Origin of the sequence: Saccharospirillum alexandrii, from assembly GCF_043641555.1 — a bacterium.
GTDB classification, from domain to species: Bacteria; Pseudomonadota; Gammaproteobacteria; order Pseudomonadales; family Natronospirillaceae; genus Saccharospirillum; species Saccharospirillum alexandrii_A.
Map to the genome: position 1 here is coordinate 491,671 of NZ_JBHZRJ010000002.1, position 57,671 is coordinate 549,341.

51 protein-coding genes (2 of these 51 only partly in view) are annotated in these 57,671 nt (G+C 55.6%); 13 read left to right on the forward strand and 38 right to left on the reverse strand.

Annotated features, from left to right (window positions below):
* Positions 1-656, forward strand: the 3' portion of a protein-coding gene (locus tag ACHUE7_RS08145) for a hypothetical protein (RefSeq protein ID WP_394169525.1). 283 nt of this gene lie to the left of the window's left edge; 656 of the gene's 939 nt are visible here — the last part of the coding sequence; its start codon lies beyond the left edge, outside the window; it ends in the stop codon at positions 654-656.
* Here the strand turns inward: ACHUE7_RS08145 and ACHUE7_RS08150 are convergent.
* The 9 genes from ACHUE7_RS08150 to ACHUE7_RS08190 are packed head-to-tail and all read right to left on the reverse strand — an operon-like array spanning position 653 to position 9,099.
* Positions 653-1,408: an SDR family oxidoreductase gene (locus ACHUE7_RS08150; protein WP_394169526.1), complete on the reverse strand. Its 756-nt coding sequence runs from the start codon at positions 1,406-1,408 to the stop codon at positions 653-655. The two genes, ACHUE7_RS08145 and ACHUE7_RS08150, sit on opposite strands and share 4 nt — an antisense overlap.
* Positions 1,398-2,087 carry an acylneuraminate cytidylyltransferase family protein gene (locus ACHUE7_RS08155; RefSeq protein WP_394169527.1) on the reverse strand — a complete coding sequence of 230 codons (690 nt, stop codon included), beginning with the start codon at positions 2,085-2,087 and terminating at the stop codon, positions 1,398-1,400. The genes ACHUE7_RS08150 and ACHUE7_RS08155 overlap by 11 nt, the downstream gene beginning before the upstream one ends.
* A gap of 2 nt (positions 2,088-2,089) precedes the next feature.
* Complete coding sequence (locus tag ACHUE7_RS08160; protein WP_394169528.1) at positions 2,090-3,001, reverse strand: Gfo/Idh/MocA family oxidoreductase; 912 nt, start codon at positions 2,999-3,001, stop codon at positions 2,090-2,092.
* A complete protein-coding gene (locus ACHUE7_RS08165) occupies positions 3,001-4,062 on the reverse strand; it encodes a nucleotidyltransferase family protein (RefSeq protein ID WP_394169529.1) in 1,062 nt (353 codons plus the stop codon). The genes ACHUE7_RS08160 and ACHUE7_RS08165 overlap by 1 nt, the downstream gene beginning before the upstream one ends.
* A 40-nt stretch (positions 4,063-4,102) precedes the next feature.
* The gene (locus ACHUE7_RS08170) at positions 4,103-4,708 is read right to left on the reverse strand and encodes a NeuD/PglB/VioB family sugar acetyltransferase (protein WP_394169530.1); all 606 of its coding nucleotides are present in this window, start codon (positions 4,706-4,708) and stop codon (positions 4,103-4,105) included.
* On the reverse strand, positions 4,692-5,756 hold the full coding sequence (locus tag ACHUE7_RS08175; RefSeq protein WP_394169531.1) for an N-acetylneuraminate synthase family protein: 1,065 nt from the start codon (positions 5,754-5,756) through the stop codon (positions 4,692-4,694). The genes ACHUE7_RS08170 and ACHUE7_RS08175 overlap by 17 nt, the downstream gene beginning before the upstream one ends.
* Positions 5,749-6,954 (reverse strand): UDP-N-acetylglucosamine 2-epimerase, encoded by a 1,206-nt coding sequence (neuC, locus tag ACHUE7_RS08180; RefSeq protein WP_394169532.1) that lies wholly within the window; start codon positions 6,952-6,954, stop codon positions 5,749-5,751. Before neuC ends, ACHUE7_RS08175 begins: the two co-directional genes overlap by 8 nt.
* Complete coding sequence (locus ACHUE7_RS08185; RefSeq protein WP_394169533.1) at positions 6,951-8,114, reverse strand: LegC family aminotransferase; 1,164 nt, start codon at positions 8,112-8,114, stop codon at positions 6,951-6,953. Before ACHUE7_RS08185 ends, neuC begins: the two co-directional genes overlap by 4 nt.
* 1 nt (position 8,115) lies before the next feature.
* The gene (locus ACHUE7_RS08190; RefSeq protein ID WP_394169534.1) at positions 8,116-9,099 is read right to left on the reverse strand and encodes an NAD-dependent 4,6-dehydratase LegB; all 984 of its coding nucleotides are present in this window, start codon (positions 9,097-9,099) and stop codon (positions 8,116-8,118) included.
* Between the two features lie 219 nt (positions 9,100-9,318).
* On the opposite strand from ACHUE7_RS08190, the gene ACHUE7_RS08195 reads away from it, so the two are divergent.
* Positions 9,319-9,633: a hypothetical protein gene (locus ACHUE7_RS08195; protein WP_394169535.1), complete on the forward strand. Its 315-nt coding sequence runs from the start codon at positions 9,319-9,321 to the stop codon at positions 9,631-9,633.
* A 41-nt stretch (positions 9,634-9,674) separates the two neighbouring features.
* Here ACHUE7_RS08195 and flgL read toward each other — a convergent pair whose 3' ends face one another.
* From flgL to ACHUE7_RS08260, 13 genes are all read right to left on the reverse strand, one after another.
* A complete protein-coding gene (gene flgL / locus ACHUE7_RS08200) occupies positions 9,675-10,928 on the reverse strand; it encodes a flagellar hook-associated protein FlgL (RefSeq protein WP_394169536.1) in 1,254 nt (417 codons plus the stop codon).
* A 16-nt stretch (positions 10,929-10,944) separates the two neighbouring features.
* The gene (flgK, locus tag ACHUE7_RS08205) at positions 10,945-14,004 is read right to left on the reverse strand and encodes a flagellar hook-associated protein FlgK (RefSeq protein WP_394169537.1); all 3,060 of its coding nucleotides are present in this window, start codon (positions 14,002-14,004) and stop codon (positions 10,945-10,947) included.
* A 15-nt stretch (positions 14,005-14,019) separates the two neighbouring features.
* Entirely contained in the window at positions 14,020-14,985 is a 966-nt protein-coding gene (gene flgJ, locus ACHUE7_RS08210; protein ID WP_394169538.1) for a flagellar assembly peptidoglycan hydrolase FlgJ, read from the reverse strand.
* An 85-nt stretch (positions 14,986-15,070) separates the two neighbouring features.
* Entirely contained in the window at positions 15,071-16,159 is a 1,089-nt protein-coding gene (locus ACHUE7_RS08215) for a flagellar basal body P-ring protein FlgI (protein ID WP_348475502.1), read from the reverse strand.
* A gap of 86 nt (positions 16,160-16,245) precedes the next feature.
* The gene (flgH, locus tag ACHUE7_RS08220) at positions 16,246-16,941 is read right to left on the reverse strand and encodes a flagellar basal body L-ring protein FlgH (protein ID WP_394169539.1); all 696 of its coding nucleotides are present in this window, start codon (positions 16,939-16,941) and stop codon (positions 16,246-16,248) included.
* 42 nt (positions 16,942-16,983) lie between these two features.
* Positions 16,984-17,769, reverse strand: coding sequence for a flagellar basal-body rod protein FlgG (gene flgG / locus ACHUE7_RS08225; protein WP_127555162.1), 786 nt, complete (start codon positions 17,767-17,769; stop codon positions 16,984-16,986).
* A gap of 24 nt (positions 17,770-17,793) precedes the next feature.
* Positions 17,794-18,537, reverse strand: a complete 744-nt coding sequence (locus tag ACHUE7_RS08230; RefSeq protein ID WP_394169540.1) for a flagellar basal body rod protein FlgF — start codon at positions 18,535-18,537, stop codon at positions 17,794-17,796.
* A 250-nt stretch (positions 18,538-18,787) separates the two neighbouring features.
* On the reverse strand, positions 18,788-22,432 hold the full coding sequence (locus ACHUE7_RS08235) for a flagellar hook-basal body complex protein (RefSeq protein WP_394169541.1): 3,645 nt from the start codon (positions 22,430-22,432) through the stop codon (positions 18,788-18,790).
* Positions 22,433-22,530: 98 nt separating this feature from the next.
* A complete protein-coding gene (locus tag ACHUE7_RS08240) occupies positions 22,531-23,283 on the reverse strand; it encodes a flagellar hook assembly protein FlgD (RefSeq protein ID WP_348475506.1) in 753 nt (250 codons plus the stop codon).
* A gap of 57 nt (positions 23,284-23,340) precedes the next feature.
* Entirely contained in the window at positions 23,341-23,781 is a 441-nt protein-coding gene (gene flgC, locus ACHUE7_RS08245) for a flagellar basal body rod protein FlgC (RefSeq protein ID WP_348475507.1), read from the reverse strand.
* Between the two features lie 2 nt (positions 23,782-23,783).
* Positions 23,784-24,182, reverse strand: a complete 399-nt coding sequence (gene flgB / locus ACHUE7_RS08250; RefSeq protein WP_394169542.1) for a flagellar basal body rod protein FlgB — start codon at positions 24,180-24,182, stop codon at positions 23,784-23,786.
* 146 nt (positions 24,183-24,328) lie between these two features.
* On the reverse strand, positions 24,329-25,153 hold the full coding sequence (locus ACHUE7_RS08255) for a CheR family methyltransferase (protein WP_394169543.1): 825 nt from the start codon (positions 25,151-25,153) through the stop codon (positions 24,329-24,331).
* A gap of 105 nt (positions 25,154-25,258) precedes the next feature.
* Positions 25,259-26,215: a chemotaxis protein CheV gene (locus tag ACHUE7_RS08260; RefSeq protein WP_394169544.1), complete on the reverse strand. Its 957-nt coding sequence runs from the start codon at positions 26,213-26,215 to the stop codon at positions 25,259-25,261.
* Positions 26,216-26,483: 268 nt separating this feature from the next.
* Between ACHUE7_RS08260 and flgA the strand changes: the two genes are divergently transcribed.
* The 5 genes from flgA (at position 26,484) to ACHUE7_RS08285 (ending at position 30,698) form a co-directional block, all read left to right on the forward strand.
* The gene (flgA, locus tag ACHUE7_RS08265; RefSeq protein WP_394169545.1) at positions 26,484-27,293 is read left to right on the forward strand and encodes a flagellar basal body P-ring formation chaperone FlgA; all 810 of its coding nucleotides are present in this window, start codon (positions 26,484-26,486) and stop codon (positions 27,291-27,293) included.
* Positions 27,294-27,442: 149 nt separating this feature from the next.
* Positions 27,443-27,769 (forward strand): flagellar biosynthesis anti-sigma factor FlgM, encoded by a 327-nt coding sequence (gene flgM / locus ACHUE7_RS08270; RefSeq protein ID WP_394169546.1) that lies wholly within the window; start codon positions 27,443-27,445, stop codon positions 27,767-27,769.
* A gap of 48 nt (positions 27,770-27,817) precedes the next feature.
* A complete protein-coding gene (gene flgN / locus ACHUE7_RS08275) occupies positions 27,818-28,309 on the forward strand; it encodes a flagellar export chaperone FlgN (RefSeq protein ID WP_394169547.1) in 492 nt (163 codons plus the stop codon).
* A gap of 13 nt (positions 28,310-28,322) precedes the next feature.
* On the forward strand, positions 28,323-29,924 hold the full coding sequence (locus ACHUE7_RS08280; protein ID WP_394169548.1) for a coiled-coil domain-containing protein: 1,602 nt from the start codon (positions 28,323-28,325) through the stop codon (positions 29,922-29,924).
* Between the two features lie 132 nt (positions 29,925-30,056).
* Positions 30,057-30,698 carry a response regulator transcription factor gene (locus tag ACHUE7_RS08285; RefSeq protein WP_348475515.1) on the forward strand — a complete coding sequence of 214 codons (642 nt, stop codon included), beginning with the start codon at positions 30,057-30,059 and terminating at the stop codon, positions 30,696-30,698.
* A 114-nt stretch (positions 30,699-30,812) separates the two neighbouring features.
* On the opposite strand, the gene ACHUE7_RS08290 is transcribed toward ACHUE7_RS08285, so the two are convergent.
* From ACHUE7_RS08290 to ACHUE7_RS08335, 10 genes are all read right to left on the reverse strand, one after another.
* Positions 30,813-34,265: a hybrid sensor histidine kinase/response regulator gene (locus tag ACHUE7_RS08290; protein ID WP_394169549.1), complete on the reverse strand. Its 3,453-nt coding sequence runs from the start codon at positions 34,263-34,265 to the stop codon at positions 30,813-30,815.
* A 240-nt stretch (positions 34,266-34,505) separates the two neighbouring features.
* Positions 34,506-36,137, reverse strand: a complete 1,632-nt coding sequence (locus tag ACHUE7_RS08295) for a long-chain fatty acid--CoA ligase (RefSeq protein ID WP_394169550.1) — start codon at positions 36,135-36,137, stop codon at positions 34,506-34,508.
* A 134-nt stretch (positions 36,138-36,271) separates the two neighbouring features.
* Entirely contained in the window at positions 36,272-37,123 is an 852-nt protein-coding gene (locus tag ACHUE7_RS08300; RefSeq protein ID WP_394169551.1) for an alpha/beta fold hydrolase, read from the reverse strand.
* Positions 37,120-38,199: a branched-chain amino acid ABC transporter permease gene (locus ACHUE7_RS08305; RefSeq protein ID WP_394169552.1), complete on the reverse strand. Its 1,080-nt coding sequence runs from the start codon at positions 38,197-38,199 to the stop codon at positions 37,120-37,122. Before ACHUE7_RS08305 ends, ACHUE7_RS08300 begins: the two co-directional genes overlap by 4 nt.
* A 1-nt stretch (position 38,200) precedes the next feature.
* Positions 38,201-39,256 carry a branched-chain amino acid ABC transporter permease gene (locus ACHUE7_RS08310; protein ID WP_394169553.1) on the reverse strand — a complete coding sequence of 352 codons (1,056 nt, stop codon included), beginning with the start codon at positions 39,254-39,256 and terminating at the stop codon, positions 38,201-38,203.
* On the reverse strand, positions 39,253-40,005 hold the full coding sequence (locus ACHUE7_RS08315; protein ID WP_394169554.1) for an ABC transporter ATP-binding protein: 753 nt from the start codon (positions 40,003-40,005) through the stop codon (positions 39,253-39,255). Before ACHUE7_RS08315 ends, ACHUE7_RS08310 begins: the two co-directional genes overlap by 4 nt.
* Positions 40,002-40,790, reverse strand: coding sequence for an ABC transporter ATP-binding protein (locus ACHUE7_RS08320; protein WP_394169555.1), 789 nt, complete (start codon positions 40,788-40,790; stop codon positions 40,002-40,004). The genes ACHUE7_RS08315 and ACHUE7_RS08320 overlap by 4 nt, the downstream gene beginning before the upstream one ends.
* A gap of 75 nt (positions 40,791-40,865) precedes the next feature.
* Entirely contained in the window at positions 40,866-42,056 is a 1,191-nt protein-coding gene (locus ACHUE7_RS08325) for a substrate-binding domain-containing protein (RefSeq protein WP_394169556.1), read from the reverse strand.
* 63 nt (positions 42,057-42,119) lie between these two features.
* Positions 42,120-43,637: a class I adenylate-forming enzyme family protein gene (locus ACHUE7_RS08330; RefSeq protein ID WP_394169557.1), complete on the reverse strand. Its 1,518-nt coding sequence runs from the start codon at positions 43,635-43,637 to the stop codon at positions 42,120-42,122.
* Positions 43,638-43,639: 2 nt separating this feature from the next.
* Complete coding sequence (locus ACHUE7_RS08335) at positions 43,640-44,236, reverse strand: TetR/AcrR family transcriptional regulator (RefSeq protein WP_394169558.1); 597 nt, start codon at positions 44,234-44,236, stop codon at positions 43,640-43,642.
* A gap of 206 nt (positions 44,237-44,442) precedes the next feature.
* Here ACHUE7_RS08335 and ACHUE7_RS08340 point away from each other — a divergent pair, with 206 nt between their 5' ends.
* Positions 44,443-46,464, forward strand: a complete 2,022-nt coding sequence (locus ACHUE7_RS08340) for a methyl-accepting chemotaxis protein (protein ID WP_394169559.1) — start codon at positions 44,443-44,445, stop codon at positions 46,462-46,464.
* Positions 46,465-46,659: 195 nt separating this feature from the next.
* Here ACHUE7_RS08340 and ACHUE7_RS08345 read toward each other — a convergent pair whose 3' ends face one another.
* Positions 46,660-47,436: a ferredoxin--NADP reductase gene (locus ACHUE7_RS08345; protein ID WP_213678125.1), complete on the reverse strand. Its 777-nt coding sequence runs from the start codon at positions 47,434-47,436 to the stop codon at positions 46,660-46,662.
* Positions 47,437-47,541: 105 nt separating this feature from the next.
* Here ACHUE7_RS08345 and ACHUE7_RS08350 point away from each other — a divergent pair, with 105 nt between their 5' ends.
* The gene (locus ACHUE7_RS08350) at positions 47,542-48,447 is read left to right on the forward strand and encodes a LysR substrate-binding domain-containing protein (protein ID WP_394169561.1); all 906 of its coding nucleotides are present in this window, start codon (positions 47,542-47,544) and stop codon (positions 48,445-48,447) included.
* Positions 48,448-48,531: 84 nt separating this feature from the next.
* Positions 48,532-49,077, forward strand: a complete 546-nt coding sequence (locus ACHUE7_RS08355; RefSeq protein ID WP_394169562.1) for a hypothetical protein — start codon at positions 48,532-48,534, stop codon at positions 49,075-49,077.
* A 67-nt stretch (positions 49,078-49,144) separates the two neighbouring features.
* On the opposite strand, the gene ACHUE7_RS08360 is transcribed toward ACHUE7_RS08355, so the two are convergent.
* Genes ACHUE7_RS08360 through ACHUE7_RS08370 form a run of 3 tightly spaced genes read right to left on the reverse strand, consistent with a single transcriptional unit; the run spans position 49,145 to position 52,274 of the window.
* Positions 49,145-50,323, reverse strand: coding sequence for a thiolase family protein (locus ACHUE7_RS08360; protein ID WP_394169563.1), 1,179 nt, complete (start codon positions 50,321-50,323; stop codon positions 49,145-49,147).
* 55 nt (positions 50,324-50,378) lie between these two features.
* A complete protein-coding gene (locus tag ACHUE7_RS08365; RefSeq protein ID WP_394169564.1) occupies positions 50,379-51,149 on the reverse strand; it encodes an SDR family oxidoreductase in 771 nt (256 codons plus the stop codon).
* A 33-nt stretch (positions 51,150-51,182) separates the two neighbouring features.
* On the reverse strand, positions 51,183-52,274 hold the full coding sequence (locus ACHUE7_RS08370) for an enoyl-CoA hydratase/isomerase family protein (RefSeq protein ID WP_394169565.1): 1,092 nt from the start codon (positions 52,272-52,274) through the stop codon (positions 51,183-51,185).
* A gap of 262 nt (positions 52,275-52,536) precedes the next feature.
* Here ACHUE7_RS08370 and ACHUE7_RS08375 point away from each other — a divergent pair, with 262 nt between their 5' ends.
* The 3 genes from ACHUE7_RS08375 to ACHUE7_RS08385 all read left to right on the forward strand — a co-directional run bounded on the left by ACHUE7_RS08375 (position 52,537) and on the right by ACHUE7_RS08385 (position 55,657).
* On the forward strand, positions 52,537-53,514 hold the full coding sequence (locus ACHUE7_RS08375) for an ABC transporter substrate-binding protein (RefSeq protein ID WP_394169566.1): 978 nt from the start codon (positions 52,537-52,539) through the stop codon (positions 53,512-53,514).
* Positions 53,515-53,585: 71 nt separating this feature from the next.
* Positions 53,586-54,452 (forward strand): ABC transporter permease, encoded by an 867-nt coding sequence (locus ACHUE7_RS08380; RefSeq protein ID WP_394169567.1) that lies wholly within the window; start codon positions 53,586-53,588, stop codon positions 54,450-54,452.
* Complete coding sequence (locus ACHUE7_RS08385; protein ID WP_394169568.1) at positions 54,452-55,657, forward strand: quaternary amine ABC transporter ATP-binding protein; 1,206 nt, start codon at positions 54,452-54,454, stop codon at positions 55,655-55,657. Before ACHUE7_RS08380 ends, ACHUE7_RS08385 begins: the two co-directional genes overlap by 1 nt.
* A 6-nt stretch (positions 55,658-55,663) precedes the next feature.
* On the opposite strand, the gene ACHUE7_RS08390 is transcribed toward ACHUE7_RS08385, so the two are convergent.
* Positions 55,664-56,155: a GNAT family N-acetyltransferase gene (locus tag ACHUE7_RS08390; protein ID WP_394169569.1), complete on the reverse strand. Its 492-nt coding sequence runs from the start codon at positions 56,153-56,155 to the stop codon at positions 55,664-55,666.
* Between the two features lie 15 nt (positions 56,156-56,170).
* Positions 56,171-57,671: the 3' portion of an ABCB family ABC transporter ATP-binding protein/permease gene (locus tag ACHUE7_RS08395; RefSeq protein WP_394169570.1), read on the reverse strand. It continues 308 nt past the right edge of the window; 1,501 of the gene's 1,809 nt are visible here — the last part of the coding sequence; its start codon lies beyond the right edge, outside the window; its stop codon occupies positions 56,171-56,173.

The following is a 57,671-nucleotide window of genomic DNA, read 5'->3' on the forward strand; positions in this document are numbered from 1 at the left end:
GGGCGGAATTGATCGATCAGCTGGAATCCCGCTTCGCTCCCGACATCGTCAATACGCTGGCCAGGCAACTGAATGGTCTGCCTCTGGCTGCAGAAACCATTCAGGGAGATGAAAACAAGCTGCTGACGTCCTTAACTTTCAGCCTGGCAGAATTGTTGTATATCCTTGAGCGGGCGCACCAGTTGGAAGGCAAGACCCCGGTATGCGCCAGTGAGTCCTTAGGCCTTCACTTTCAACACCTCCAGTCGAGGCACGCACCTATCTGGACCGCCGGTACCGTTGTAGTGGTTCACCCAATAGACTACATAGAGGGGCTGCTCAGTCAGGGACAGTTGAATCCGGATACTCCCAATAGCTTTCCGGGCGAATGGCTCTATCAATTGGAACGGTACCAATCAGATTTTGACCGGGACCTTTGGGTTCAGCAAAACAATGAACTGAAAGCTGTCGACGTATGGTGGTGTTATTACCGGCGGGTTGCCGGGCAAACAGCGTCAGCCGATGCGGTAAACTGGATTGAAGCGGGAAATGCAACTGCATCGGCCGTCCAGGATCCTGACGCCGTGCTGGAAAAAACCAGCTCGCTGAAATCACTGATCAGCAAACTTGAAAACGAGCAGGCACGGGACTGCCTCTCTCGCATCACTGCGGTTTAACGTGCCAGAAACCCACCGTCCACCGGGAGCTCCGTCCCGGTAATATATCGAGCGGCATCGGAGAGCAGGAATTGCACCGGGCCAACAATGTCGGCTTCTATCGCCATGCGGCTCAGTGGGGTTCTTTCACAATAGCGCTTGATGAAATTCGCTGGCTGACCCCGCTCGACACCGCCGAGTACCAGCGCATTGCTGCGCAATACGCCCGCATAGCGATTCGCCAGGTAGCGTGACAGTTGATTCAACCCTGCTTTGGAAACACCATAAGCCAAGGGGTTATCCATCTGCGTACCCTCATACAATGAAAAATCAGGGCCGACACTGCCATAGATACTGGAAAGAAACACCAGACTTGAATCGTCAAATACAGGCAATAGCGCTTTGACCAGCGAAAAGACAGAACCCAGATTAACGTCCAATGCCGCATCAAAGGTTTCCCGGCTTTGCTCAGACAGATCGCCGAGCCACCCGGGCAACTGGGAGGTTCCCACGTAGGCGGCGCAATGCACAAAGCCATCCAGACGGTCGACTGACGCCAGCATCGGCTTTACGGATCCGGCAATCGAGTCGCCATCCGACAGATCAACCGGTAAAAACAAGGCGTTTGAATAGGCTAAGGAATCAGGCTTGTCCATTTCCCAGACACTTGCACCGGCCCGAGTAAACTGCTCGACCAGCAGTCGCCCAATGTGACCGGCACTACCAGTTATCAGGATTGTTTTGCCCGACAGCGAAAACAGATCATCCGACATTCGCTTGCTCCAACAACCACTGAGCCCATAAAAAATCCATCCCGGTATCTATATCCACGGCGTTTAATGGCGCCACTTCTATGTACCCGATATTGCCTTCAAGCACATGCGACGCGGCAAGTACATGAGCAACCCGGGTAGCATACACGACCGTTGTAATATTGTATGCGCGCTCGGCATCCTGCCGGCGAACCAGACGTGGCGCTTGCTCATCCCACAAACTGACCTGTGAATTTTGAACACGAACCATATTAAATGCCGGGTGGTGTGGTGCTGGGGTAATACCCAAAACAAGGTCGTGATCGGCGGCCAGGGAGACAGCTTCCAGGATATGTTGGGTGGTTCGCAATGGTGAGGTAGCCGGCAAACTCGTAAATCCCTCGACACCCGGGTAGTGCAATTGTTGCCAGCGGGCAGCATGTTGCCATGCAAGCCATTCGGAAGCGGTATCGGTAGCCAGCTCCGCAGGTCGCATGAATGGTATTTCAGCGCCATGGGCTGCGGCTACCCCGGCAATTTCCTCATCATCGGTTGAGACAAACACGGCATCAAAACAGCCCGTTGATCGGGCAAGCTCTATGCTCCATGCGATTAACGGTTTACCCGCCAGTGGTTTAATGTTCTTGCCCGGCAGCCCTTTGGATCCGCCCCGGGCAAACACCCATGCAACACCCTTCATAACTAACTGTCTTCCAACGCGGATAATATAAGCTCAGTGACCTGAACGGCTGAGTCAATGTTCGGCTGGTGCGGCCAATCGGCCAGATCCAGCAAACAGCTTGCCTGCCTTACATAGGTATCGGTGGAGTCAAAGTGACGTTCCTCTACCACCCCATCAATGCTCTTGTACCCGGTACACTTCACCAAATCAACTTCGACCTCACCGTTCAAGCCGGCAACTGTGACCGTTCTCTCGGGCCGAGTTCTGTGAAAATCCAGATTGACGCTGACACTCACCTGCCGGGGACCGGTAAGCAGCATCTGAGCCGACTCGTCGACACCATCGCTGAATCTGCCGCGCTGACGGTGTATCCGGTCTAGAGTCAGGGGGCCCAACAAACTTTGCGCCATTTCCAGATCGTGTGACAATTCCCAAAGCACGCCACCGCCCCATTCCGGCTTGAGTGACACGGTTTGAGTGAGATCCCGCCCTGGCCGCCATTGGTCGAGTGACTGCCCGCACCTGAATTCAGCCCACCGCAACGGACCCAGGCCATTGATGGCCTCTGCCAGAAACTGAAATTCATCACGATAATGCAGATTGTACCCGACCCATACATCAGTGGTATCCATACGCTGTTGAAAGTGCTCGAGGCTCTGTCGATCAGTACAAAGCGGTTTTTCGATGAGCATACGAGAGACGTTGCCAGTCAACGCGGCCATAAAAGGGATGTGAAATGGAGCCGGCACCGCAATGATGGCAATAGTGGGTTGATGGGCGACGGCACGCTGAACCAACGATTCAACAGATTCCTGCTGACGCAACCCGGCGGGCAACGACAGGACAGAACCCTGCGGTAGCAAATCGGAGAAAACGTTCAGGTGCCGCATACCAATAGAGCCGCGTCCAAAAATGACGACGCGATGCTCCATCAGGCGACACCGCGCAGCAACCTGATGTCTTCCTGGGCGCGTTCAAAATCACTGATCCGACCGATATCGAGCCAGTATTCATGAACCGGGAACATCGCGACTTTGGCACCTTTGGTCAGGCGCCGGTCGATCAGATCGGGCATATCCAGAACTCTGCCCCTCTGTACCGAGTTGGCAGCCTTGGGAGAGATGCAATAAATGCCCGCGTTGATAAAATGATTGATCAATGGCTTTTCGGTAATGCGGGTAATACTCGACCCATTGTGCTCGACAACACCATAAGGAATTTGCGTTTGGTATTCCCTGACTGCCATGGTCAGGTCGGCCGACTCTTTTTCATGGTAGGTTAGCAACTGGTCGAAATCGACGCGTGTCAGCAGATCTCCATTCATCATCAGAAGCGGCTGTTCGCGCGCCCAGGCAGGTAAGAGACCGATCGCACCCGCCGTACCCAGCGGGATGGATTCATTGACGTAGGTAATACTCACGCCGAACTGGCTGCCATCACCAAAATAATGCTCGATCTGCTCATTCAGATAATGGGTAGATATAAAGAACCGGTGAAATCCGGCATCAATAAACTGATTCAGAATCGTCTCGAGAATTGGCTTGTCACCCACTTTCAACATGGGCTTCGGGCAATTGTTGGTCAGCGGTCTGAGTCGCTTACCAAAACCACCCGCCATCAGAAAAACAGCATTGTCGCGGCGCGGGACAACGTTCTGCCGGCCCAGAATGGCGACAACCCGTCCCTCATTATTTAACTGAGGCACACCGGTGAGCCCATAGCGTCGCATGATTTTAAGTGCGCCGGCATCGGTTCCCGTCTCACCCAGAACCTTGGGGCTCGGATTCATGATCTGCTGCACCGGCGTAGTCAACGGCAAATGCTTCAACAGTGCCCGGCGAATGTCACCGTCTGTAATGGTTCCGATCAAACCACCATGGGCGGTCGTTACCAGCAACAACTTTGGCTGAACGGCGTTCAGTCGTTCAATGGCATCGCTCACCGACAGATCAGGTGACAAAAAATGCTGTTCCAGGGAATGGGTATCTACCACAGGGTCTCCTCATCCGGGGCTTGGTGGTTGCCTGTTGCTATTATCGTGTCAGGGATCGTGTCAGGCAGGACCCGGCTTTGATGAAGCTATCGGCCATTACCTCAATTTCTTGAATGACAACCGCGCCTGCCCCCACATGAACCCCCTGTCCCAGTTTTACACCGCCACAAATACAGGCGTGCGGAGCAATGTGGCAAAAGGCGCCAATAGCTGAATCATGATCGACAGAGGCCAATGTATTGACGATCACCCCCTCACCTAGCAATGCCCGTGCCTGTATCACTGCACCGGCCATTACTTGCACACCCGGCTCTAATGAGGCTGATTCGGCAACCGTACTGTCTGGGTGTATGACCGGTGGCAACTCAAAACCCGCATTCCTGGCCCGGGTGAACAGCGACCGGCGCACAGGATTACCGCCATTCCCCCCTACTCCAACGGCGATATAGACCTGTTTCGGGTTAACGGTTTCAAGGTGGTCATCCGCACCCAGCATCGGCACACCCTGCAGCGGTGCAGCGCCCTGCCACGCAGGGTCAAGTACCCCGGACACCGTTGCTCCGGCCCTTTGCAGTGCATCAATCACTACCGCTGCGTGTCCACCGGCCCCGAGAATCAGCCAGGGTCTGTCATTCAATGTCTTCATCCGCTTCATAGGCTCGGTGAGCGGGTTGATTGACCCGGTCGAAAAATGATGAGGGAGGCAGACCGCTTCCAGGTCGCTTGAACGTCAGATCCTGTTCCTGAATGATCTGGCCCATGGCGATAGGATGCCTGGCCACCAGACTCTTGCGCGCCACGTGTTTCACATCTGATTCATACTGATGGGTCTGCTTGCTGGCAGAACCCAGAGCCCGACTTGCTGCCCGCACGGTTTGAACCCAGTCTGCCAGTTGCTCGGGCGACATCGACGCCTGGTGATCCGGCCCGGGCATTGAGGTATCCAGCGTAAAGTGTTTTTCAATCAGACGGACGCCAAGACCCATAGTGATCAGGCTTGCGCTATTACCCAGGGAATGATCGGAATAACCAATGGGAACCCCAAACCGGGATTGCAAATCGGTGATAGCACTCAGATTCAATGAATCAACCGGCGCGGGGTAAGCAGAAGTGCAATGCAGCAAGGTCAGTTGGTGTTTGGCAAGGTTGGGGAAATCTTGTTCGTATACCGCCATTAACTCAGAAATACTGAGTGGCCATCGATCCGGGTATAGCCGACCCCATACTACGGCGGCACAGGCTTGTTCAATATCACGGATGCTGGCCATACCGGTGCTGAGAATGATCGGCAGAGGCCGACGGGCATGCTGAATAATAAAAGGCAGATTGGTAATCTCGCCCGAGGGAATCTTATAGCGTTTAACCGGCAAGTCATCGAGTAGAGCAAGACTAGCGGTATCGAACGCTGTTGTCATGAATTCCATGTTCAATGCTTGCGCTTGCTGCGCCAGCGATTTGAAGGCCTCCGCAGGGAGTTCAAGTTGCTGCAATAGGCTGTACTGATCATTGGCCAGAGCACGTTTCTGATACTCGGCCTGAGCGGCTCCCTGCCTTACCAGCGCGTCGGTATTGAAGGTTTGAAACTTTACTGCGTCTGCACCGCAGCGGGCGGCGAGTTCAACCAAATGATGCGCCTTCTCTACCACCCCGTCATGATTTACACCCGCCTCAGCTATCAAAAAGACGTCATTCATTGGTTGCTCCCGGGGTCAGCATCGCAGCCGAAAAAGCTGGCAAGTCATAAAAGGGTGGCCCACCTGAAATCTCAACACTCTGTTTACCAAGCCAGTTGACAAAATGACTGGAAAAAGCGCCTGAATCGTAAGGATTACTGGTGTCACGACAGCGCACTTTGAAGGTTTCACTCAAAGCCTGATCAATGGCATGTCTGATAGTCTGCGATTCAGCGCTACAACAGATCACCGACGCCGCCATTTCCCGGCCTTGCTGACGAGACCCGATGTTAACCGTAGGCACCTGGCAACTCGGCGCTTCAATAATTCCGCTGGATGAATTTCCGACCACCGCCTCACAGAGTGTCATAGCGCTCAGATAACGCGCCTGACCCAGACTGGCCACGGCTCTGACCCGTTCCGGCTGACTGCGCGCCCACGACAAGAGTCGATCCAGCAGTTGCCCGCCTTCGGCATCCGCATTCGGGTAGGTTACCAGCACCTGTAAATCGCTTCGCTCGTCCAGTGCATTGAACAACGCTTGTTGATCCTGAAGGGAATGATTGCCAGTGGTTTCGGGGTGGTAGGTAACCAGCAAAAACGGACCTTTCAGCCATCCTTCCAGGCTGTCTGACAATGCCTGAAACGACAGGGGCGCCATTCTATCGAGATACTCAAGTCCTGGCGCGCCAAAGTTCCAGACATGGTCTGGCTGAACACCCATTTGAATTACTCGATTCCGGTAGGCCTCGGCTGCGGTAATATGCCAGGTAGACAGCTTGGTAATGGCATGGCGCAACCCTTCATCCAGAGCACCGGAAGTAACTTCCCCACCATGCAGATGAATGACCGGTATGCGCATAAGAAAAGCCGCCGTTGCTACCGCAAAGGCTTCATAGCGGTCTCCCAGTAGAATCACGGCATCCGGCCGGTGCTGTTCAAAATACAAAGCAGACAACCGCTGTGTTTCTGAGGTCACCAAGACGGTATCCAAACTGGATTCACCACTAATATCAACTTGGAGTACACAACTGATATCGAAGCCATCCGTTCTGATTTGCTGAACCGTATTGCCCCAACGGGCAAGGTGATGATTACCCCCCACCATCAACGCCAGGTTAAACAAAGGATGGTCCTTTAGCGCTTTCAGAGTCCAGTAAAGTAACCCATAGTCAGCACGGGAGCCGGTAAAAACAGCGATGTTTCTGAGCGGGCTCATGTCCGGCCCTCCCGGCCAAGCACAGAACTGCTCGGCAAACATACGATGCAATCCGCCATTCGGTCCGTAACCGGCAAGTCGCCGCGCTCGCAGTCTTTATAAACCTGAGAGCGGTGCATGGGCTCCCACATTGGACGAGTCATGATTCCGGCCGCATTGGTTATATCCAACCATTGTTCAGCATGCTCAGGAGTTGGGCAAACAACCGCGTTTAACCAATAGTTGGAGCAGGAATCCGCGGGTTCTTCCACGAAAAAGAAGTTAGAGCCTCTGAACAGGTCTTTATAGGCCATGGCCAGCGTGCGTTTTTCAGCCAGTCGCTCGTCCAGTCGAGTGAGCTGTGCGCAGCCCAGTGCGGCATTGAGATTGGGTAGCCGATAGTTAAATGCAAACTCGGAGTGTTGAAAACGAAACGGATGTGGCACCTTGGATGTTGTGCTCAACGCCTTCAAGCGGTGCGCCATGGCATCATCCTGACACAAGACGGCACCACCGCCTCCGGTGGTAAGAATTTTATTGCCGTTAAAACTGAGCACGCCCAGACGTCCCTGAGTCCCGGTGTGATGGCGACCGGCCCATGATCCCAGACTTTCGGCGGCATCTTCGACCACTGGCAGTTCATAGGCATTGGCAACATCCAATATCCCAACAATATCAACCGGGTGACCCAAAGTATGCATGGGTACTATTGCGGCAACTCGTGCATTGGATGAGTTCGACCTGAGTACACCCTGACTATCCCGCCATGTTTCACGGGATAACCAGTGATCCAGAGCGGCCGGATCCAACCCCAGCGTTTTCTCATGCACATCAACAAAACCAGGGCGGGCTCCGGTTAGCTGGATCGCGTTGCAGGTTGCAATGAAAGACAGCGACTGGGTTAGTACCAGGTCGCCAGGACCAATACCCAGAGCATGCAGTGCCAAATGCAAACCAGCCGTTCCATTGGTCACTGCTATCGTGTGGGCAGAGCCGGTATAGGCATTGAGGTCGGCTTCAAACTGGTCAACAAACTGCCCTACGCTTGAAACAAAGGTACTATCAATGGTTTCCATGACCAGGCGTTTTTCGATGTCACCGAATTCCGGTGCATGCAGGGGAACGAATCCATCGTCGCCAGCCCGTGAACGAATAAACGCTAAAAGGGTTTCTGGACTCATATCAAATATTGTACAAGTGAGTCTTGTACTTCCTCAGGTTATCCGCTTGGGTAAACCAGTCAATGGTCAGCTTCAGGCCTGTTTCCAGTGAAATGTCCGGTGAGAAGCCTGTCAGAGACTTCAGCTTCGCGTTATCGCACCACAGTCGAAATACCTCCGATTGCTTCGGCCGCTCACGCTGTTCATCATTCTGAATTTCAATGCCGCTATTCATAATCGATTTAATCAGTGCAACGGTGTCTCCAATACTGATTTCGTAGTTGGAACCAATATTAATACTTTCACCAACGGCGGACTGCGCCTCGGCGATTCGAATCATACCGTCGCAGGTATCGGTAACAAAATTGAAGTCACGCGTGGGGCTCAGATCACCCAGCTTAAGCACCGTTTCACCGGCTGCAATCTGGGAGATGACAGTTGGGATAACGGCTCTGGCTGATTGTCTGGGGCCATAGGTATTGAACGGACGAGCGATACTGACCGGCAGCCCGAAACTGTTAAAATAACTCATGGCCATTGCATCGGCCCCAATTTTCGACGCGCTGTAAGGCGACTGTGGTTGAAGCGGGTGAAGTTCATCGATCGGGACATAACGGGCCGTCCCGTACACTTCACTGGTCGATGTCTGGATAAAGCGTTCAACGTTCGCATCCAGCGCTGCCTGGCACAGGTTTAAGGTCCCTTGAATATTTGTATCCACATAGCTGTTGGGTGCACTGTAGGAATAGGGTATGGCAATCAAAGCAGCCAGATGAAACACGGTCGTGCAATTTGCCACCAGCTCTCGACAGAGCTTGGGGTCTCTGATGTCCCCCATAACCACCTCTATCTGACTGCTTACCGGTGACTCATCCAGCCATCCCCAGCTGTTAAATGAGTTATACTGGCACAAAGCTTTAACCTGGTACCCATTTGCTACCAGTTGTTCTACCAGGTGGGAGCCAATGAAACCATCAGCACCGGTGACCAAGGCATGTTTACCCATTTACTATCCTTTTTTCGATGAACCCCAAGGTTCGGCGGCTAAAAACCCAACCGACTTTCTGGCTTGACTGGAACTCCAGCAAAAACGTTGAAAGGCCCGGCAATTCAATGGTTTTCCAGCTGTACGACCAGACATTGTAACCGGAGTTTTATCCTACACTAGCCTAAGTTGGTATGCTTTGCCCAACACAAGCCTCTTTCCACCATCCAGGAGCGCAACATGACTGTTCAAACCCTGCTCAATGATCTTGACAGACTATTGATGCAGCCCGATCGGCTTGCCGTGACCATGCCAGCCTGGCGCGAAGACGTCGAAGCTGCCCTGCCAGCAATGACCCGGGAAGAAGCGACCACCCTGTTGTCGGAAGCGCAGCGCGTACTGGACGAAAACAGGTCACTGTTCGAAACCGAAAGCCTTACCCTGCTCAGTACGTTGGTAGAAGTGCATGGGGGTCGCAAATCGGCCCAAAAAAGCGTCAATCAATATCGGGATATCAATCAGTTGTCTTCAAAACCCAAAGGACAGCCCCGGTAACCGGGGCTCAGATTTCGAGCGACCGCGGCTGTCACCCGACTTCAAATGAAATCAAACAAGCTCAGCCGGCTGGTTTGGGCAAAACTTTGCTGAGCAGCCTGAAGAATGAAACTTTCCATTTGTAACCGACTCACCGCCTCGGCAAAGTCCAGATCCTCAATACTCGATTTGATGTCTTTCGCTGCCAGCTTATTGTCAGCGTGCTGGTTCACGACGCTTTCTGAAGTATTCAAACGGGCACCGATTCGCGCCCTGACCTGAGAAACATTGGCAATCGTATTGTCCAGATTATTCAAGGTCTGCTCAATGTTGGCGTCATAAACCTCATCGAAACCTTCACCGGGTGGGTAGTTCTCCAGGGTAAACAGAAATTTCTCGAAGGTCGTCAATACCCCCTGGTTCCGACTGGATTCGATCACAAACTGATCACCCGGATCAGGATTACCCGATATGTTCACAGCCACGCCACCGACCTGAATGGGGGCACCTGGAGTGAAGCGGACATTCTCAAGCCCGCCCAATACCCGACCATCCGATTTTCTGCGCACAGTAAAGTTCTGTTCAGGTGGATCAATGTCTAACGGGTTTTCAAAGGTTATCACCGCGTCTTCAGGATAAAATGCGTCAAGCGCTTGCTGGTCGATTGTAATACCCGCTGAAATAACACCTGGTGGATTGCCGGTATTCTCCGTGTTCGCGTAGCTGGTGAAGCTTATTTCGTCCGCCGGGATGTCCATGAACACATCCTTGCCCGAGTCACTTGATGCCAGTGTGATCGTCTGGCTTACCTGCAAAAAGCGCACGCCTTCATCCCCGGCGTAACCGTAGCCACCTCCCGGGTTTTTAACAAAGGGCTGGGTGTTTCCTGAAAACCCCGAAAACAAAAATTCGCCGCTGCCGTCTTTGGTATTCATCAGGTCGACCATTTCGTCCACCCGCTCCCTGACTTCAGCGGCGATAGCGATCCGATCCTCTTCGGTCAATACACCGGCATTACCCGCCTGTACCGCCAGTTCACGAATACGAGCCACGCTGTCTTCCACAGCACTCAAGACACCCTCCTCCTGCTCCAGGCGAGCATCAAGCAGTGTAATATTGCGCTCGTACTGATCCATCAGGGCTATTTCCTGGTTCAGCTGCAATACTCGAGAGGCGCCCACCGGATCATCAGCCGGAGTCAGAATACGTTTACCGCTGCTGATCTGTTCCTGTGTCTTATTCAGATTGGTTTGCAGCTGAAGCATGTCATTGACTGGTCGCTGGTAAATCCAATAGGTAGAGAGTCGATCACTCATGGTTCAGACCTCATAATCATCGGAAAGCGCCCAGTAAAGCATCGAAGGTTTCCTGGGCGATGCTAATGACCCGGGCGTTGGCATTGTAGGCAAGCTGGAACTCGATCAGCCGGGCAGCTTCTTCATCAAGGTTAACGCCGCGTACGGAGTTGAGGGCTTCTTCGGTGGAAGCGAGAACACCCTCGGCCGCGTCAGTCTGGATCTGGGCTTGACGAGTTTTGGTGCCCACTTGCTCTACCGCCTGGCTATAAGCCTCGGTAAAGGTCATGCCGCCATCTCGATTATTGACCGTGTCGGTGGTTTCCAGCCCAACCAGATCGAGCACGTTGCGATTGTCGCTGACACCGCCTTCGTTCCAGCCGATGCTAAACTCGTCTCCGATCTCGGGCCGACCACCAATCTCAAACTGAAACCCCTGGTAGGTGGATTTGGCTTCAGGAGTGCCCGTAAAGATGGCACCCGCTTCGGGCCGGGTTTGCAGAGAAATACCACTGGCCATGGTTACATCGACCTGGCCGCCCACATTAACGCCAACCGTATCTTCGTTACCAGTGCCCGAGACTTTCATGAATATCTGGTACTCGAGTTCGCCGCGTGCCGTTATGCGTGCCTGCACACGCCCCGGACTGTCGAGCAATGCACCGATTTTGGCCTCAACTTCGGCTTTCACATCATCAGCCGTTGCGTGGTTGCCTTCCAGCGTGATTCGCCCGGTGCGCCCGTCGGGCAAGTACATTTCATAAGTGTAGGGGCCACCTTCGCTGAAGTTGAAACCAGTCAGATTATTGAGCTGACCGCGGGTGGTCCCACTGGCCGGCTCTACAGGCCAACGTTCGCCGGTACTGATTTCAAAGGTATCGCCGGGGTCAATGGCGCCATTAGGTATACCGGATCCGAGCGGCGGCGAGCCAACAATGGCGTCTTGCGGTTTGTCGCCGCGCATTTCGATAAAGATGTCGTCGCCATTTTCCTGGGTAATGGTCAAAGTCTGGCCATCACTTTTGGCGCGAATGCCAGCTTGTTGCAAGTCATAATGGGCGTTTATTCTGTCTGCCAGGAAATTGGGGTTCATTGCATCGGGCAGTTCAGTCGGGTAGCCGTCCTCATAGATTGTCTGGTTGGGACCCAGATCATTTTCCGTGAGGTTAAATCCATTTACCCAAACCTCAAATGGGTTGTCAGGGTCATAAGGTGTACCGGAGTTGGTAAAATTGGCAATTTGCACTTCGCTGAAGGCGCGCGCGGTGACGCCGTCGACCCGGTTCAATTCATCGGCAATCTCGGCTGCGCTGGCACCTCGCGGGGTAATCAGCGTCTCGTCTTGCGTCACTTCACCGGTGTTCGGGTCGGTTCTGGAGAACACAAAGCGCTCGGAATTGATGCCGTTGTAGGGCGCTACCGTTGCGGGGCCATCAAGCGCCAAAGCTGGGCTTTCCGGCAAACGTGGCCGCCAGCTGCTGACTAGAGTTTCACCCGGGTCATCGGTGAACAATGTATTGGTTACACCCGGAACATATTCTATGTTCTCCAGCGGCGGGTCGAGCGAGACCGGGTTACCCGGGTCGCTGTTATCGTACACGGAATATCGGGTCGGGCTTTCAAACACGATAACCAACGGCGGTGACAACTGCCCGTCTACCGAAAATATCTCGCTATCGCGACTGAGCATGGTGCCCTGGTTGATCTCACCGGTACCCTGATTGCCGACCCCGGTGCCCGCTCGCATGGGGTAGGAGAAAGCCAGCTCGGCAGGTTCATCAATCAGCCAGTCGAGTTGGGCCGGGGCACCGCGCAGCGGGTTGATGGTGAACTCGTCCCCTTCTTTGAAATTGCCGCCTTCCAGCTGAACGCGCAGGCCATCGAATTCAATTGAGTCCGGGAAGTCGCCGGTCAGAGAGCCGCTGGCCACTTCCGCCCCGTCGCTTTTACGAATAACTTCATAGCGCGAATTGCCGGGACCGGTCAGGCTTAGCGTGTAATCACTGGTGGTCAGTTCCCGGGTGTCTTCAAAGAAAACGCTGAGCACCTGGTTGCGTGGCAGTGCGTTGTCGCTGCTGCCCTGGGCCCGGCCGATGGAAGCAAGCTCCGGATCATTCATGTCCTGAAACGCGTTCTGACCAAAGTTGCCGTTCAGGTCGATGCCCAGCTTGTGCTGGTTATTGAATTCCTGCGCGAACCCAACGGCAATACGGCCCAGATTGTTCAGCGCGGGGTCGAGCGCGTCTGAACGGAAATTCAACAAGCCAGCAAGCTGGCCTCCGGAAATATCGGCGGTAATGTCATTGCGCTCAATCGGGCTGACAAATCGAATGCCGAAACGCTGAGGGTCTTCGGTACCCGGCACGGCTTCAATACGGTTAGCCTGGTTAGACAGTACCAGTGGCTGACCACTGCCAATGGAAATATTGAACTGGTCGTTATCGACAGTCACGTCAATATCCATATATTCGGATAACTGCCGAACCATTTCATCACGCTTGTCGATCAGGTCGTTTGGCGGCTGGGCGCTGGCACTGCCGCGCGCACTGACGATCTCGTTGTTCAACGTGGCAATACCAGCCGCCAGCGAATTTACCTGACCGGCCATGGCCTGCATCTGACTGTTGAGGGTTTCATTCTGATCGGTAAGGTATTTGTGAATGGTCTGGAACCGGTCGACCAGCCCCTGGGATTCACCCAGTACGACATCCCGCGCCGGCACATAGGCCGGGTTATCCGCCCCGCCCTGCAAGCTGGCGAAAAAGCGGTCCAGTTGCGGCTGCAGGCCGGTGCGTTCATCGGCCAGAATGCGATCAACTTGCTCAATGTTGACCTTATAGGCGTTCAGTTGCTGAAATTCACTGGTGTCGGTGCGTTGCTGGGCAATCATGAACTGATCGGTAATTCGCCGTACCGACTGAATATCAACACCTTGACCAACAAAGCCAAAGCCTCGAAACAGGGGGCTGTTGGTATCGAGCACCACTTCCTGGCGCGAATAGCCCGGCGTGCTGGCATTGGAAATGTTGTGGCCGGTTACCCGCAAGGCTTCCTGTTGCGCTTTAAGACCGGTAATTGCCGTGTTGAGCAGACTCATTCTGTGGCCTCCGGCTTATGCCTGACCCAAGCTGAATTCAGCATCGGTAGTGGGCAGGCTGTTGGCGATGCGCAGGATTTTATCGGCATAATCCGGATCGGTGGCGTAGCCGGCAGACTGTAACGAGCGAACGAACTGTTCAGAGTCAGAGACCTGATCCAGTGCAGTCTGATAACGCGGGTTACTGCTTAAAAAGTCGACGTAATCGTTGAACGACTGGGACGGGTCATCATAGGCGCGAAACGCATCACGAATTGAAATCCGGTTGCCTTCAACATATTCATGCGTCTGCGTATCGGCCACCGCACCTTGCCAGCGCTGATCGGCTTTAATGCCGAAAAAATTGAAGCTGTTAGCACCCTGGTCGTCCTTAATCATCGCCCTGCCCCAGCCGGTTTCCAGCGCAGCCTGGGCAACCAGTATGCGCGGCTCCACACCCAATCGCTGTGCGGCTTGCTCGGCATGGGGTAACAGGGACTCAATAAAGGCTTGTGGGGATTCAAATGCCGACAATTTATCCAGTTCAGGACTGGTCAGATTGACACTGGATGTCGGCTCTACTGCACCCATTCCCACCGGGTCACGAGGTGCAGGTGCAACCGGCAATTCAGGACGTGTGCTGTCGTTCAATGATTTGACATCAATGTTATGAAAGTCAGCCGGACGCTGGGGCAAATTGGCCGACATCTGCTCAAACATCACTTCCGCCAGCCCATAGCCGCCGGTTTCTGCCAGGTGCAGACTGAGTTGCTGGTCGTGCATGTCGCGGTAGAATTTGGTTTCGTTACTGCTCAACAGGTCAGAGGCCATAACATCGGTGGCATCGCGCATGCTTTTCAGCATCATGTTGATGAACATGGATTCGAATTGCTGGGCAACACCTTTCAGAGCGGCCGCATCGTCTTTACGGGCCAGCGATTTCAGACTGTTTAGGCCATTGAGATCGTTGTAGTTAAAGGCTGCGTCGATTTGTGAAGCCATGATTTGCCGCTCTATGGGTTAAACGTTGCCGGTTCACCGAGGCGAACCGTTACACTCAGTTGTGCACTCAAGATATGTGCCAGAGTCAGATAACAATCAATTCAGCTTTCAACGCCCCGGCCGATTTTAATGCCTCCAGAATCGCCATCAGATCACCCGGCGCAGCGCCTACCTGGTTAACCGCATTCACAATGTCATTCAGGGTAACGGTACCGCCGAACAGAAACATCCGGTTATCACCTTCGTCAATATTGATGTCGGTGTCGGGCACGACGACGGTTTCGCCATCGGTGAATCCTTCCGGCTGGCTGACTTGCAGGGCGTTGTCGATGGTTACGGTCAGGTTGCCATGGGTAATGGCAACGGGGTCAATACGGACATGCTGCCCCACAACGATAGTACCGGTGCGGCTGTTGATAATGACCTTGGCGGACTCTTCCCCGGGGGTGACTTCCAGGTTTTCCAGTACGCTGATGAAACTGACGCGTTGGTTGGGGTCACGCGGTGCGGTTACCCGAACTGAGGCGGCATCCACCGCAGACGCAGCACCCGGGCCGAGCAGGTCATTGATGGTTTCGGACATGCGGCGGGCCGTGGTAAAATCGGGCCGGTGCAGGTTAAACGTCAAATAATCGCCTTGCGAGAAGGTGCTGTTCACACCGCGTTCAACGATGGCGCCATTGGGGATGCGCCCGGCACTGGTGACGTTGACCTGAATGGAGGAGCCATCCAACCCTTCGGCGCCAAAGCCACTGACAACAAGATTGCCCTGAGCCACAGCGTAGGTCTGGCCGTCCGGGCCGCGCAGCGGTGTCAGCAGCAGGCTGCCGCCGCGCAGGCTATCGGCGTTGCCGATACTGGAGACGGTAATGTCAATTTCCTGACCGGGCTTGGAGAATGGCGGCAAGGTGGCATGCACACTGACGGCAGCGACGTTCCGCAGCCGAGGGTCTTCCCCTTCGGGTATGGTAATGCCGAACTGTTCCATCATGTTGCGGAAGGTCTGGTTGGTGAAGGGTGCTCTGTCTCCCGTACCACCTAAGCCAACGACCAGGCCATAGCCCACCAGTTGGTTATTACGCACACCCTGCACCCCAGCCAGATCTTTAATCCGGTCGGCATACGCCAGGCTGCCCAGCAGCAATAGAACCAGTGTGATCGTGAAGCGTTTCATGGTGTCACCTTGTTGGCGGTTTGGGGCGTGCGTTGATGAGTTAGCAAGTTGCGGGCCATTCGATGGCCCGCTTACCGCATGGATTGTTAAAACGGAAACAACGAGGAGTTAAAGAACCGGGTCAGCCAACCGGGCTGACTCGCACTGGCCAGCCCGCCGGCCCCGCTATAGGAAATACGGGCATCGGCCAGCTTCTGGCTGGAGACGGTGTTGTCCAGGTTAATGTCTTCCGGGCGCAACATGCCCTGAATGCGAATGAACTCAGCCCCGGTGTTGAGGGTGATCCATTTCTCGCCGCGAACGCGCAGTACGCCGTTAGGCAGTACTTCCGATACAGTCACCGAGATGTTGCCGCTCAGACTGTTGCTCTGGTCCGCATCGCCCCGGCCCGAGAAGTTGCGCTCTCCCTGGATGGTGGCGCTAAGCGCTTCAATCGGCGCACCTCCGGCAATAACCGGTGCGTTCAGGCCTGCTTCGCTGGATTTGGACGATGAGCTCTGGGAGGACTTGCTGCCCTGAGTTTCTTCATCCAATACTACGGTGATGATATCGCCAGTGCGCATGGCTTTCTTATCGCCATAGAGCGACATGCCATATGCATCGTTGAACAGAGACCCATCGTTACTTGGCGGTGGCTCCAATGAATCTGATGGTACCGGCGCGAAATCCGGATCCCCGGGTTTGGGCGAGTCGCTGAGGGCAGTGACTTGCATACTGCTGCACCCCGCAAGTACGAGCGCGACGAGTACGGTCAGAATGCCGGGTACGCTGTGAATGTTCATACTGTGCCCCTTACTGTTTACGAGCGATGTCACTTAAGCCAATTAAAGATTCTGGTTAATGAAGCCCAGCATCTGATCGGCCGTGCTGACCACTTTGGAATTCATTTCGTAGGCGCGCTGGGTTGAAATCATATCGACCATTTCTTCAACAATGGTGACGTTAGAAGTTTCCAGCGCGCCCTGAATAATGGCACCAAACCCGTCCAGGCTGGGGACACCCACCTGTGGCTGACCACTGGCGGCCGTTTCCAGGTAAAGGTTGTTGCCGATGGCTTGCAAACCCGCCGGGTTAACAAAGTCGACCACGTCGATCTGCCCGATCTCGAACGGAATGTTGTCATTCTCCGAAACGGCAGTAACGATGCCGTCGTTACCCACGGTGATGGTTTTGGTTTGCTCAGGCACCTGAATGTTGGGTTCCAGCAAGTAGCCGTTCGCCGTTACGATGTCGCCATCGGCATTCAGGTGGAAGGTGCCATCCCGAGTGTAGGAGATGTTGCCATCCGGCATCAGCACCTGGAAAAAGCCGCGACCGTTAATCGCCATATCCAGCGGTTGTTCGGTCATGTTCAGATCGCCCTGGGTAAACATCTTTTGCGTGCCAACGGTGCGCACACCGGTACCCAGCTGCAGCCCCGAGGGTAACTGTGTATTTTGCGCACTCTGCCCGCCCGGCTGCCGCTGTACCTGATAGATCAGGTCTTCAAACACCGCCCGTTCCTTTTTGAACCCGGTGGTGCTGGCGTTGGCCATGTTGTTGGAGATGGTGGCCAGGGCGATGTCCTGTGCCTCCAGACCGGTTTTACCTACCCATAATGCCTTGTGCATGACTTACTCTCCTGCCGGGCCCGATCAGTTCAGGCGCAACAATTGTTCGGCGGCCTGGGACACATCGTCCGATGCCTTCATCATTTTGATCTGCATTTCATATTGGCGGTTGATGGCCAGTATGTTGGTCAGCTCAGCGACGGCGTTAACGTTGCTGCCTTCCACAAACCCGGAGACCACTCGCAATGCCGGGTCACCGGCCAATACCGCTTCACCCTCTCTTGGGCGAAACAGACCATCGGTGCCTTTTTCAAAATTTTGCAGATCGGGATTGACCACTTTCAAAGCGTCAATCACCAGCATTTCGTTGGGGCCGCCACCCGCGGGGCGAATGGAGATGGTGCCGTCGCCGGCAATCTCCAGCTTTTCATAAGGCGGTAAAACAATCGGGCCACCGTTACCCAGAACCGGCTGACCCACACCGTTGATCAATTCACCCAGAGGAGTAACCGCCAGGTCGCCGCGCCGCGTATAGGCTTCGTTGCCTTCGGCATCGAGCACGGATAAAAAGCCGTCACCGCCCACGGCAACATCGAGTTCGTTGCCGGTTTCAATCAGCGGACCGTCGTTGAAATCGGTTGCTGGTCGCTCGGTCATCGAATAGGCACGGGTCGGGAAATGCTCACCGTATACCGGCATTGCCCGGGCCTGCGCCCAGTCGGCCCGAAAGCCTGTGGTTGAGGCGTTGGCCAGGTTATTGGAGTGTGACGTTTGCGCCATCATATTGTTCTTGGCGCCGGTCATTGCAATGTAGAGGGCACGATCCATACCGGACTCCTGCTGCCGCTTTAATAGACTGTACAGAGGGTATTGCGAAAGGTGTGCCAGGTTTACTTATAGAGACGCAGGCCAGTAAAGACGCGGTACATAGGAGACGCAGAACAGGAAAGACGTGAAACAGGAAAGGACGGAATAGAAGAAAGGATGGCCAAACGGCAAGCTTTGGCCTGGATTGCCGGTCTGCGGAAGCGGCACTGAGTAATGCACAGCGCCCCTTCCGTTTTAAGCTACGACCCGTTTATCGTAGATTGATTATCGTCTGAGTCACGGCGTTGGCCGTCTCAATCGTCTTCGCACTGGCCTGGTAATTCCGCTGTGCGATGATCAGATGCACCAGCTGCTCGGAGAGATCCACGGTTGAATCTTCCAGGGCCGCTGATTGCAAATTACCCAGCAAGCCGGTTCCCGGCTCACCGATGGTCGCATCACCGGAGGCGAAGCTTTCTTTCCATTCGGTGTTGCCAACCGGGTCGAGCCCTTCATTATTGGCAAAACTGGCCAATGCCACCTGCCCGAGCACCTGCGCTTCGCCGTTGGTGTAGCGGGCGAAAATGATGCCATCGTCACCCACTTCAAGATCCTGCAGACGGCCACTGGCGTAGCCATCCTGCTGGAAATCATAGCGGGCGAATGGGCCGCCGTACTGGGTCGTGCCATCGAACGAAATCGCGAAGTTCGAGTTGACGTTCGGGTCTGGGATCGGCAGGCGACCACCCTGCGCCTCAGGCAAGCCAACATAGGCACCGGTCGGCTCTCCGGTTTCCAGGTCGATCGGGCTCCAGTTGGAAATCAGAAACTCGCCGGTATTTTCTTCATCGATGGTGCCATCCGGATTAAAAAACAGTTGGAAAGACGCCATGCTCGGCTCGGTATTTTCCGGGAACGGCAGGCTGGTATCCGGGTCGCCAATGTTTTCGCCATCAACCTGGGCATAAACTGTCCAGGAGTTCAGGGCATTGGGCCGGTTTTCATCGCCAGGGTTCTTGACGTAGAACAACTGCAGCTGGTGCTGATTGCCGATGGAATCGTAAATCGGCAGAGACGCTACTTCGTTGTAGGTTGAGGTATCATCCGGGTTGAAAGCGTTAATGGTGTAGTCTTCAAAGCTGCTGGCCGTCAAGCCGTTAAACAGGCCCGTAACTCGTGGGTCGGGCTCGATCATGGTGTAGCCTTCGTTCAGAATGATGTCGACGAACCCACCAATCCTGGCATTCACCTCAGCATCCGCCTGCCCACCGAGGACGACCGGGGCAGTCCCCTGAAAACCCTGCACCGTCAACGTATCGTTGTCATTGGGCGAATCAATGGATACCGATACATCAATACCGGTAGATGACGTAATAACAATGTCACCCGTATCGTCATCAAGCGCCGCGGTGATGCTGTTCAGCGACGATTGCTGATACTGGTTTATCTCATCAACCATGTCCTGATAAGAGTTAGCCGTTATCCGCTGACCATTGATGATGATGTCCATGTCACCGGAATTGCCATAGTTTTCAGCCAACAGGCGTACCTGGGTTTCTGCTTCGGCATCTACACCGGCCTGTTCACTGAGCAAGGCGGCTATTTCAGCAGCCGTAGACCCTTCTGGAATGGTAATGGGCGTCCGCTCATCGGCCTCTTCATTGAACAGAACCAATGATTGTTCCGGGTAGCCATTGGTGATCGCGGCTTCCCCCACTTCCAGGTAATTGGCATCGAAGGAATCAACCTGCAACAGAGCGTAGAGTTGCTCAACATCCAGATCATCGCCCGGAGCCAGGATGTTGGTGATTGAGACGATGGCCGCTTCACCTTCCTGGGTGGCTACAAATTGTAGCTTTTTATTATCGTTCTCATCGCGTACGACTTCAGCTTGAACGCCAATATAGTCTTCTTCAGGAACGGCGGCCAACTCACGATTAATGGCTGCCGCGAGTTGATCGACAGACAGAATGGTTTCATTCAGGCTTATCACGACAGAGCCGGACCGGTTTTCTTCATCCGGCGCCGGTACGGTCAGGTTAACCCGAAAGCTGTGGCTGCGGTCTACCGGTTCAGTTCCAACCGTTTTAGTGCTGCTGGTCAGGCCAAGCGCATCAGTCGATTCACCGGTCGCCGGGTCGGCGACATCGATGTCTATCGGAAATTCACCAATATCGGTGCGCTCAAGCACGAGGCGACCGTTCACATGGGAGGCGCTCACTTCACCCGCCAGTCCCGGTGTGGTCTGAATCTGAGTGTTAATCTGATCAATCAGTTCGTTGTAGCTGGCATAGCTGCCCGGCGGAATGGTAATGGTCAGCGGAGCGCCACCATCCACAATAACATCGAGCTGGTTGTTGAAGGGCGTGTCCGGCTCACCCAGTACGCGGGTTGGCGCAGGCGAGGAAGACACCGCCATTCCCACAGTGTTCATGTTGATGGACGAAGTTGTAGCACCCGCATTGTGAATAATGCTGATGTCTTCCGGCCCAATGCCTACCGCCGTGTCTGTGCTCAATACCAGCCGGTTGGTAGCACCGTCCACGTTGGCATTGATGGTGTTGGCACCCAGAGCACCGTTAACTGCAGTTTCTATCGCCGTCGCAAAGGCTGCCTGGTTGGCATACCCACCAGCGGGAACCGTCATGGTAACGGCACTGCTCAGGGAGCCCACGTTAATATTAAAGACAATATCGTTACCCGCATCGGCGTTGGCAAACGGATCGGTATTGTCGAGCGTATTCAGGGTTGTACCACTGGTCAGGGTGGTATTGGTGCCAGGAATGAAGTTGTTGTACTCAAGCTCCATCTGGTCATTGCCCTGAATATTGGCGGCTTGACCGGGGTCGGACGTCAGGTCAATAAAGCCGCCCGCGGTGAAGAGTTCGGTACCAGCGACCGGTGAGGTAACGGTCGGGGTCGCAAAGTTCATCCAGCCTGCGTCCAGCAAGGTGCCGGTTGAGTTAACCAGGCCGACAAAGGAGGTACCGTCGGTGGCATAGGGTCCATTAGTTTCAAACGTAATGGTGCCCGCTGGGTTTTCGACCGCACGAATCTTGCCCGCCAGATCGGAATCCGATTGAATGCTGCCATTAATGGCCGACACCATATCGGCCACGCTGTTGTATGTGGCCGTGTCTCTGAACGGCTGCAGGTTCGCAGTAAGGGGAGCAGTGCCACCATTGATGTTGGGGCCCTGAATGGTGACGTCGAATGTCCAGGAGGCTTCAACGGCACTGGGCGTCCAGGGCAAACCCACGCCAACCGGATCACCCTGGTACGTGGCCGCGCTGCCTGCCGTCGTCGGAAAGCCAACGGTAGACAGGGTTGAATTGGTATCGACCAATGAGCCCGTCTGCGCCGCGCCAATGGCCAGCCCGTTAGTACGGGTTATGGTTCCATCCTGTTGCAATACCTGCGCACCGGCTGGCACGTTCACACGCGAGTCCACATCGTGAGTGCCTCGCGGTGGCTGGTTACCGGTATCGACTTCAAGGTCGGTCAGTACCCCATTCACGATGCCATTTTCATCAACACCAAACCCTTGTAACTTGGCACCGGTGTTGCCGGTAATAAACCCTTGCTTGTCGACACCAAAAATACCGGAACGGGTATAGGTGACGGACCCGTTCGGGTACTCCATCACGAAGAAACCGTTGCCATCAACCGCCAGATCCAGTGCCGAATTGGTTTGGCTGATATTGCCCTGGTCAAACTTCTGCCCGATGTTGCTTACGCGCACACCGGCACCGGCTTTATCCTGACCGTAGCCAAGAAAGGAGTTGGTGTAGGCATCACCAAATTCGGTACGACTGCTTTTGAAGCCCGTCGTACTGGCGTTGGCAATGTTGTTGCCAGTGACTTGAAGGTCTTTGTTTGCGGCGGCGATGCCGCTCAGGCCAGTACCAAAACTCATGGGTTGCTCCTCGCACTGCGCTGTTCAAATCCGGGATGATGCCATCACCGGTAACGGTTCCTGATGTCTTGTTCGGTCGCTCTGCTTACCAGCGCCGGTCAATACACCTGATTAATCTGTTTCACATCAGCCATGGTGATGTTGCCGCCACCGGCCAGGTTCAACTGCAGGTCACTGTCCTGCCCCAGGGTGACGGAGTCGACCCGGGCGCTGGTATGTGTACCCAGAGCCTGCTGTTCGCCGGCCACATTGCCGACCACACTGAACCGGTAAACACCGGCATCATGCGGAATGATGTTGCCGTCTTCATCGGTCGGGAATTTGTCGTAGTCAATATCGGCCATTTCACCGTTGACCTCGAGGTTGGCCCCATCCCATTTGAAACTCAGGTCGCCCGCTGGCTGGTTACCCAGCGGAACCGACTCAATCATCTCGCCTTCACTGTTGGTGATTTGCAGCATCATACCGCTGGCACCGGAAGGCACATCGGCCATGCCAAACACCAGCTCACCATGGCGCAACAAACTCTCCTGGTTGCCCTCAATGGTGACGGCACCACCGACCAGAGAGCTGGCTTGCAACGCCTGAGAAGATTTGTAGGAGTTCGATAACGACTCGAACCCCTTGCTCATGTTCTGTATACCTTCGACCTGGGAGAACTGGGCCAACTGAGCCACAAATTCCGCATTGGCCTGAGGTTCAAGCGGGTTCTGGTTATTCAACTGAGCAATCATCAGCTTCAGAAAATCATCTTTTCCCAGCTCGTTGGACGTATTTTCCTTGGGCTTTTTCTGAGCAATGTCGTATTGGCTCAGTGCCCCGGCTCCGGTTACGTCGTTAATGTCAGCCATGATGATTCCTCTCGTGGGCGTTCTGGCCGCGGCTATGGTTGATCGGGTTCATGTCGTCTACTGCCCCATCGTCAGCGTTTTCTGCAGCATGGTTTTGGCCGTGTTAAATACTTCAACGTTAACGGTAAAGCTGCGTTGGGCGGAAATCATGTCGGCCATTTCCTCTACCACGTTGACGTTCGGGTAGTAGACATACCCCTGTTCATCAGCGAACGGATGGGTGGGGTCGTAACGGATGTCGAGCGGATCCTGTTTTTCGACAATGGCGCGAACGTTAACGCCCTGCCCCACATCGTGATCCAGGTCCACATTAGACCAGTCGCGGTCGATACCGGCCTGTTGCAGCACCTGAAAAATCGGTTTGCGCGCCCGGTAGGTGTCTTCTTCACTGGAACTGACACTCTGGGCGTTGGCCAGGTTACTGGCGGTGGTATTTAGCCGGATCGACTGGGCATTCATGCCGGTGCCGGCAATATTAATAATGTTCGACAATGACATGGTTATTGCCCCTTGATCGCGTTGGTCAGGCCTTTGAATTTACGATTCAGAAAATCAAAACTGGCGTTGTACGACATGGCGTTCTTGGTGAACTCTGCGTTTTCAACGTTTGAATCCACGGTATTGCCGTCGATTGAGGGCTGATAAGGGTTGCGGTAGAACAACTCGGTATCACCACCCGACTTTCCGGGAATGTGGTTAGCCTGGGTCCGGTTAACTTCAAGGTTTTGGGTGCGCTGAACTTCGCCGCTCAAGATGGCCTTGAAATCTACGTCACGAGCCTTGAATCCCGGGGTATCCGCATTGGCCAGGTTGTTGGCCAGCACTTCGGAACGCTGGGCACGCACCAGCAAGGCGTTGTCATGTATACCCAGTGAATTGTTAAAGCCCAGTGCCGCCATGATGGAACCTCATTGCCGTTTTTCTGAATTCACAGAAGGTACTGCAATGTGAGTGCCAAGTTATTTAAGCCTTAAAAATCAATAGGTTACTAGAAGACAAAGGGGAATCATCGGCAAAGCGGCAAGGCTTAACCGATGAGGAGGGCTTACCGCTTGCGGTAAATGATGCCAGGGCGGCAATGAACCATCTCATAGAGATCGTTCAGGCCGTTTACGGCCTCCGAGGCCCCGACCAGGAGATACCCGCCCGGGTTTAAGGTGGCGTGGATTCGGGTGAGAATGTCGCGTTTGAGGTCGGCGGTGAAGTAAATCAGCACATTTCGACAGAACACGATGTCAAATTTGCCGAGTAAGGCGTAGCTGTCCTGCAGGTTCAGGGAGCGGAATTCAACTCGCTGGGCAATGCCTGGCTTGACTTTCCAGCGCCCATTGGGAGCCTCGATAAAGTGTTTTTTCAGTCGTTCCGGATCGAGGCCGCGGCCTATGGCCAGCATGGCGTATTCGGCCGACTTCGCGGCATCCAGCACCGAGGCGGAAATGTCGGTCGCGACGATTTTCTCGCCGCCGCTGACCAGCCGGTTACGGGCCTTGTATTCTTCGATCATCATGGAGATTGAATAAGGTTCCTGCCCGGTTGAACAGGCGGCCGACCAGATTCGCAACGGGCGGGCGCCGCGTTGCTGGTAGAACTCTGGCAACAGCTTTTCTTCCAGAATCCGGAACGGATGGATGTCACGAAACCAGAGGGTTTCGTTGGTAGTCATGGCGTCAATGACCTCAGCGCGCAACTTCTGGCCACCGGGTCGCTGAATCGCTGTCACCAGATCCTGCAGATTGGTGATGTCGGCTTGCTGCAGTATTTTTCGCAACCGGCTCGATACCAGATATTGCTTGCTGGCACCCAGACATATCCCACTGTGCTTTTCCAGGTAATCACAAAATGCCTGGTACCCTTTTTCAACGTCGACCATTAATCCCTGCACTCCTGGCCCTTGGGCACTGGGTTTGCTGACCTGTCAGCTTCATATTGTCCATACTCTTCCCTCGGGTCGGAAAGAACCTGCCTGCCGGTCGTCTCATGCCTCTCCTTCGATCGCTGGCAAATTACCGCCCAGGTTAGTGATCCGCTCTATCACCAGTTGGGCCAGCATATCAGGCTGGAACTTGGCCAGAAAATCGTTGGCACCGACTTTTTGCACCATCGCCTTGTTAAAGACGCCACTCAACGAAGTGTGCAACACGATGTAAGCTTCTTTGAGCTGGGGGTGGTTGCGGATTTCATGGGTCAGGGTGTAGCCATCCATTTCCGGCATTTCGATATCAGAGATAATGATTGGGTAGCGCTCAGTCGGTTGCACGCCTTCGTCAATCAGAGCCAGCAAATGGTTCAACGCTTCACGCCCATCATTGAGTGCAACGACCGTCAACCCGATTTTCTCCAGGGTGCGCTGAATCTGCTTGCGTGCAATCTTGGAGTCATCAACGATCAGCACTTGTCTCGACACCGCACTGGCGGCGACTTCGGGTGTCAGCAAGTCTTCGTTGAAGTCTTCCTGCATGGGCGTGACATCCGCCAGAATTTTCTCGACATCGATGATTTCAACCAGCTTGTTATCATATTTGGTCACCGCGGTCAGAAAATGATCGTGGCCAGTGCCTTTTGGGGGTGGCTGCACATCTTCCCAGTTGATGTTGATGATGCGTTCCACCCCCTGAACCAGAAAGCCCTGACTCTTCATATTGTATTCAGTGATGATGGTGAACTTGTCTTCAATGTGTTCTATCGGCGCATTACCGGTGGCCACGCTCAGGTCGAGAATGGGTATGGTGCCGCCGCGAATATGGGCAACGCCTTTCACAACCCTGCTGGAGTGCGGCATCTGAGTCAGCTTGGGACACTGAAGCACTTCTTTTACCTTAAACACATTAATGCCGTAAATTTGATCGCCATTGAGGCGGAACAGCAGCAGTTCCAGGCGGTTTTGCCCGACCAACTGCGTACGCTGGTTCACACTGTCCAGAACACCGGCCATAGAATTCTCCACTGATAATACTGTTAACTGCCGGACACCGCGTCCGACTCCCGCCACGAATCCACGACAGTCGGTACAGCCTTTGTAGAAAGGTCGGCATAGCCCTTGCAGATGGACTGTAACACAGGCGCTGCCCGAACCGTTTCGTCAATATACTGGCGAATGCACCAGCGGCATTTTCAGCCCGCTGGCAACGAAATGCCAGCAAGCGCTCTTATTACGGTGACTTTTCACCAAGCATAGTCGGCAATCGTCCAAGGACAACTGCATGATCAGACATTTGTACCTATCGGCGGATGTTTCAGAAGGTTTAACCCGGCGAGACCGGTCAGACCCGGCATCGCGCACTGTAGGTAAACCGGGCATCACAATCGCCGGGGTGATCCTGACCATAGCCAGCCTGGCATTTACGGCCAGTGCGACTGAAACGGTCAGCCAAACAGCAGGCCAGCAGATTGCCCAGGCCGTGGAACAATCGCTCCTAAAGCGCGTCAGAGACGATCACCCGAACGTTCCTGATGAACAGATATCCACCACCATTACCGTCAATGATGCCACGGCCAACCTGGCGCCCTGCCCGGCTCCCTTGCTGGTCGATTGGCGTGGCAGTTCATTATCCAACCGGCTGACACCCCGGGTTGCCTGCGAGAATCTGGGCTGGCAGGTCTATATCCCGGTTGGGTTGACGGTGAATGTTCCCGTGGTCGTGACCGCGCGCAGCCTGTCGCGCGGTCAGCGCCTGTCGCCAGCTGATTTGAGCCTGGCGATGACGGATGTCTCCACACTCCGCCATGGTCACTATAGCAACGCGGCCGAACTGAGCGGGTACGAAGTGGCCCGAAACCTGACGCAGGGCACGGTGATCACGCCCTATGTGGCCAAACCGCCGGTGATGATCGAGCGGGGAGACCGCGTTATCATATTCGCTACCGGCGCCGGTCTGTCGGTACAGACGGAGGGTGAAGCCCTCAGGGAAGGCTCCGAGGGGCAACAGATACCCGTCAGAAACCTGTCATCCCGGCAAACCATTCATGCCTATGTAAAATCGAAAGGCGTAGTCGAGATCCATACCCCGTAAGGGTATAGCCACACAACTGGCTAGTTTTTGACCAGCTTGATACAGTGATTGAAGAAAAAGCTGACTTTTTTCACAAAATTCACTCAAGTTTCTGAAGCCAGGGCCGCTACCCCCTTCAGGAAAAACCAACTTCACATGAGGTGAACACAATGGCCATTAATCTGAACGGCCTGTCATCGGGACAAACCGGGTCTGCCAAGAGCCGCGAAAGCGACAATGCGGCGTCGACCAAAAAAGCTGGCACAGAAAGTGCTGAAGCTGTAAACAAGAGTGATAGCGGCAAGAACACAGACGATGTGGTCAAGCTGTCGGATCGCGCTGAAGTATTGCGTACCGTCAACAGCAAGGTGCAGCAATTGCCAGACATCGACCAGGAAAAGGTCGATCGCATTCGAACCGCCATTCAAAACGGCGATTACTCTATCGACTATAATAAGCTGGCGGCCGCCTTTCGACGCTTCGAGTCGGGCCTTTGATCGTTTAAGGGTTCAGGCAGTCGCCGGGTAAACCGCGGGGACAGGACCATGAATACCGAAACGCTCAACGCCCTGCAGGCGGCGCTCGCCAGGGCGCTGGATGCCAGCCATGCATTCGAACCACTACTTGCCGATGAACACCGGGCCTTGAAAACCGGTGATCTGACGTTGTTGTCCGCTGTTCTCGATCGAAAATCCTCCCTGACAGAAACTCTGCTCACCGCCTCGGAAGCCCTGCTCACCTGGTGTTCCGACCAGGGTATCGAGCCCGACTATCCGGCGTTTCGCGCCTGGTGCGAACAACAGCTGGACACAGCGCAACAAGCCCCCCTGCTGACCCAATGGCAAAAACTGAAAGTGAGCCTGGACGAAAATAGCCGCTCTACCGCGGTGAACCGGCAAATGCTGGCCTCCCTGTCGGCGCGGAATCAGGCGCGCCTGACTCTTTTGAAAAACCTGGTCGGTGCCACCGACACCTATTCCGCTTCCGGTACCCAATCGCTCAATGATGGCCAGCGTCGCTGGGTCGATCAGGTCTAGGGCAGCGCCGTCTATGTTTATTGATCAAATGACCCTGTTCATCGTCGCGGAAATTGCCGTGGTGTATGTGGTCATCACGATCTTCCTGTTCTACCGGCAACGGCTTTACCATGTGCTGGTCGCCATACTCAAAGAGATGCGCTGGGAGAAACTGCGCCGGCAGCAGGAAAAACAACAGGAAATCGCAGCCTTGCGGGCTCAGAACCGCAAATTAACGCAAGATTTCAAATCGGTGCAGGCGGCAGCCGACACGGCCGGTAAAACCATCCCGGAGCAACTCAAACACCACTTGAACACCCTGGAAGCTGAACTGACGGAAGCCGGGAACGACCTGCATCGCACCCCCGAACCGGATGAACCGGCCCATATTCACTGGCTTCGCCGCCAAATTCTGGACCTTGAACAAAAGCTACTGGCTGGCGAAATCGACGATGAGGAATGGGCTCACCAGGCGCACCAGGTATTGAAAGACAGCGGCCTTGAACCCGCACGCGAGGCACGTCAGGAAGGTGCCGACTCGGAACTGGGCAAAGACCAGCTCACCCGGGACCTGAAACAGTACGAAACTCAGTATGCTGCTGCTCGCGACCGGATCAGGCTGCTCGAACAGGAAATGAACACCCTCAAATCCATTAGCACGGCCGGCCCAAGCAATTTTGAGCGCCCGCAAAAAGGCACGTACGCCGACGAGATCTACAAGCTCAAGTGCGACAAGTACGACATGCAGGAGACGATTAACCAGCTGTCGCTGAAATTGCAGCAAATCGACCCGGATGGCGACGAGTACGCCAACCAGCAGGCTGAGTTGATTCAGGCGCTGAATCGCTACGTCAAAGAAGCCGATGTCAGCGTCAACCTGATGGAGAAGGAACTGGAAGCCGCCAACCACGAGAACGAAGAGCTCGAAACCGAGGTTCATGGCCTTAAGAATCGCCTGAAAGACCTGCAAGTACGGGGCCCCACCGCCGTGAATCCAGACCATGTTAAGAAACTGACGTCCAACTCTTCCAGCCAGGCGGAGTCAGTCGCCAGCCTGCGCGATGCGCTGGAGCAACTGCGCTCAGGCAACGATCCGGAGCGCGCCATGCAGGTTCAGGACGATGAAATCAGCCGGCTGGAATTGCTGGTACGGGATTCAGAATCGTGCGTCGCCATGCTGGAAATGGAGCTGCAGCAAGCCCAGCAGGCGCTGGAAGAGCTCAATTCACAGCCGGTCGATACCGGAGCACCCGAACCCGAGCATCCCCAGACCGCCACCTCAGAGGAATTCGAGACGTTCAGCGCCCAGATTCAACTCAGCCTGGATACCCTGCGCAACCTTGTCGACGACCTGCGTGAAGGGGCCGACACCAACGACGTACTGCCGGCTCAGGAAAAGGAAATCGATCAACTGCAAGCCCTGCTTCGCTCTACGGAGACTCTGGTTGCCGAGCTCAGCGCCCGCACCGAGCAAGTGAATGCCCAGGATACACGGGCAGAAAGCAACGAAGACATTGAAGAAATGGAAACCCTGGTCAAACAGTTCATGTCCGACTCGCAAACCATGCTGCAACGCATCAAAGAACTGGAACAGAACCAACGCGACGAAGACCCGGCTGCCATTAAGGCAGGTTAGATGCTTGCTGAAATACCACCCAGGGCTCTCCTCCTACCTTAGGAGGAGAGCCGCCGCTCCAGCGCTAAACTTCCGTCTGAAAGTGTTACACTGCCGGTCAATAAAAACGACAACATCGACGCTGTGAATGCCATGACGGATACCCTTCAAGTCCTGATCGCCGACGACCATCCACTGTTCCGCAATGCGCTGTCTGAAGCCCTGTCGAACACCGGCACTCCAATCACGATTGAGCAGACCGACACCCTGGAATCGACACTGTTCCACCTTGAAAATAACGCCACCGACCTGTTGTTGCTCGACTTGAAAATGCCCGGCAGCGAAGGCTTGCTCGGCCTGATTCAGATACGAACCCGCTTTCCGGAAGTTGCCTTGGCCGTCATCACCGCCAATGAGGCCAGCAGAACCGTGGCCCACGTAAAAGCCGCCGGCGCTCTGGGGTACCTACCCAAATCGCTGTCTCTGGAACAACTGGTAGATGCATTGCGAGCGCTGATCAGCGGCAAGGGGTATTTCCCCGCCAACCACCAGGCCGACAGTCACAACATTGATGAAGACATTGACGCCATCACCAAACTCGCCAGCCTGACCCCCAAGCAGCAACACGTACTGGCGCTGATTGCCCGTGGGTACCTGAACAAACAGATTGCCTACGAGCTGAGCGTCAAGGAAACCACCATCAAAACGCACGTTTCCGAAATATTCCGCAAGCTCAATCTGTATAACCGCACCCAGGCCGCCATGTATAACCAGTATTTGGAAGTGCCTGAGTAGGTGGCCTAACTACTCAGTTTCGGAGTTCGTCGGAGAAGCGAGCGGCGGGTACTGGGTGAGCCCGGCGCGAACCAATGCCTCCCCAGCCGCGCCGAATTCCGAAACTTGAATTAACTACCGCAACAAAGACGCCAGTAAAGCCCGCAATTGCAGCGGCCGCACCGGCTTTTTCAGTAATCGATAGCCCCGCTTCTCGATCGCCTGGCGCACCTCTTCCGTGTAATCCGCGGTGATCATGATTACCGGCACGTCGGCCAGACCCTGATTGTGCCAGGCTTCCAGCACGCTTAACCCGGTTAGGGTCTGGTCCAGATGGTAATCCATCACGATCAGGTCCGGTTTCTGTTCGCGGGCCATGTCCCAGGCCTGTTCCGGCTGGCTGGCCACCGAAACACTGAACCCCCACTCGGCCAGCAGACTGTTCATGCCTTCTACAATCTGCACTTCATTATCGACACAGAGAATGTGATACCCCTGGTGGGAACCAGCCGCCGGCACTGCTAATTTACCCGTCGCTATGCCGGCAGAAGCCAGCGGCAATTCAATGCCGAACATACTGCCCCGCCCCAGCTCACTGCGCACCCTGACCGTGTGTTCGAGTAGCACCGACAAACGCCGAACGATGGCCAGGCCCAACCCCAGGCCGCGCTCTTCACTCTGGGTATCTGGCAGGCGATGAAACTCCTCGAACACCTCCGATTGTTGCTTCTCTGTCAGGCCCGGCCCGGTGTCCCAAACCTCAATGCGACAGTGGACTCCGTACCGCCTAACGCCCAACGTTACGCGGCCACGCTGGCTGTAGCGCAAGGCGTTGCTGAGCAGATTTTGCAGCATGCGCCGCAACAGCCGGGCGTCGCTATATACCCAAAGCGTGGTTCTGACAAAGGTCAGATGAATGCCCCGGTCTCGCGCCAGCACGTCAAACTCCTCGTGAAGCGAGGCCAGCACGCTGGCCAGCGAAATGGTTTCCGGGTTCGGATGAATGATGTGTGAATCCAGCTTGGAAATTTCCAGCAATTCGCCCAGCAAGTTGTCGGCCGAGTGAAGAGAACGCTCGATCTGCTCGGCCAGGCCGAGCAGTTCCGGCGTCTGATCCAGGCGTCGCAGCTTGGCTTGCAGGCTCGCGGCAAACAGGGCTGCTGAATTCAGCGGCTGCACCAGATCGTGCCCGGCGGCGGCCAGGAACCGGGTTTTATTGGTGTTGGCTTTTTCAAGTTCGGTGTTGGTCAGCTGCAGTGCCTCGGTACGTTCAGAGACTTTTTCTTCCAGCATATCGTTGCTGCGGCGCAGTTGATCTTCAATACGGCGGCGGTCGGTAATGTCCGAATACACCGTGATGTAACCCCCGTCTGGCATCGGGTTTCCCTGAATTTCCAGGTAACTCCCATCTGGCCGCTTGCGCTCGATCCGATAGGACGATCCTGCCTTAAGGTGGCCCAGACGGCGCTCTACCAAGTCACCAGGGTCCCCGTCGCCCAGTTCGCCTTTCATAGCGTTGTGCCGAAGCAGCGCCTCTACTGGTTGCCCTGCCTGCAGCATGCCCTCCGGGTAGCGAAACATACGCTGATACTCCTGGTTCCAGGCAACGATGTTCAAATCACGATCGACAATGCTGATGCCCTGGCTGATCGACTGCAACGCCGAGTTGAGCAAATCACGGTTGAACTTAAGCACCTGGGAGGCTTCATCGACCATGGTCGACAAATGGCGCCACTGCCCGGTCATGGGTTGGTCGAAGCGTTCAAACAACAACCGGGTAGCGGGTGCACCCAATACCGATGACAGCGAACGTTCGGCCTGGTACAACAAATCGTCATCGGCGGTATGATCGGTCAGCAAACGACCATTGAGCGGATTGGTGTAGCGCGAGAACAACCGGTTCAGTTTATCGGCGCCAATAAAGCGCCCCAGCAACAGGTGCAGATCACCAATCGACACAGTTCGACTGGCGTTTTGCAGTAAGCCCGAATCGGACCGGTTGGCGTGCACGAACAGCGAGGCCTGCATCCGGTCTTTCAGGGTTTCCCGTCCAAAGGCAGAGCCGAGCAGCAACCCAAGAACGTTCAACGCCAGGCTCCAGGCGGTGCCGTGCACGATGGGGTCGAGCCCCTCAACACCCATCAATGCCTGAGGCCGCAGAAAGCTCAGGCCAAACAGGCCGTTCATCAGGGTATCGGGCATCAAACCAGCGCGAATCAGCAACGGAATCAACAAGGTATAGAACCAGACCGCCGACCCAAGCCCCAGCCCCCAGAGCACGCCTTTACGGTTCATCGCTGTCCAGTACAGGCCCAGAAATAACGCCGGTGCAAACTGGGCTACCGCAACAAAGGAGACCAGACCAATCGCCACCAACCCTTCAAAGGCAACGATCAGCCGGTAATAGAAAAAGGCGGCAAGCACGATGAGCATGATGCCCAAACGACGCAACCAGACGACCCGGCGGCCAAGATTGGGCGCATCGGCAGACCACCAGCCAAGTCGAATCAACCCGGGCAGGAGAATTTCGTTCGAGAGCATGGTACTGAGCGCAATGTTGGCCACAATCACCATCGACGTCGCTGCCGACAAACCGCCGATAAAGGCCAGCACCACCAGATCATCCCGCCCCATCATCATTGGCAGAATCAGCGTCATGTATTCCAGTTGCTCGGGGTTGGTCGAAAAGTACTCGTAGCCCACCAGCACCATAGGCAACACAAAGAGGTTAATCAGCACCAGATAGAGCGGGAAAATCCAGCGCGCCATGCGCAGGTCGCGCTGATCACGGTACTCAACCACGGCCACGTGAAACTGCCGGGGCAAGGCAATAATGGCTACCACGCCCAGCATCACCTGGGTCGTGTAAATATATGGACTGCTGAAATCGGTCATGATCGACCAGATCTCAGGGGTGTTTACGGCCGTTTTAACCACCTCGGCAAAACCACCGCCCACGGCATAAACCGCCCAGTACCCCAGCACCAGAAAGGCAAACAGCTTGACCACCGATTCAAACGCAATGGCCAGCATCATGCCCGGGTGGTGCTCAGAGGTATCGAGATGGCGGGTACCAAACAACAGAGTAAACAGACCAAGAATCAGCGACACGTATAGCGCCGAGTCGTTGTACCAGAACTCGCCTGCCGTCACCGACGGCGCAACCACACTGAAACTCACCGAGATGGCTTTTAACTGCAATGCCACGTACGGCACGATACCGATGAGGGAAATCAGCGCAACAAACACCGCCACCGCCCGGCTGTGACCAAAACGGCTGGCAATAAAATCGGCGATGGTGGTCACGTTCTCGCGCTTGGCGACCTGCACCACTTTCAGCAGAAAGGCGTATCCCACCAGAAACAGCAGAATGGCCCCGACATGCGACGGTGCAAAGGCCCAGCCATACTCAGCGAATTGCCGCGTAGCACCGTAGAAAGTCCAACTGGTGCAATACACCGCCAGTGACAGGCTGTATACCCAGGGTTGCCAGCGACGGGCGACCGGATGCCGGTCACCATAGAGCGCGATGACGAACAACAGGATGACGTAGAGCAGCGAAATGAGGATGAAAAACGTCGGTGACATCCGGGGATGGGTCCTTTGTCAGTCAATAACTAAGCCTAGGAATCGAGACTGATTGGGATTAATTCTGACTTGCGCCACCTGGCTAGTGACGGCTGCCGGGTTGCTCTGTCTGGGGAGGTCCGCAGCAAGGATGCTGCGGTCCAGGCCCCATGGACGGGTTGAGTGGGCGGCACCCCGCCCGGCCCCAGACAGAGCAACCCGGTGGCCAGCACGACGTGCAGCCTCAAGGTCAACCCGCGCTCAGGCTTTGTCTCGCTCCAGCAGATAATCCCGGTAGTCGTCGCGAATGTCTACCTTGCGCAGTTTGCCGGTGCCGGTATGCGGCAGACTGTCGACCTGGATGATGGCATCTGGCAGCCACCATTTGGCGACACGTTCGGCCAGAATCTTACGCAGACGAGCCTCATCAAGAGTTTTACCCGCCCGAATGGTCACCAGCATTAGCGGGCGTTCATCCCATTTCGGATGGACGGCGCCAATCACGCAAGCCTCGTTAATGGCGTCGTCATGTAATGCTGCATTTTCCAGCTCCACCGAGCTGATCCACTCACCGCCGGATTTGATCACATCCTTGCTGCGATCCACCACACGTAAATAGCCCTGGGAGTTGATGACGGCCACATCACCGGTATCGAACCAGCCGTCGATGAACTTGTCTTTGCCCTCGCCCTTGAAATATTGAGCCAGCACCCAGGGACCACGGCAGCGCAGGTTACCACGGGTACGACCGTCGTGTGGCAAGGGTCGGCCGGCTTCATCGAATATCTCGATTTCGACGCCCAGCATCGGCCGGCCCGCTGAGCTTTGCAGTTCATAGCGCTGCTCGTCTGACATGGCGTCCATCTGCGGTGTTCGGTTGGCAGCAGTCGCCAGCGGACTGGTCTCGGTCATGCCCCAGATGCCCATCCAGTAGACGTTATACAGCTTGTCGTAAATCTCGACCAGGCTCAGCGGTGAAGCCGCCCCGCCCACGCCGATCACCTCAAGTGAATCGATCTTCTTGCCACTTTGTTGCAGGTAGTTGTGCAGGTTCAACCAGACCGTGGGTACCGCAAAGGCCTGATTGACCGACTCTTCCTCTATCAACGCCTGCAGGCTTTCACCATCGAGATTGCCGCCCGGCAATACCAGCCTGGCCCCATACAAGGGTGCTGAAAACGGGACGCCCCAGGCGCAGACGTGGTACATGGGAACCACCGGCATCGCGACTGAGCGTTCCGAGAAATCAAGATATTGACTGGAACCGCTCATCATCGCATGCAACACCGTCGACCCCTGCTCGTACATCACGCCCTTGGGGTTTCCGGTGGTGCCACTGGTGTAGCACAGGCCGCAGGGTGCGTCTGAAGGCAGGCGCGGCCAGTGAAAGTCGGTAGGCAACTGAGCCAGCAAATGCTCGTAGTTATCGAGGGTCAACACCCCGGATTGGGGCATCTTGTCTTCATCGCACAGTACGACAAACCGCTCTACGCCACGAATCTGGTCGGCGACCTCTTCCAGCAAAGGCAGGAATTCCGGATCAAAAAAGATCCAGCGATCCTCTGCGTGGTTGATGATGTATTGCAGCTGTTCACTGAATAACCGCGCATTAAGGGTGTGCACGACCGCGCCCATGCCGGAAATACCGAAATACAGTTCCAGGTGGCGGTAATGGTTTACGGCCAGCGTGGCCACCCGGTCGCCACTTTGAATACCGGAACGGGCCAGCAAATGGGCAACCTGGGCTGAACGCTTAAGCGCATCCCGGTACTGGTAACGGTGCCGGCTCCCATCCGACATCGCCGAAACGATACTTTGCTCCGGATAGCGCTGTGCTGCATTGCGCAATATATCGCTGGTGTTCAGCGGGTGAATCATCATGTTGCCAGCCATCCCAGGTCTCCTGTTGACAGCAATATCGGGTTTCGAACCTGCCCGGTCGGGCGAGGCTTTTAACCAGTAAATGAATTGCAACCAGTGTAATGAGCAGGACCGATCAGACCTATCGGTGAATAGTAGGAGGCGTTCTATTCCTGCAGCGCAGTTTTATTCAGAAAGCTCAACAGTGGTACCAGATGTTCGTTCAGATGTAAGCCCGGCGCATGGCCACACCCCGCTATTTGAACAACCTTTAGCGAGGAAGCCCGGCTTTGCATTCGCGCCACAATATTATCGGTCAGTACATCCGACTCTCCTCCCTGGACAACCAGAATGGGGCACTGGATAGACGAAAATGCGGACCATAAATCCAGCGGCGGTGCCGACTCATCGAAGGCACCAATGATGTCCGGGTCGTAGTGTGGCGCGAAACGACCGTCTGGTAGACGGCGACTGCCGTCCACGGCCATCTGGTGCCAGCTCTGATCGTCTCGCGGACCAAAGGGCGCATACAGCTCGCGGATGCGTTGCTCAAACGCGGACAGGCTGGAATAGCATTCTGGGTTGCGAACGTAGTCGACGATCCGCCGCAGCGCCGCTGTAGGCAATTCCGGTCCAATGTCGTTCAACACCAGCCGGTCCAGGCGACCGGCAAGTGCGTTGCTGGCCAGCACGATGCCCAATAACCCCCCCATACTGGTGCCCACCCACTGCAATCGATCGACCCGATAATGATCAAGCAGCGCCAGTGCCTGGTCCGCATAAACCGGCAGCTGGTATTCACGCGCTGGATCCTCAGCCCACTGAGACAACCCCCGGCCCGGCGTATCCGGGGCCAGAACCTGAAAGCCCTGGGCAGCCAGCGCCTCGCCCAGCGGTTCAAAGTCAGCCCCGTTTCGGGCGAGCCCGTGCCAGCACATCACGGTACTGGCCGCGCCCCGATTCCAGACCCGAACGTGCAATTCGCGGTTGTGTACCATCACCAGATCCCGCTCCATCATGGCCGAACCTCCGCTTCCGCTGCCCGGGCACGACTGAACCGGCCAACGATGCCCTGCGGGAAGAAATAAACACTTGCGATAAACAACAGACCCAGCCACAACAACCAGCGGTTGGGATCAAACAGGTTGGCCAGTATGGGCCAGCTACCCAGGGCTTCCTGTGTCGAGCCCATCAGCGTCTGCAGGTACATCTGCGCCAGTAACAACACAGTTGCGCCGATAATGGCGCCATACAGAGTTCCCATTCCGCCGATCACCACCATCAGCAGCACATCGATCATGATATCGAGCGACAGCACTGAATCCGGCCCGGTGTATCGCAGCCAGATGGCCATCAACACACCGGCCAGGGTGGCGAAAGCCGCACTCAGCAAGGTGGCGGTAGTGCGGTAAACCAGGGTGTTGTAGCCGATGGCTTCAGCCCGGAAATCATTCTCGCGCAGTGCCTTGAGCACCCGCCCGAAAGGTGAGGCGACGATGCGCACCATCACCAGAAACAGCAGAATGGCGACAAATACGACGGTGTAGAAATTAAACAGTTTCCCCGTCAGGCGCACGCCAAACAGCGGTTCATCGAAGGGCCTGAATGCGGGTGTCAGAATCCGGGGCAACCGATAGGTCAGCCCGTCCTCACCCCCGGTAAGATGGTAGAACTGAGACACCAGTACCGTCGCGGCACTGGCCACCGCCAGGGTGATCATCGCGTAGAAAATGGTTTTTACCCGCAGGGACACCAGTCCCATCACAAAGGCGACGATAAGTGATACCGACAGACCGGCCACGATGGCGATAGCCAGTACGCCGAATCCGGGTGCAAACTGGTCAAAGGCAATGGCCACCGAATAGGCGCCAATACCAAAGAACAATGCATGGGCAAAACTGACCACGCCAGTGTATCCAAGCAGCAAGTCGTATGACGCTGCCAGCACGATGAAAATACTCAGTCGGGCGGCGGTATCCAGCGCTCGCGTGCCTTCAAACAGCCAGGGTGTCAGTACAATGCCGACGACGATAATGAGCAGTAAACCGCGAATCCAGCGATTGGATGGCAGCGTATCCCGCAGAGCCTGAAACATCTTATTTCCCTCCTTCAGAGACGGGCACCAGCCCCTGGGGCCGCCACAGCAATACCACCACCATCAGGCCGATGGTCGACACCAGCGCCAGTTTGGGTGCCAGGAAGCCGATGTAGTTACTCAACAATCCAACCATTAAGGCCGCAATAAAACAGCCTTCTATCGACCCCAAACCACCGATAATGGCGACGATAAACACCGTGATCATCAGGCTCTGACCCAGATGGGGCGTGATCACCTCGTCGTACACACCCCACATGATGCCGCCGAGCGCCGCCAGCGCAGAGCCGGCCATAAACACCAACACAAACAAGCGACGTACGTTGTAGCCAAAACTTTCAACCATTTCCCGGTTCTCAACACCGGCGCGAATCAACAGGCCCAGACGGGTTTTCTTGAATATCAGCAGCAGTCCGATGAACAGTAACCCGCCCAGCACAACGGCCAGCAACCGGTACTTTTCAAAGACCAGACCGCCCCACTGCACACCGCCCTGAAACGCCGGCGGTTTCAACATGGGGATGTCATGCCCGCCCCAGAACACATAGATCAGTTGCTCAGCGACAATCAGGCCGCCCATGGTGATCAGGATCTGCATCAAATGGTCACCATAGACGCGTCGCACCAGAATGCGTTCAAACAGCCAGGACATCAGCGCCGCGGCTGACATCGCAACGATCGCCGCCGCGCCAAAGGCGCCGAGGTTCAACCAGAGTGATTCAGACAACCGCCAGCCATCCATACTGAGCATCACACTGAAACCACAGAAAGCGCCCAGCGAAATAAACGCGCCATGGCCAAAGTTCAGTACGTCCATCAGACCGAATACCAGAGTAAAGCCCGAGGTCATGATGAACAGCATCATGCCCATGGCCAGCCCGGCCAGCGTCAACGTTAGCCAGGCATTCAAGTCGCCAATTAACACCGCGGCCACCAGCGCCACCAGCGGTACCAGAGCGGCGGCCTGTACATCGCGACGCTGGCGCCAGTGGGTTCTGGGTTTGAGCGGCCCGGTTGGCGCTGCTTCGGGTGTGTCACTCGAACGATAGGCAGTCATACGCTGGCCTCCATGGATAGACCCAGCCATTCGGTCTGGCGTTTTGAATCGGCCGCAAAATCAGCCATGCTGCCCTCATGCAGGGTACGCCCGTCTTCCATCACCACCAGATGATCGCCCAGCCGCTGCGCCATGTGCAGATTTTGCTCGACCATCAATATGGTGGTTTGCTCTGACTTCAGGGCTTCAAATGCCCGGATCAGATTTTGGATAATGGCGGGCGCCAACCCTTTGCTCGGTTCGTCGACCAGCAACAGGTCGCAGGGTTCAATCACCGCCCGGGCAATGGCGAGCATTTGTTTTTGCCCGCCCGACAGATGCCCGGCCGGCCAGTGCCAGAAAGTGTGTAGCGCCGGAAACAATTGCAGAATCCAATCCAGTCGTTCCCCTTCGAGCGGCTGACTGCGACAGGCGATGCGCAGATTCTCACCAACGCTCAGGCTGGCGAAGATGCCCATGTTCTCAGGCACGTAATGCAGACCCTTGCGCGCAATGTTCATGGTGCTCAGGTTTTCAATACCGGTTCCGTTCAGTTCAATTGAGCCACGGCTCGCCTGCCACAGCCCCATGATGGTTCTCAGCGTCGAGGTTTTACCGACACCGTTGCGACCCAGCAACATGGTCACCTGATGGCGAGGTACCGAAAACGAAACACCTTCCAGAATGTGATAGCCATCGACCTCGGTATGCACCTCGTTCAGCCTAAGCATGGGCGCACCCTGAGTACCGTCGTATATGTCAGTCATCATGATGCGGCGTCCTCCGTCGTCACGCTTTCACCCAGGTAGGCCTGGCGCACACTGGCCATGGCCATTACCTCGGAGGGTTCCCCGTCGGCGATCAAACAGCCGTGGTTCAGTACCACGATGCGATCAGCCAGCGAGCGGATTACGTCCATTTTGTGCTCAACCAGCAGAATGGTTTTACCGCCTTCCCGGCGAATCGACTGAATCAGTTCCAGTACCACTGGTGCTTCATCAGCACTCATGCCGGCAGTGGGCTCATCGAACATCATCACGGCCGGGTCCAGTGCCAGCATGATGCCGACCTCCAGCCGGCGCTGGCCGCCATGCGACAACTGCCCTGCCGGTATCTGTGCGCGGTCGGCCAGATCGATGCGCAGCAACAGTTGTTCAACATCGGCGTCCACCTGCGACAAGCGGCTGGCCGGTTGCCAGAACCGGAAACCATGACCATGACGCGCCTGTACCACCAGACGAAGGTTGTCGGCTACGCTCAGCCGGGGAAACAACTGGGTCAGCTGGAACGCCCGGCCAAGACCGGCCCGGGCACGCTTTGACGCCGACCAGCCACGCACCGACTGACCACCGAGCAGAACATCGCCGGCCGTCTGCGGCAATTGACCGGAAATAAGATTGAAGTAGGTTGTTTTGCCCGCACCGTTGGGGCCGACTATGGCCGTTACGGTGTCACGCGCAAACCGGCAACTGACGTCCTGAACCGCCTGGTGACCGCCAAATTGCACAGACAACCCGACAGTCTCCAGCACGGGAACCGAGTGATGAGACGACATAAAACTGTAACCCTGATTGGACTTGACTAAAGACGCGGCGAGTTGAACCACCACCGCGTCATTCGGAAAGGAGGCTCAGTTGTTACGACCGAGCGGAATGTCCATTTCATCCATGGTGATTTCCCGAACGAGTTCGGGAATGGCCCATTCAACATCATCTTCAACACGAATCCGGAAGTGATACATCGATTGCATGGCCTGGTGGTCCTCGGCGCGGAACATCATTTCGCCTTTGGGCGTATCAAAACGCATGCCTTCCATGGTGCTGATCAGCGCTTCGGTATCGGTGGATTCCGCGCGACGAATCGCTTCAACAGCCGCGATACCTGCCGCCATGCCACCGGCGGTAAAGAAATCCGGCGGCGTACCAAAACGTTCCAGATGCTGTTCTACCAGCCATTTGTTAATGTCGTTGTTCGGGTTTTCATAGTAGTAGTAGGTGGCCCCTTCCATACCGACAAAGGGTTTGTAGCCCACCAGAGCCGAGAGAATATTTCCGCCTGTTGCGAACTGAATGTCATGGCGTTCGGGGTTCATTGCCTGCAACTTACCCATGGGGTTGCCGCCACCAGCCCAGTAGAAAAACAGGATGCGGTCGCCGTCAGCGTCTTGCAGAGCATCGAAAATGCGCTGACCGGCTGCGGTGAAATCCGTGGTATCGGTCGGCACATATTCCTCATGCACGATCTCTGCCCCGGTTCCGGCAAGCGCATTGCGAAACGCGGCAATGCCATCTCGCCCAAACGCATAATCCTGTGCCAGGGTGGCTATTTTTACGCCCGGGCGGCCAATGGCCACGGCGTTGGCGACGGCGTCCTGCGAGGAATTGCGGCCGGTTCTGAAAATGTAGCGGTTGCCGTTCTCACCGGTGATCGAATCTGCAACGGCCGGTTCCACAATCAGTATTTTTTCGTATTCCTGCGCAACGGGCAGCATGGCCAGGGCCACACCGGACGATACCGGACCAATCGCCAGGTCCACATTGTCATCGGCATAGGCTTCTTCGAGCAACGAACGGCCATTGGCCGGATCCAGCTGGGTATCCTTTTCAATCACTTCGATGGACCGGCCATCAATTTCGAAGGTGCCATCGGTCGCATATTCCAGCCCCAGCATCAGGCCATCGTGGCTCTGCTTGGCGTAGGCTTCAAGCGGCCCGGTTTTACCATAGACGTGTGCAATTTTAATCGGTTCGGCCAGTGCAGTGGCGCCCAGTAGCATGGGTACTGCAGCGAGCGCCCAGCGGGCGAGTGTCAGTGATTTCATGGGTATCTCCTGTCGTTTTCTATGTTGTTATTGACGTTGTTACAAACGTTCTTATGTGTATCTTCAAGGCCATGACGGACTAGTCATTGGCACCGGTGAACGTAACCAGGATCTAATTCGTGCACGGCGAACCTTGCCAGTGGGTGTCTGCGGCAAGGATTCAAGAAACACCCAGCGATGCGGCACTTTGTAGGGTGCCAGGCGCTGGCCGGCGTAATGTTGCAACTCCTTCTCTGTCGTCCGGTCGCCCGGCTTCAGCACAACAAAGGCGACCCCGGTCTCTCCCCAGGTCGGGTCGTATTCCCCGGCCACGGCAACCTCCTGCACGCCCCGGTGTTGCTGCAACGTTTGTTCGACATCAGCCGGATAGACATTTTCGCCGCCGCATATATACATATCGGTCACGCGGTCAACCATGCGGTACTGGCCTGACTGCGAATCGTGCAGAGCCAGGTCGCCACTGCGGTACCAGCCATTAGAGAACGCCGCCTGGTTGGCCAGCTCATTGCGCCAGTACCCCGGTGTTACCGCCGCTCCCCGCACCCAGACTTCGCCGGTCTGGCCATCAGCTACGGCATCGCCATGCGGACCGACCAGTCGAACCTCGGTTAAGGGCATCGGCTTTCCAACAGACCCCGGCGCTTCTCGCGCCTCAGCGTCCGTCTGAAAAAACAGGGTTGGGCCAGATTCTGTCATGCCGCAACCATTACGCACCGCCACGCCTTTTTCTGCCCAGGCACCCAGTATTTGCGGGTCAATCGGAGCCCCGCCACTGGCCAAAACCCGGGTACAGTTGCCCAGTGAGACCGATTCCACAAACCCCTGCGTCTCAGTCAGCCGACGAAGCTGGGTGGGCACCAGCAGCAATACCGACAACCGCTGCTCAATCAGGTCAGCGATAAAGGCTTCTGGGTCAAACCGGCTGTAAATACGCACTGCCCCACCCTGCATCAGTTGCGGTAAGGCAAATAGGTTGATGCCCGCCGTGTGATACTGCGGCAAGACAGACGCGGTCACCTCCGTCGGCGTTAACATCAATGCTGCTTGCACATTGCCAGCGTTGGCCATTGCCATAGCCGGGGTGTAGATAACCGCTTTGGGAATGCCCGTGGTGCCACTGGTAAACAACAAATACCAGGGGTCATCAGCCCCGGTCTCGCTCGCGGTGGGTACCGTTTCCAGTGGCGGCACGGGCATCGAGTCCAAATTAATTCGACTCGAATTAGCTTCACGCTGCAAGCTGATGGCAACCGATTCAAATTCTGTTTCAAACAACACCAGCCGGGGCCCGATCAACTGGTTTTGCTGATGCAAGACGTCGATGGTTTCGCGCCAGTTTATCGGCACCAGCACCCAACCCTGGCGATGACAGGCCAGCAAAGCGACAAAGAAATCCATGCGATTGCGCGCCAGCCAGAGCACACGATCGCCACGCTGCACACCCTGTTGCGAAAGCCAGGCCGCCCAGTTCAACACCTGCTGATGCAACTGCTGAAAACTCCAGGCAATGCCCGTGTCAACACTGACCAGCGCTGGGCGCTGGCCAAACTGCCGGGACCACTGTTCCGTCGACAGCGACATGGTCACGACGCCTTCATGCCGTTGATCATCAGATCCATAACGGCGTCGACAACCTCCTGGCGAGGCTTGTCACCGTTCCATAATACGTAACGCTGCCCAACAAAATGCATGATGCCCATAATCGACCAGGACCAGACTTCATAATCACCGTCACGAATCGAATGCTGGACCCCGGCCTGGCGCAAGGCAGCCATGTAGCCCTCGGCAAAGGCGTCGTAGTAAGCTCGATGGGCCGCCGCATCAACAAACTGGCTTTCCTGAACGATACGGTACAGATTCGGGTGATCGGCGATGTAATCCAGGAAGGCCCGAAAACCAATTCGTTCGGCTTCGAGCCGGTCTTTCGTGTCAATGACCTGTTCGGAAAGATACCGCCGCAACTGGCGACTGGTGTACAACACCAGCGACCGCAGCACATCCTCCTTGCTCTTGAAATACAGGTAGAAGGTGCCCTGCCCAATACCGGCCCGCTGGGTAATGCCCACAATGGAGCCATCGTGGTATCCCCGCTCACCGAACTCGGCTTCGGCCGCTCTGAGAATGCGCTCCTGAGTGCGGGCGCCGCGGGCCGTTTTGGGTGTTAAGCTGGGCTCTGTCATTATGCGATCAAACCTGAGAGGTGATTCAGGTTTAATGTACGCGCTGACCAAACCTCAGGCAAGCCCCCGGCCTCCTACTTTTGGTGGAGGGTGGCGCTGGGGGATTTCTCACAGACACTGGGCTCACTCTATAACCTGCCCTTCAAGAATCGGCTAAACTGCCGATAATTAAGACATAATAAAATCTCGCCAATGGAGCTTGATCTATGAAAATCACGGTTGTCATGAAAACGGCACTGGGCTTTGGCCTGATGCTCCTGCTCATCATTGGCATATCCCTTACCGCGTTGACCAACCAGGCATCAATCGCCAGTTTGTTCCGCATTACAACCGATGAAGTGGTGCCTCAGGTCGAGAACGCCTACGAACTTGTCATTAGCATCCAGAACGCCAACAAGGCGGTGTCGCAGCATGCGGCTGTCGAGTCGGAAGAAGCGCTGGCCCGCTTTGAGGCCGATTTTGAAGCGGCACTGGTTGAAGTTGATCGCCTTTACCAGCAATTGAGCGAACGACTGAGAGGTGCACCCGTGCTACAGGAACAGTTGTCGGCCGCCTACGGCATCGTCAATGAAGCGATGGCCCTGGCGGCGGAACATCTGAGTACCCGGCGCTCTGTCCTCGACAGCAGAGCGGCGTTCCTGTCGGAATTTCAAACCCAGAATTCGCGCTGGCTGACCTTTCCCAACGACATGAAAATCGTTGACCGGGTATTGGAGAACCTGGCAATGGAAACCGACTCGATTTCTCGCCAGGTCGGCGGTGATGCCACCTATGTGCTCGACCGCATTGCTTTGATCCGTTCGGGTGTGGGTGGGATCACCGGGCTCTCAACCGCCGAGCAGGTCGATAACGTGCAGGCAAGCCTGCAACGGGAAATTGAACGCGCCGATACTCGTATGGAGCGACTGGAAAGCAACAATGAGATTCTGTTTCGCTACCTGTCGACTTACATGGACCTGCTAAGAACGGCGGTATCGGGCGAATCAGGCACCCTGCCCCTGTATAAAGCCTCACTCGCTGCCAGTGAGCTCAGCACCGAACAGCTGGGTCAGTTGGCCGACAGTATCAACCGCAGCGTTGACGCCCTGACCGCTTTATCGGTCGACTTGTCCAACCGGCGTGTGGCGTTGGCAAGCGAAGTAACGTCGGCCAACCATCAGGCCGCGCTGACCGTCTGGGCGGTATTGGGTGCATCCATTCTGGTTGCACTGGTGGTCATGACATCGTTGATTCGCAGCATTCGGACGCCGCTTAAGCGCATTACTGAAGCGCTGCACGCGGTCGCCACCGGTGATCTGACTCAGAAGCTGAAGATCACCTCTCAGGATGAGTTCGGGCAAATATCGGCCGGCATCAATGAGCTGGTGGAGCAAACCCAGGTGGTCATCCGCGACATAACCAGAGCATCCGGAGAGGTCGATTCTGTGACAAATCAGGTGACCGAAACCACTCGCTCCAGTTCGACCAAGCTCCTGCGCCAGAAAGATCAGTCGGCGTCCATCGCCACGGCCGTTACTGAAATGACGGCGGCAGCCAGTCACATTTCAGACAATGCCAACGACACGCTGGTGCAGGTGGAAGCGGTCAATGAGTCGGCCTCGGAAGGCCAGGCGAATATGAATGCCAGCCGCGAGGTGATCAGTAGCCTGCTGGAAGAGATTCACTCAACCAGCGATGTCGTTTCGGAACTGCAGCAGGAATCCAGCAACATCGGTAAAATTCTGGAGGTCATCCAGAACATCGCCGAACAAACCAATTTGCTGGCGCTGAATGCAGCCATTGAGGCAGCCCGTGCTGGTGAGCAGGGTCGGGGTTTTGCGGTTGTGGCTGACGAAGTGCGCAGCCTTGCCAGCAAAACCCAGCAGTCTACCGAAGAAATTTACCAGATGATCGACCGGCTACAACAGCGGGCCAATCAGGCTGTAGACCGCATGGGCACCAATCGCGACAAGGCAGAATCGCTGGTTACCCAGGCCGACAATACCGACAAGTCCATTCAAACTATTTTGGACAGTTTGGGCAGCATCACCGACATGAGCCGGATGATCGCGGAAGGCACATCCGAGCAACAAAAGGCGGCAGAGTCCGTTTCGGAAACCATTCAGGAAATTGCGGAATTATCCGACGCGATCTATTCCAACGCGCGCCGCAACGTATCCAACTTCGAACAACTGAACACGTTAGTCCAGCAACAGAAAACATCAGTAAGCCGCTTCAAATACGACTGAGGTTGGGTTGTAACCAGTGGCGGGAATTCGTGCTTGCCACCGGGTAGGCTTGTCCGGGGTCGGGCGAGATGCCGCCCACTCAATCCATCCATGGGGCCGAGGCCGCAACATCCATGTTGCGGACTTCCCCGGAGAGGTAGACCCGGCAGCCAGCACTCAGCATGTGGTTGTTCCAGACATACTGACAGCAATAAATTACTTCTCTACAAAAGCCCGCTCAATTACATACTCGCCAATGTGTCCTGCACGGGTTTCGTTGAAGCCCATCTCGTCCAGAATGGCAGTGGTGTCTTTCAGCATGGCCGGGCTGCCGCAGAGCATGAAGCGGTCATCTTCCTTGTTCGGTGCTGGCAGGCCCAGATCTGAAAACAACTTTCCGCTTTTCATCAGGTCTGTAAGACGACCCTGGTTGCGGAAGGGTTCGCGGGTGACCGTTGGGTAATAGAGCAGTTTTTCCTGAATGACTTCACCGAAGTATTCGTGCTCGTGCAGCTCCTGTTCGATCATGTCGCGATAGGCCAGCTCTGACACATGGCGCACACCATGAGTGAGAATGACCCGATCGAACTGTTCGTAGATTTCCGGGTCTTTGATGATGCTTAAGAACGGCGCCAGGCCGGTCCCGGTCGACAGCAACCAGAGGTTTTTCCCGGGCAGCAGGTGGTCGGTTACGAGTGTACCGGTCGGCTTGCGGCCTACGTAGATCTGGTCGCCGGGTTTAATGTTCTGCAACTGGGAGGTCAGCGGGCCGTCGGGTACCTTGATGCTGAAGAACTCGAGTTCTTCTTCATAGTTGGCGCTGGCAATGGAATAGGCACGCAGCAGCGGACGGCCGGTGTCCTGTTCCAGGCCGATCATGGTGAAGTAACCGTTCTTGAAGCGAAAACCCGGATCACGGCTGGTCTTGAAGCTGAACAAGGTGTCGTTCCAGTGCTGAACGCTGGTGACCGTCTCTATATTCAAATTAGACATATAAACCTCTAAAAAAAGAATAATAAGTTATATAACACTACTATACCGAGACCAGCCTTATCGGCAAAATGCCTATTATCAATAAGCGTTATCGGTTTTTTCACTATGAAATTTACGTTGCGTCAATTACAGGTCTTTCTGGCCACGGCCCATTACGAAAACATCAGCCGTGCGGCCACCAGTTTGAACATGTCACAATCGGCGGCCTCGGGTTCTCTCAAAGAACTGGAGTCACTGTATTCAGTCCGGCTGTTTGAACGGGCGGGTAAACGCCTGAAGCTGAATGAGCTCGGCAGACAGCTCTGGCCAAGAGCGGAAGCCTTGCTTGCCCAGGCGCTGGAGATGGACCAGGCACTGGCCCATCATCAGGATCTGGGCTTACTCAAGGTCGGGGCAACACTGACCATCGGCAACTACCTCGCCGTCGGGTTAATGGCGCAGTTCAAGGCTCGCCAGTCCTCCGCGCGGGTACAGCTGAAAGTCGCCAATACCCAGACCATTGTCGACCAGGTACTGAACTTTGAACTTGATCTGGGCATGATCGAGGGCGAAATCAACCACCCCGATCTGGATATCCAGCGCTGGCGCAGCGATACATTGATCGCGTTTTGCGCGCCGGATCATCCTCTCGCCCGCGTTCAAACCCTGAACGACCAGCACCTGCTGGAGGCAAACTGGATTGTTCGCGAGTCCGGTTCAGGTACCCGACAAACGTTTGAGCGTGGCATGCACGGCATTTGGTCTGATCTGACCATAGAGCTGGAGTTGGAACACACCGAAGCGATTAAACGCGCCGTTGAAGCCGGGCTGGGAATCAGTTGTTTATCGCTGGTTTCACTGCGGGATGCTTTTAAGAGAGGCACGCTTGTGCCCCTCGATATTCCTCACCGCGATTTTCACCGTGACTTCTACTTTGTGCTGCACCGCCAGAAATACCGGAGCCCGGGAATTCAACGCTGGTTGGCCCTCTGTTTGCCCGACTCAACAAGGACAAATCAGGATTTCGGGTAGACAATTGACAGTTTTTTGACAAAACTAGCGAGGTTGGACACTCTGTTTCAGTCCGGCAATCACTCATTTTAAAAAGGAAACCTCATGCGTTGGACTCGCCCTTTTACCTGGTTCGCCCTACTCCTGCTCACCGGTTGTGCTCACAACTTTCCAGTCCCGGAAGACACGGAGGGCGGCTATTTGGCGTTTCCGATGGAGGTTATCGATGAAACCAAGTCGCCATTTTACTACGCTTATTCCTTTAAAGTGTTTGATCGGGAAACCAATGAGGAAGTCGATAGTTTCGTAATGAACCCTGCTAATGGCGTCCATGTACGTAGCTTTGGCCCCTTACCAGCGGGCGAATATTACCTGGGTGAAAAAACCACTTATGCCAAACAATCAGCTAATGTAAGGCATCAGTACAAGCCCAACCCGAGAAGGGTTCATTTCCCGTTTACCATCCATGAAGACACTATTTCCGTCCTAAACCAGCAATTATGGGTCTATAAAAGGTTCCAGGCAGACGGTCGTGGAAATTCTACGAGTAATCAGGTGTTGGGGTTGACTCAGGCCACCCGGGATCGTGCTCTGGCTCAGTTGGCAGAGCAAGATGAATCAGGAAGCTGGATAATCGAAATCGGTGAATGATAACGACCGTTGACCAGACCCAGCGCCAAGCACAACAGCGCCGGGTCATACTTTACTGATTAACGCATCAAACCCGTTCCAGACACATGGCTGTGCCTTCGCCACCACCAATGCACAACGCAGCCATGCCCTTCTTCCGATCGAGCCGGATCATGTTGTGCAGCAAAGTCACCAGTATGCGAGCGCCAGAGCAACCCAGTGGATGACCCAGCGCACAGGCACCCCCGGTGACGTTGGTGATCTCCGGGCTTAAACCGACTTCCTGCATGCCCAGCATGGTAACCATGGCGAAGGCTTCGTTGATTTCGGCCACTTCGATGTCTTCTGCTTTCCAGCCAGCCTGTTCCAACGCCTTGTTCATTGCTCCAATGGGCGCGCAGGTAAAGGTGCTGGGCGCCTGGGCATGGCTGGCGTAGCTGCGAATGACAGCCAGTGGCTTAAGGCCCAGCTCTTCAGCCTTGTTGCGGCTCATCAGTGTCAGCGCCGCGGCGCCATCGCTGATCGAGCTTGAATTGGCCGCGGTTATGGTGCCATCTTTGGCGAAGGCAGGACGCAGCTGCGGGATTTTATCGGGGCGGGCCTGGCCGGGTTGTTCATCATGTTCTACCAGGGTATCGCCCTTACGCGAGCTGACCGTTACCGGAACGATTTCGGCGGTAAAGTAGCCCTGTTCAATCGCGGTCTGGGCGCGACTTAAGCTGCGAAGCGCAAACTCATCCATGGCTTCACGGCTGATCTTGAATTCGTTGGCCGTTGTCTGGGCGTGCACGCCCATGGCGTTGCCGTCGTAGGCGTCTTCCAGGCCATCGAGAAACATATGGTCGTAGACCTTCTGGTGGCCCATGCGGTAGCCGGAGCGTGCCTTGTCCATTAAATAAGGCGCATTGGTCATCGATTCCATACCGCCGGCAATGGCGATATCGATCTGGCCGGTGCGAATCTGGTCGGCGGCCATCATCACGGTTTTCATGCCGGAGCCACAGACCTTGTTGACCGTGGTTGCCGGTACTGATTCCGGCAAACCGCCGCCAAGTGCGGCCTGGCGCGCTGGCGCCTGGCCGAGGCCAGCGGGCAGCACGCAGCCCATCAGCAATTCCTGCACCTGATCCGGTGTTACACCGCTGTCGCTCAGATTGGCGGCAATCACGGCTGCGCCTAACTCGGTGGCCGAGAGGCCACTCAGCGCGCCCTGGAAGCCGCCCATAGGGGTGCGTTTGGCGGCGACAATTACGATCTCTGTGGTCATTACTGGAATCCTCTTGTGACGCACTATTCATTACTGGGCAAAGACAGTGGATCCGTTAAATGCGCAACCCGCCGTCCACTTCCAGAATTCGTCCCGAATAGTAATCGTTCGTCAGAATAAATGTGACTGCCCGGGCGATATTGTCCGGCTGCCCTACCCGGTTCAGGGGTACAGACTGCTTGACACGCTCCAGTGCCTCCGGTTTCATGCTGCCGGTCATTTCGGTTTCAATAAAGCCTGGGGCGATGCCAGCCACGCGAATGCCATAACGGGCCAGTTCTTGCGCCCAGGTGACGGTCATGGCGGACACACCCGCCTTGGCCGCACTGTAATTGGTTTGCCCTCTATTCCCAGCCTGTGAAATGGAACTGATGTTGATAATAACCCCCGGCGTCTCGTCAGCCACCATCCAGGCGGCGGCTTCGCGTCCACATAAAAAGACACCGGTCAGGTTAACGTCGATCACCGACTGCCACTGAGTCAGGCTCATCGTCTGAATGTCACCGTCTTTCATTTTGACCAGCAAGCCATCGCGCAGGATACCGGCGTTGTTAACCAGCCCGTCAAGCTGGGGCTCGTCTTGTTTGAGTTGCGCAAACACCGCCTGCACCGAGGCTTCATCGGCGACGTTACAGGTATAGCCCCGGGCGGCATAACCCTGGTCCCTCAACTGTGCGGCTGCCTGCTCAACCAGTGCCGGGTCGATGTCGATCAGTGCCACCCGGGCACCCTCCTCGACCAGTGATTTAGCCATTTGCAATCCAAGGCCGCGCCCGCCGCCCGTTATGGCAATGTGTTTACCGGCCAGAGTTTGAGGTGTCGTCATCGTTTGGTCCTGTGTTTGGTTACTGGAAAAGGGTTATTGTTTTTTATCCGATGTCCGGATCGGATCGGCTGAAATCACCGGCGCACCTGAAATTGGCCGGTAAAACCGGTCGATCAGGTTAATGGGCACAGAAATCACACTGGGGTAAAGCCAGGCCGGTGATTTGTCTTTGTCGACTAACAAGGCGCGCACCCCTTCAAGAAATTCTCGCTCTGCCACCGCATGGGCACCCACCATCAAATCCTGATTCAGCACCTCAACCCGGCTGGCACCCCGTAAACGCCGAAAATGGTGCCAGGTCAGTGCCACACTCAGCGCCGAGCCGCTCTGCCATTGTCGTGCAGCCTGCTTAAAGGGTTCAAACTCTGAACGTGACACCTGCGCCATCCAGTCACTGAGGCTGGGCTCGGGCAAGGTATCCAGCGCGGCCTGCCAGCCCTCCCGGCTTTGGCGAACTGTTTCGTCTTCTGCGTCATCGGTTGGCAGTTCGGCCAGCGTGTTGCCACTGGCCAGCCAGTGCTTCAAGTCAACGGCCCTCGACTCATCGACACAGAGGTCGGCGTAGCCAAGTGCGACCACGTCACACGCCGTCAAGTGAATACCGGAGCAGCCAATTAGAGTACCCGCACGCCAGTCTGGCTTCTGCAGAAAGTGAGCCGCACCAACATCGGGAAACAGGCCAATTTGCAATTCCGGCATGGCAAAGCGAGCTTCGGCATCCACCAGTTTCAAATCGCCTCCGGCAAACAGGCCCCAGCCACCGCCCATCACCAGGCCGCGCCCCCAGATCACTATGGGTTTGGGGCTGTGTTCAATTTTCGCGTCCAGTTGATACTCCGCCGCAAAATAGCGGACGGCTTCAGCCCGCTGAACGTCGGCGGGCTGATTGACTGACGCCTGATACAGGGCTTTCACATCGCCGCCGGCGCAAAATGCCCGGGCCTGGGTGCTCTGCAACCAAATAGTGCTAACGGTTTCGTCGGCAAAGGCATCGGTCAGTGCTGCATCCAGTGCCTCAATCAAGCTCAGATCCAGGGCATTCAGGGCTTGGGGACGGTGCAGGCTGATCACTCGCAAAGCACCTTCCTGTTCGGTCTGCAACGGTGAAACGGGGGTCTCAGTCATGGGGCTACCTTAGCAATGCGGGCACTGGAGGTGCCATCCTGCATTGGTACGACGCGCTTCTCAAGCATCAAACCGGACTCTGCAATTCAAGGGCGTCCAAACCCCGCGATTGCGCGTAATTTGTTATCAGCGGTCACTGATAGCCGTCCTCCGGGTTGGAAAAACAGATTTGACTGGTCAATACTGTGTGCAGATTACGGCACTGTGGCCTGCCTGGTGGCAACACAGCGTTCATCCAATAACACTGAAAAAGGAATCACCCATGAAATACCTCACCTGGTTGGGGCTTGCGATCGTTAGCCTGATTGGAACGGCTCAGGCCTGTGAACTGGACCGGAATGTGCGTCTGGCGGGCATGAGCTGGATGTCGAACCTGATGATGGTCGAAATCGAGAAAGCCATACTTGAAGACGGTTACGGGTGCGGCGTTGTTGTTGAATCTGGCGACACGGTGCCGATGATTGCCGCCCTTGTGCGTGGCGACGTCGACCTGTACAACGAATTGTGGATCGATTCTGCACCACAGGAATGGGTCAACGCCAATGAAGCCGGTGACGTTGTATCGCTGGGCGATGTGTATTCCGGCGGCGTGGAAAGCTGGTGGATTCCCCGTTATGTCGCTAATGAAAACCCAGGCCTCACGTCGGTTTATGATCTGCCAGACTACAAAGAACTGTTCGAAGACCGCGAAGAACCGGGCATGGGTCGAATCTACAACTGCCCGGAAGGCTGGGTCTGCGGTGCCATCAACAACAACCTTTTGAAAGCCTTTGGTCTGGAAGACGATTACATCATGTTTTCACCGGGCAGTGGTGCTGCCCTGGACGCGGCCATCGCCTCTTCCTACGCTCGTCAGCGACCGTTTGTAACCTACTACTGGTCGCCAACAGCGGTGCTGGGCAAATACGATATGGTCGAACTCGACATGCCCGCCTACGATCCTGAAGGCTTCCGCTGCAACATGGACCCTGAATGCGAAGCGCCCGTCGCCAGCGCGTTTCCAAAGGCCAGCATTCAAAAAACCATTCCGACCGCTCTGCAGGAAGACGCTCCCGAAATTGCTGCCTTCTTTGCTGACATCAACATCCCAACCAATGAAGTGAACAGCTTGCTGGCCTGGGCCGATGAACAGGGCGCCGAGCCCGACCAGGTTGCCGAGTACTTCCTGGCCAACTACGAATCACTCTGGACGCAGTGGATACCGGCCGAGGTGGCTGAAAAAGTAAAAGCGGCCCGTTAATCGCCCACCACCGGGCGGCTGTGTACAACAGCCGCTCACTTCCCTGCCCGCCGTAACCAAAGGACGCATAAGTGGCCTTCCCCGAAATTCTTGATGCACGTTCCCTGCGCCAGGGTATCGATGGTTTTGTTAATCAGCTGGTGATTGACTATGCCGATTCACTGGAACGACTGAGTCAGCCATTGCTGACGTTTCTGGTATCTGTCGAACAACTGTTGCGCAATTCACCCTGGTATCTGGTCATTGCTGCCCTGGCGGTCATCGCCTGGTTTGGCAGTCGTCGCTGGACTCTGGTGGTCGGCGTGACCCTGCTGATGCTGTTTATTGGCGTCATCGGGCAATGGGACCGAGGCATGCAAACGCTGGCGCTGATGATCGTTGCCCTGATTATGTGTCTGATTGTCGGCATACCGGTCGGTGTGCTGATGTCGTTGTCGGAACGGTTTCGCAAAGTAGCGCTGCCCATTCTCGATGTCATGCAGACCATGCCCAGTTTTGTCTACCTGATTCCGGTGGTCATGCTGTTTGGCCTGGGCAAGGTACCCGCTCTTATCGCCACCATTGTCTACGCCGTACCACCGCTGATTCGCCTCACCGATCTTGGCATTCGCCTGGTGGATCATTCGGTCATGGAAGCGGCAACGGCGTTTGGTGCAACCCGGCGGCAGAAGCTGCTCGGCGTACAATTGCCGCTGGCCCTGCCCAACATCATGGCGGGTATTAACCAGACGACGATGATGGCTTTGTCGATGGTGGTCGTTGCCTCAATGATCGGTGCGCGCGGACTCGGGCAGGAAGTGCTGGCCGGCATAAACCGGCTTGAGGTCGGTCGTGGCTTACTGGCGGGGCTGGCCATTGTTGCACTGGCCATTCTGTTCGACCGGGTCACCCAGGCTTATGGCAAACGCCTGCAATACCCGAAGCAGGGAGACAAATAATGGCCAAGATCGACATATCGGGGATCTACAAAATATTTGGCCCGAACCCAAAACGTCATCTTCAGGCGGTGAAAAAAGGGCTGTCGAAAGACGAGCTGCTGGCCGACTCCGGTCACACCCTGGGCTTGCAGGATGTCAATCTGTCTATCGAAGAAGGTGAACTCTTTGTCATCATGGGCTTGTCCGGTTCCGGCAAGTCGACTCTGATCCGCCACATTAACCGGTTGATAGATCCAACCTCAGGCAGCATTCGCATCGACGGCGAGAACGTACTGAATCTGCGCCAGGATGAACTCATTCAACTGCGCCGGCACAAGATGTCGATGGTGTTCCAGCGCTTCGCCCTCTTCCCGCACAAAACTGTACTCGACAACGTTGCCTATGGCTTGACGGTACAGGGTATCGATAAAAAAAATGCACGCGTCATCGCGACAGACTGGCTCGAGCAAGTGGGTTTGCAGGGCTTTGGTGATCAGCACCCTCATGAGCTGTCGGGCGGCATGCAACAACGCGTCGGCCTGGCCCGGGCATTGGCCACCAACCCGGATATTCTGCTGATGGACGAAGCCTTTTCAGCCCTCGACCCGCTGATCCGAAAAGAAATGCAGGACTTGCTGATGAAACTTCAGCAACAGCTGCATAAAACCATCGTCTTTATCACTCACGATCTCGACGAAGCCCTGCGTCTGGGCAACCGAATTGCCATCCTTAAGGACGGCGCCCTGGTACAACAAGGTGACCCTCAGGACATTCTGCTGGCTCCGCAAAATGACTACGTCGCCGACTTTGTCAAAGACGTGAATCGAGGCAAGGTACTGAAAGCGCATCACGTACTGGCCAAACCGGTGTCTACGCTGAGCATCAGCACAACCGTCGCCAAAGCCAGAGACTGGATGATGCGCCACGGATTCGACTACGCCACTGTATTGGAGGGAAACTACCTGAAAGGCATCGTCACGCTGAGCAATTTGCAAGCGGCAACGCAGGAAACCCTGAGGGAAAGCGTGTCACCGGTATCCAGCGTTCTCGAATCGGCCGATCTTGAAAGTCTGATGCCCCGGATGATTCGCGACACCGCGCCCATTGCGGTAACCACAGTCACCGGCGAGTTCGTTGGCTGGGTGTCTCGCAGTAAGGTGATCCGACTGATTAGCCCGGCGCAAGCGGTCGACCGTGACGCATCGCTGACTGAACCGGTTGAGTAAGCTGAATCATTCTTCCAGCCATTTGTACATGACGAACGAATCGATGTAGCCATGCTCCGGGTGCTTGAAGGCCCGGGGCAGAATACCCACTTTGCGAAAACCCAGTTTTTCCCAAAGGGTGACCGCCACCCGGTTGGTGGAAACCACTGAATTGAATTGCATCGCCTTGTACCCGAGCTCACGCGCCCGTTGCTGCGAATGCTCGCACATCATTCGGGCCAGGCCCTGGCCGCGCGCCGTCAAACTGACCATATAACCACAGTTGCAGACATGAGCACCTGGCCCGGTGGCGTTGGCTTTCAGGTAGTAAATCGCCTTGATCTTGCCTTCCTGCTCAACCACCCAGGATTCATCGGGATACTCGAGCCAGTCACGCAGGCCTTGCTCCAGCGGCAGGCCAGGGTCCAGTGAATAGGTTTCACGGCGTTGCAGTATCTTGGTAAACACTGGCCAGAACGCTTTGAAATCCGCTTCCTGCATGGGTCTGAGTACACTCACGGCCAGGCCTCCAAGTTAACTGCTTTGTGAATCGAGCTGGGTGCGCCATAGGCTCGCATAAACGCCGTCGGCCGCCAAGAGTTTCGCATGGGTACCGCTTTCAACCACCTGCCCGCCCTGCATCACCACGATGACATCAGCGTCGATGACCGTCGACAGACGGTGCGCAATAACGATGCTGGTACGATTGCGGGATACCTCATTCATGGCCGTCAGAATCGCCTGCTCGGCGTGTGAATCAAGCGCCGAGGTGGCTTCATCGAACACCAGAATGGGCGGGTCTTTCAGCAGCACCCGCGCAATGGCAATTCGCTGTTTCTCGCCGCCGGATACTTTCAGCCCACGCTCACCGACCTGTGTATGCTCCCGCTCTGGCAGACTGCTGATGAAATCTTCCAGGTGCGCCATGCGAATGGCTCGCCAGACGGCATCGTCCGGCGCATCGGGGTTGCCATAGCGTACGTTGTTAAACAGGGAGTCGTTGAACAGCACCGTATCTTGCGGGACCACGCCTATGGCCTGGCGTAAACTGTGTTGCGTGACCGAGCGAATCGACTGACCATCGATGCGGATATCACCGGCCAGCGGATCGTAGAAACGAAACAGCAGTCGACCGACGGTGGACTTACCGGCGCCGCTATTGCCCACCAGGGCTACTTTCTGTCCGGCTTCAATGGTCAGACTGAACTGATGCAAAATAGTGCGATCGGTATGGTAGCCGAAGTCGACCCGGTCAAACTCAATTCGGCCCTTGGGTACGGCAAGTTCGGTGGCACCTTCGGGGTCAGTAATGGCCGCCGGTCGTCTGAGCAAACCAAAGAGCTTTTCAATATCGGTCAGAGCCCGTCGAATTTCACGGTATACGAAGCCCAAAAAGTTCAGCGGGATAAACAGCTGAATCACATAGGCGTTCACCATCACCAGGTCGCCGAGGGTGATCGCACCGCTGACGACATCCCGAGCGGCCAGCCACATCATTAATGTCAGCGATGCCGATACGATCAGTGCCTGACCGGTGTTGAGCATCAGCAGGGACATCCGGTTTTTCAGCCGGGCGCCTTCCCATTGCTCAAGGTTCCGGTCGTAGTGTTTTGCTTCCCAGGCTTCGTTACCGAAGTATTTAACCGTTTCATAATTCAACAACGAGTCGATGGCGCGCGTGTTGGTCTGGCTGTCGAGCGTATTGGCCTCGCGCACGAAGCGGTTGCGCCACTCGGTTATTACCACGGTGAACAGCACGAAAACCACCACGGCAAACAGCGTAATCAGCGCAAACCAGACATTGAAATTGATGATCAGAATGGCCGCGACCATCGACAGTTCCAGAACCGTCGGCACAATGTTGAATACCAGAAACCGCAACAGAAAATGAATACTGCTGGTACCGCGTTCAATATCGCGGCTCAGCCCGCCGGTCTGGCGGCTCAGATGGTAATCGAGTTCCAGTTGATGCAAATGTTCAAACACTTCCAGCGATGCCAGCCGCATGGCGCGCTCGGTCACGCGCGAAAAAATA

Coding starts and splice junctions, on each gene's coding strand:
- ACHUE7_RS08150 (WP_394169526.1), bottom strand. CDS start 1,408: ATGTCGGATGATCTGTTTTCGCTGTCGGGCAAAACAATCCTGATAACT.
- ACHUE7_RS08155 (WP_394169527.1), bottom strand. CDS start 2,087: ATGAAGGGTGTTGCATGGGTGTTTGCCCGGGGCGGATCCAAAGGGCTG.
- ACHUE7_RS08160 (WP_394169528.1), bottom strand. CDS start 3,001: ATGGAGCATCGCGTCGTCATTTTTGGACGCGGCTCTATTGGTATGCGG.
- ACHUE7_RS08170 (WP_394169530.1), bottom strand. CDS start 4,708: ATGAAGACATTGAATGACAGACCCTGGCTGATTCTCGGGGCCGGTGGA.
- ACHUE7_RS08175 (WP_394169531.1), bottom strand. CDS start 5,756: ATGAATGACGTCTTTTTGATAGCTGAGGCGGGTGTAAATCATGACGGG.
- neuC (WP_394169532.1), bottom strand. CDS start 6,954: ATGAGCCCGCTCAGAAACATCGCTGTTTTTACCGGCTCCCGTGCTGAC.
- ACHUE7_RS08185 (WP_394169533.1), bottom strand. CDS start 8,114: ATGAGTCCAGAAACCCTTTTAGCGTTTATTCGTTCACGGGCTGGCGAC.
- ACHUE7_RS08190 (WP_394169534.1), bottom strand. CDS start 9,099: ATGGGTAAACATGCCTTGGTCACCGGTGCTGATGGTTTCATTGGCTCC.
- ACHUE7_RS08195 (WP_394169535.1), top strand. CDS start 9,319: ATGACTGTTCAAACCCTGCTCAATGATCTTGACAGACTATTGATGCAG.
- flgL (WP_394169536.1), bottom strand. CDS start 10,928: ATGAGTGATCGACTCTCTACCTATTGGATTTACCAGCGACCAGTCAAT.
- flgK (WP_394169537.1), bottom strand. CDS start 14,004: ATGAGTCTGCTCAACACGGCAATTACCGGTCTTAAAGCGCAACAGGAA.
- flgJ (WP_394169538.1), bottom strand. CDS start 14,985: ATGGCTTCACAAATCGACGCAGCCTTTAACTACAACGATCTCAATGGC.
- ACHUE7_RS08215 (WP_348475502.1), bottom strand. CDS start 16,159: ATGAAACGCTTCACGATCACACTGGTTCTATTGCTGCTGGGCAGCCTG.
- flgH (WP_394169539.1), bottom strand. CDS start 16,941: ATGAACATTCACAGCGTACCCGGCATTCTGACCGTACTCGTCGCGCTC.
- flgG (WP_127555162.1), bottom strand. CDS start 17,769: ATGCACAAGGCATTATGGGTAGGTAAAACCGGTCTGGAGGCACAGGAC.
- ACHUE7_RS08230 (WP_394169540.1), bottom strand. CDS start 18,537: ATGGATCGTGCCCTCTACATTGCAATGACCGGCGCCAAGAACAATATG.
- ACHUE7_RS08235 (WP_394169541.1), bottom strand. CDS start 22,432: ATGAGTTTTGGTACTGGCCTGAGCGGCATCGCCGCCGCAAACAAAGAC.
- ACHUE7_RS08240 (WP_348475506.1), bottom strand. CDS start 23,283: ATGGCTGACATTAACGACGTAACCGGAGCCGGGGCACTGAGCCAATAC.
- flgC (WP_348475507.1), bottom strand. CDS start 23,781: ATGTCATTGTCGAACATTATTAATATTGCCGGCACCGGCATGAATGCC.
- flgB (WP_394169542.1), bottom strand. CDS start 24,182: ATGGCGGCACTGGGCTTTAACAATTCACTGGGTATACATGACAACGCC.
- ACHUE7_RS08255 (WP_394169543.1), bottom strand. CDS start 25,153: ATGGTCGACGTTGAAAAAGGGTACCAGGCATTTTGTGATTACCTGGAA.
- ACHUE7_RS08260 (WP_394169544.1), bottom strand. CDS start 26,215: ATGGCCGGTGTTCTGGACAGTGTGAACCAGCGTACGCAGTTGGTCGGG.
- flgA (WP_394169545.1), top strand. CDS start 26,484: ATGATCAGACATTTGTACCTATCGGCGGATGTTTCAGAAGGTTTAACC.
- flgM (WP_394169546.1), top strand. CDS start 27,443: ATGGCCATTAATCTGAACGGCCTGTCATCGGGACAAACCGGGTCTGCC.
- flgN (WP_394169547.1), top strand. CDS start 27,818: ATGAATACCGAAACGCTCAACGCCCTGCAGGCGGCGCTCGCCAGGGCG.
- ACHUE7_RS08280 (WP_394169548.1), top strand. CDS start 28,323: ATGTTTATTGATCAAATGACCCTGTTCATCGTCGCGGAAATTGCCGTG.
- ACHUE7_RS08285 (WP_348475515.1), top strand. CDS start 30,057: ATGACGGATACCCTTCAAGTCCTGATCGCCGACGACCATCCACTGTTC.
- ACHUE7_RS08290 (WP_394169549.1), bottom strand. CDS start 34,265: ATGTCACCGACGTTTTTCATCCTCATTTCGCTGCTCTACGTCATCCTG.
- ACHUE7_RS08295 (WP_394169550.1), bottom strand. CDS start 36,137: ATGGCTGGCAACATGATGATTCACCCGCTGAACACCAGCGATATATTG.
- ACHUE7_RS08300 (WP_394169551.1), bottom strand. CDS start 37,123: ATGATGGAGCGGGATCTGGTGATGGTACACAACCGCGAATTGCACGTT.
- ACHUE7_RS08305 (WP_394169552.1), bottom strand. CDS start 38,199: ATGTTTCAGGCTCTGCGGGATACGCTGCCATCCAATCGCTGGATTCGC.
- ACHUE7_RS08310 (WP_394169553.1), bottom strand. CDS start 39,256: ATGACTGCCTATCGTTCGAGTGACACACCCGAAGCAGCGCCAACCGGG.
- ACHUE7_RS08315 (WP_394169554.1), bottom strand. CDS start 40,005: ATGATGACTGACATATACGACGGTACTCAGGGTGCGCCCATGCTTAGG.
- ACHUE7_RS08320 (WP_394169555.1), bottom strand. CDS start 40,790: ATGTCGTCTCATCACTCGGTTCCCGTGCTGGAGACTGTCGGGTTGTCT.
- ACHUE7_RS08325 (WP_394169556.1), bottom strand. CDS start 42,056: ATGAAATCACTGACACTCGCCCGCTGGGCGCTCGCTGCAGTACCCATG.
- ACHUE7_RS08330 (WP_394169557.1), bottom strand. CDS start 43,637: ATGTCGCTGTCGACGGAACAGTGGTCCCGGCAGTTTGGCCAGCGCCCA.
- ACHUE7_RS08335 (WP_394169558.1), bottom strand. CDS start 44,236: ATGACAGAGCCCAGCTTAACACCCAAAACGGCCCGCGGCGCCCGCACT.
- ACHUE7_RS08340 (WP_394169559.1), top strand. CDS start 44,443: ATGAAAATCACGGTTGTCATGAAAACGGCACTGGGCTTTGGCCTGATG.
- ACHUE7_RS08345 (WP_213678125.1), bottom strand. CDS start 47,436: ATGTCTAATTTGAATATAGAGACGGTCACCAGCGTTCAGCACTGGAAC.
- ACHUE7_RS08350 (WP_394169561.1), top strand. CDS start 47,542: ATGAAATTTACGTTGCGTCAATTACAGGTCTTTCTGGCCACGGCCCAT.
- ACHUE7_RS08355 (WP_394169562.1), top strand. CDS start 48,532: ATGCGTTGGACTCGCCCTTTTACCTGGTTCGCCCTACTCCTGCTCACC.
- ACHUE7_RS08360 (WP_394169563.1), bottom strand. CDS start 50,323: ATGACCACAGAGATCGTAATTGTCGCCGCCAAACGCACCCCTATGGGC.
- ACHUE7_RS08365 (WP_394169564.1), bottom strand. CDS start 51,149: ATGACGACACCTCAAACTCTGGCCGGTAAACACATTGCCATAACGGGC.
- ACHUE7_RS08370 (WP_394169565.1), bottom strand. CDS start 52,274: ATGACTGAGACCCCCGTTTCACCGTTGCAGACCGAACAGGAAGGTGCT.
- ACHUE7_RS08375 (WP_394169566.1), top strand. CDS start 52,537: ATGAAATACCTCACCTGGTTGGGGCTTGCGATCGTTAGCCTGATTGGA.
- ACHUE7_RS08385 (WP_394169568.1), top strand. CDS start 54,452: ATGGCCAAGATCGACATATCGGGGATCTACAAAATATTTGGCCCGAAC.